This window comes from Aeromonas sp. TW 6 (assembly GCF_013168745.1).
GTDB classification, from domain to species: Bacteria; Pseudomonadota; Gammaproteobacteria; order Enterobacterales; family Aeromonadaceae; genus Aeromonas; species Aeromonas caviae.
On the sequence record NZ_JABERS010000031.1, the window covers coordinates 1 to 50330 of the forward strand.

At 62.1% G+C, this 50330-nt stretch carries 45 protein-coding genes, 1 tRNA gene and 1 rRNA gene; 30 read left to right on the forward strand and 17 right to left on the reverse strand.

Annotated elements, in window-relative coordinates; translation table 11 throughout:
• Both rrf and HKD46_RS14850 read left to right on the forward strand, forming a co-directional pair.
• A 5S ribosomal RNA gene (rrf, locus tag HKD46_RS14845) occupies positions 1-115 on the forward strand.
• Between the two features lie 98 nt (positions 116-213).
• Positions 214-290 (forward strand) — tRNA-Asp (locus HKD46_RS14850).
• Positions 291-1600: 1310 nt separating this feature from the next.
• Here HKD46_RS14850 and HKD46_RS14855 read toward each other — a convergent pair.
• From HKD46_RS14855 to HKD46_RS14875, 5 genes are all read right to left on the reverse strand, one after another.
• Positions 1601-2587, reverse strand: coding sequence for a YafY family protein (locus HKD46_RS14855; protein WP_029313511.1), 987 nt, complete (start codon positions 2585-2587; stop codon positions 1601-1603).
• 286 nt (positions 2588-2873) lie between these two features.
• Complete coding sequence (locus tag HKD46_RS14860) at positions 2874-3260, reverse strand: SirB2 family protein (protein ID WP_042864580.1); 387 nt, start codon at positions 3258-3260, stop codon at positions 2874-2876.
• Entirely contained in the window at positions 3257-5113 is a 1857-nt protein-coding gene (locus HKD46_RS14865) for a monovalent cation:proton antiporter-2 (CPA2) family protein (RefSeq protein WP_103858882.1), read from the reverse strand. Before HKD46_RS14865 ends, HKD46_RS14860 begins: the two co-directional genes overlap by 4 nt.
• A gap of 70 nt (positions 5114-5183) precedes the next feature.
• Positions 5184-5783 (reverse strand): NAD(P)H-dependent oxidoreductase, encoded by a 600-nt coding sequence (locus HKD46_RS14870; RefSeq protein ID WP_171865602.1) that lies wholly within the window; start codon positions 5781-5783, stop codon positions 5184-5186.
• Positions 5784-5842: 59 nt separating this feature from the next.
• Positions 5843-6685: a LysR family transcriptional regulator gene (locus HKD46_RS14875; protein WP_171865603.1), complete on the reverse strand. Its 843-nt coding sequence runs from the start codon at positions 6683-6685 to the stop codon at positions 5843-5845.
• A 140-nt stretch (positions 6686-6825) separates the two neighbouring features.
• Here HKD46_RS14875 and HKD46_RS14880 point away from each other — a divergent pair, with 140 nt between their 5' ends.
• The 6 genes from HKD46_RS14880 (at position 6826) to HKD46_RS14905 (ending at position 15050) form a co-directional block, all read left to right on the forward strand.
• Positions 6826-7548, forward strand: coding sequence for an SDR family oxidoreductase (locus HKD46_RS14880; protein WP_052814931.1), 723 nt, complete (start codon positions 6826-6828; stop codon positions 7546-7548).
• 76 nt (positions 7549-7624) lie between these two features.
• The gene (locus HKD46_RS14885; protein WP_052814930.1) at positions 7625-7948 is read left to right on the forward strand and encodes a hypothetical protein; all 324 of its coding nucleotides are present in this window, start codon (positions 7625-7627) and stop codon (positions 7946-7948) included.
• Between the two features lie 45 nt (positions 7949-7993).
• The gene (locus HKD46_RS14890) at positions 7994-8425 is read left to right on the forward strand and encodes a DUF411 domain-containing protein (RefSeq protein ID WP_049637322.1); all 432 of its coding nucleotides are present in this window, start codon (positions 7994-7996) and stop codon (positions 8423-8425) included.
• Between the two features lie 288 nt (positions 8426-8713).
• Complete coding sequence (locus tag HKD46_RS14895; protein ID WP_171865604.1) at positions 8714-10879, forward strand: S9 family peptidase; 2166 nt, start codon at positions 8714-8716, stop codon at positions 10877-10879.
• A 547-nt stretch (positions 10880-11426) separates the two neighbouring features.
• Positions 11427-12398: a TAXI family TRAP transporter solute-binding subunit gene (locus tag HKD46_RS14900; protein ID WP_029313514.1), complete on the forward strand. Its 972-nt coding sequence runs from the start codon at positions 11427-11429 to the stop codon at positions 12396-12398.
• An 87-nt stretch (positions 12399-12485) separates the two neighbouring features.
• Entirely contained in the window at positions 12486-15050 is a 2565-nt protein-coding gene (locus HKD46_RS14905) for a TRAP transporter permease (protein WP_171865605.1), read from the forward strand.
• 88 nt (positions 15051-15138) lie between these two features.
• On the opposite strand, the gene HKD46_RS14910 is transcribed toward HKD46_RS14905, so the two are convergent.
• Positions 15139-15297 (reverse strand): hypothetical protein, encoded by a 159-nt coding sequence (locus tag HKD46_RS14910; RefSeq protein ID WP_005332188.1) that lies wholly within the window; start codon positions 15295-15297, stop codon positions 15139-15141.
• Between the two features lie 172 nt (positions 15298-15469).
• Here HKD46_RS14910 and HKD46_RS14915 point away from each other — a divergent pair, with 172 nt between their 5' ends.
• The gene (locus HKD46_RS14915) at positions 15470-16096 is read left to right on the forward strand and encodes a lysoplasmalogenase (RefSeq protein ID WP_042864577.1); all 627 of its coding nucleotides are present in this window, start codon (positions 15470-15472) and stop codon (positions 16094-16096) included.
• Between the two features lie 60 nt (positions 16097-16156).
• On the opposite strand, the gene HKD46_RS14920 is transcribed toward HKD46_RS14915, so the two are convergent.
• Together HKD46_RS14920 and HKD46_RS14925 are read right to left on the reverse strand one after the other, a co-directional pair.
• Complete coding sequence (locus HKD46_RS14920) at positions 16157-17710, reverse strand: DHA2 family efflux MFS transporter permease subunit (RefSeq protein WP_113978375.1); 1554 nt, start codon at positions 17708-17710, stop codon at positions 16157-16159.
• Positions 17710-18762, reverse strand: coding sequence for an HlyD family secretion protein (locus tag HKD46_RS14925; protein WP_171865606.1), 1053 nt, complete (start codon positions 18760-18762; stop codon positions 17710-17712). Before HKD46_RS14925 ends, HKD46_RS14920 begins: the two co-directional genes overlap by 1 nt.
• A gap of 97 nt (positions 18763-18859) precedes the next feature.
• Here HKD46_RS14925 and HKD46_RS14930 point away from each other — a divergent pair, with 97 nt between their 5' ends.
• Positions 18860-19762: a LysR family transcriptional regulator gene (locus HKD46_RS14930; protein ID WP_010672586.1), complete on the forward strand. Its 903-nt coding sequence runs from the start codon at positions 18860-18862 to the stop codon at positions 19760-19762.
• Positions 19763-20002: 240 nt separating this feature from the next.
• Complete coding sequence (locus tag HKD46_RS14935) at positions 20003-20317, forward strand: DUF2007 domain-containing protein (protein ID WP_010672587.1); 315 nt, start codon at positions 20003-20005, stop codon at positions 20315-20317.
• Positions 20318-20332: 15 nt separating this feature from the next.
• Here HKD46_RS14935 and HKD46_RS14940 read toward each other — a convergent pair whose 3' ends face one another.
• A complete protein-coding gene (locus tag HKD46_RS14940; RefSeq protein WP_041214291.1) occupies positions 20333-21616 on the reverse strand; it encodes a dicarboxylate/amino acid:cation symporter in 1284 nt (427 codons plus the stop codon).
• A gap of 208 nt (positions 21617-21824) precedes the next feature.
• Here HKD46_RS14940 and HKD46_RS14945 point away from each other — a divergent pair, with 208 nt between their 5' ends.
• Entirely contained in the window at positions 21825-22070 is a 246-nt protein-coding gene (locus tag HKD46_RS14945; protein ID WP_161469758.1) for a YecH family metal-binding protein, read from the forward strand.
• Positions 22071-22171: 101 nt separating this feature from the next.
• On the forward strand, positions 22172-22771 hold the full coding sequence (locus HKD46_RS14950; RefSeq protein WP_010672590.1) for a YhgN family NAAT transporter: 600 nt from the start codon (positions 22172-22174) through the stop codon (positions 22769-22771).
• A gap of 60 nt (positions 22772-22831) precedes the next feature.
• On the opposite strand, the gene HKD46_RS14955 is transcribed toward HKD46_RS14950, so the two are convergent.
• Positions 22832-23809, reverse strand: coding sequence for a LysR substrate-binding domain-containing protein (locus HKD46_RS14955; protein ID WP_171865607.1), 978 nt, complete (start codon positions 23807-23809; stop codon positions 22832-22834).
• 292 nt (positions 23810-24101) lie between these two features.
• Here HKD46_RS14955 and tatA point away from each other — a divergent pair, with 292 nt between their 5' ends.
• The 3 genes from tatA (at position 24102) to HKD46_RS14970 (ending at position 26217) form a co-directional block, all read left to right on the forward strand.
• Positions 24102-24266 (forward strand): twin-arginine translocase TatA/TatE family subunit, encoded by a 165-nt coding sequence (tatA, locus tag HKD46_RS14960; protein ID WP_010672592.1) that lies wholly within the window; start codon positions 24102-24104, stop codon positions 24264-24266.
• Between the two features lie 10 nt (positions 24267-24276).
• Complete coding sequence (locus tag HKD46_RS14965; RefSeq protein ID WP_010672593.1) at positions 24277-24579, forward strand: YfcZ/YiiS family protein; 303 nt, start codon at positions 24277-24279, stop codon at positions 24577-24579.
• A gap of 216 nt (positions 24580-24795) precedes the next feature.
• On the forward strand, positions 24796-26217 hold the full coding sequence (locus tag HKD46_RS14970) for a lytic transglycosylase F (RefSeq protein ID WP_161469760.1): 1422 nt from the start codon (positions 24796-24798) through the stop codon (positions 26215-26217).
• Between the two features lie 5 nt (positions 26218-26222).
• Here HKD46_RS14970 and HKD46_RS14975 read toward each other — a convergent pair whose 3' ends face one another.
• On the reverse strand, positions 26223-26384 hold the full coding sequence (locus HKD46_RS14975; RefSeq protein WP_010672595.1) for a hypothetical protein: 162 nt from the start codon (positions 26382-26384) through the stop codon (positions 26223-26225).
• A gap of 75 nt (positions 26385-26459) precedes the next feature.
• On the opposite strand from HKD46_RS14975, the gene HKD46_RS14980 reads away from it, so the two are divergent.
• Positions 26460-27713 (forward strand): phosphatidylserine/phosphatidylglycerophosphate/cardiolipin synthase family protein, encoded by a 1254-nt coding sequence (locus tag HKD46_RS14980; protein ID WP_103261581.1) that lies wholly within the window; start codon positions 26460-26462, stop codon positions 27711-27713.
• A 469-nt stretch (positions 27714-28182) separates the two neighbouring features.
• On the opposite strand, the gene HKD46_RS14985 is transcribed toward HKD46_RS14980, so the two are convergent.
• The gene (locus HKD46_RS14985) at positions 28183-29301 is read right to left on the reverse strand and encodes a fatty acid desaturase (protein ID WP_039040410.1); all 1119 of its coding nucleotides are present in this window, start codon (positions 29299-29301) and stop codon (positions 28183-28185) included.
• A gap of 149 nt (positions 29302-29450) precedes the next feature.
• Here HKD46_RS14985 and fabR point away from each other — a divergent pair, with 149 nt between their 5' ends.
• Both fabR and HKD46_RS14995 read left to right on the forward strand, forming a co-directional pair.
• Positions 29451-30071 carry an HTH-type transcriptional repressor FabR gene (gene fabR / locus HKD46_RS14990; RefSeq protein WP_010672598.1) on the forward strand — a complete coding sequence of 207 codons (621 nt, stop codon included), beginning with the start codon at positions 29451-29453 and terminating at the stop codon, positions 30069-30071.
• Positions 30072-30090: 19 nt separating this feature from the next.
• Entirely contained in the window at positions 30091-30456 is a 366-nt protein-coding gene (locus HKD46_RS14995) for a YijD family membrane protein (protein ID WP_010672599.1), read from the forward strand.
• 33 nt (positions 30457-30489) lie between these two features.
• On the opposite strand, the gene HKD46_RS15000 is transcribed toward HKD46_RS14995, so the two are convergent.
• Together HKD46_RS15000 and rsmD are read right to left on the reverse strand one after the other, a co-directional pair.
• Entirely contained in the window at positions 30490-30804 is a 315-nt protein-coding gene (locus HKD46_RS15000; protein WP_010672600.1) for a DUF1145 domain-containing protein, read from the reverse strand.
• Positions 30788-31417, reverse strand: coding sequence for a 16S rRNA (guanine(966)-N(2))-methyltransferase RsmD (rsmD, locus tag HKD46_RS15005; RefSeq protein ID WP_039040411.1), 630 nt, complete (start codon positions 31415-31417; stop codon positions 30788-30790). Before rsmD ends, HKD46_RS15000 begins: the two co-directional genes overlap by 17 nt.
• Positions 31418-31527: 110 nt before the next feature.
• Between rsmD and ftsY the strand changes: the two genes are divergently transcribed.
• From ftsY to hutH, 10 genes are all read left to right on the forward strand, one after another.
• Positions 31528-33342, forward strand: coding sequence for a signal recognition particle-docking protein FtsY (gene ftsY, locus HKD46_RS15010; RefSeq protein WP_171865608.1), 1815 nt, complete (start codon positions 31528-31530; stop codon positions 33340-33342).
• 222 nt (positions 33343-33564) lie between these two features.
• Entirely contained in the window at positions 33565-34233 is a 669-nt protein-coding gene (gene ftsE, locus HKD46_RS15015; protein ID WP_010672603.1) for a cell division ATP-binding protein FtsE, read from the forward strand.
• Positions 34233-35186 carry a permease-like cell division protein FtsX gene (gene ftsX / locus HKD46_RS15020; RefSeq protein WP_029313524.1) on the forward strand — a complete coding sequence of 318 codons (954 nt, stop codon included), beginning with the start codon at positions 34233-34235 and terminating at the stop codon, positions 35184-35186. Before ftsE ends, ftsX begins: the two co-directional genes overlap by 1 nt.
• A gap of 452 nt (positions 35187-35638) precedes the next feature.
• Positions 35639-36493 (forward strand): RNA polymerase sigma factor RpoH, encoded by an 855-nt coding sequence (rpoH, locus tag HKD46_RS15025; protein WP_029313526.1) that lies wholly within the window; start codon positions 35639-35641, stop codon positions 36491-36493.
• A 127-nt stretch (positions 36494-36620) separates the two neighbouring features.
• Entirely contained in the window at positions 36621-37280 is a 660-nt protein-coding gene (gene can / locus HKD46_RS15030; RefSeq protein ID WP_010672606.1) for a carbonate dehydratase, read from the forward strand.
• Between the two features lie 10 nt (positions 37281-37290).
• Positions 37291-37995 carry a histidine utilization repressor gene (gene hutC / locus HKD46_RS15035; protein WP_041212197.1) on the forward strand — a complete coding sequence of 235 codons (705 nt, stop codon included), beginning with the start codon at positions 37291-37293 and terminating at the stop codon, positions 37993-37995.
• 156 nt (positions 37996-38151) lie between these two features.
• Positions 38152-39387 carry an imidazolonepropionase gene (gene hutI / locus HKD46_RS15040; protein ID WP_010672608.1) on the forward strand — a complete coding sequence of 412 codons (1236 nt, stop codon included), beginning with the start codon at positions 38152-38154 and terminating at the stop codon, positions 39385-39387.
• The gene (hutG, locus tag HKD46_RS15045; RefSeq protein WP_113978378.1) at positions 39380-40318 is read left to right on the forward strand and encodes a formimidoylglutamase; all 939 of its coding nucleotides are present in this window, start codon (positions 39380-39382) and stop codon (positions 40316-40318) included. Before hutI ends, hutG begins: the two co-directional genes overlap by 8 nt.
• 45 nt (positions 40319-40363) lie before the next feature.
• Positions 40364-42067 (forward strand): urocanate hydratase, encoded by a 1704-nt coding sequence (gene hutU / locus HKD46_RS15050; RefSeq protein WP_113978380.1) that lies wholly within the window; start codon positions 40364-40366, stop codon positions 42065-42067.
• 1 nt (position 42068) lies between these two features.
• A complete protein-coding gene (gene hutH / locus HKD46_RS15055) occupies positions 42069-43601 on the forward strand; it encodes a histidine ammonia-lyase (RefSeq protein ID WP_010672611.1) in 1533 nt (510 codons plus the stop codon).
• Between the two features lie 412 nt (positions 43602-44013).
• Here hutH and HKD46_RS15060 read toward each other — a convergent pair whose 3' ends face one another.
• Positions 44014-45111, reverse strand: a complete 1098-nt coding sequence (locus HKD46_RS15060) for a calcium:proton antiporter (RefSeq protein WP_010672612.1) — start codon at positions 45109-45111, stop codon at positions 44014-44016.
• A gap of 151 nt (positions 45112-45262) precedes the next feature.
• Positions 45263-46798 (reverse strand): EAL domain-containing protein, encoded by a 1536-nt coding sequence (locus tag HKD46_RS15065; RefSeq protein ID WP_113978382.1) that lies wholly within the window; start codon positions 46796-46798, stop codon positions 45263-45265.
• Between the two features lie 513 nt (positions 46799-47311).
• On the opposite strand from HKD46_RS15065, the gene HKD46_RS15070 reads away from it, so the two are divergent.
• Positions 47312-49231, forward strand: coding sequence for an EAL domain-containing protein (locus HKD46_RS15070; RefSeq protein WP_109421900.1), 1920 nt, complete (start codon positions 47312-47314; stop codon positions 49229-49231).
• Here the strand turns inward: HKD46_RS15070 and HKD46_RS15075 are convergent.
• Positions 49228-50142 (reverse strand): 1-aminocyclopropane-1-carboxylate deaminase/D-cysteine desulfhydrase, encoded by a 915-nt coding sequence (locus HKD46_RS15075; RefSeq protein WP_161469768.1) that lies wholly within the window; start codon positions 50140-50142, stop codon positions 49228-49230. The genes HKD46_RS15070 and HKD46_RS15075 overlap by 4 nt on opposite strands.
• Between the last annotated feature and the right edge of the window lie 188 nt (positions 50143-50330).

Genomic DNA, 50330 nt, shown 5'->3' on the forward strand with positions numbered 1-50330 from the left:
CCTGGCGGCAATAGCGCAGTGGAACCACCTGACCCCATGCCGAACTCAGAAGTGAAACGCTGTAGCGCCGATGGTAGTGTGGCATTCGCCATGCGAGAGTAGGACACTGCCAGGCACCCAATTAAACGGTGATGTGAAGAATCACATAACCGGCTGCGAGGATGACACCTCACAAACAAGCAGCAAAAGATTTAGCGAAAGCTAACCGAATGCGGAGCGGTAGTTCAGTCGGTTAGAATACCGGCCTGTCACGCCGGGGGTCGCGGGTTCGAGTCCCGTCCGCTCCGCCACTAAATTGGAAGGCCTTCCCTGACGGGAAGGCCTTTTTGCTTTCTGACATTTACCCAATCCCTCATCCTCAGTGCCAGGTGGCTTGGCCGGGTTATCCTCATTTCCCTACACGACCATCTCCGCCTTGCCGAATGGCATCCACGCTTCATTCGTGGTCACACATATAGACAGTTCAGGGATGACTCAACAATCTGCCTGGCGGAGCAGAAGCCAGTGGCCATTGTTACCTGGAATCAGTCGCCAGGAGCACTCTGGCTGGTTGGCCGCGGCTGATCTGCTGCGCTCTGAGGGCCTAGTGGATATCGCTGAGTATAGATGAGGGAGGGCGGAGGAAAGGCAAGGAGCGCTACTGTGGCTGCCTCTGGTGGGTATACAAACAGGTTATCAGTGATGCAGATGGCGTGATGTAGGCAGGATCGCTCAGGCTGATTCCATTTTCTGTTGTGTGGCGAGCAAGGGGTGCACAAAAGAAAAGGGGACAGCAGATGCTGTCCCCTCAAGTCATTTCGTCCATTCCCTGAACTGCCATGCTCCCTGCAATCCTTGACGCTATCCTTTCCTTTGGAAATTCCCCTTCCCAATCCGTTGGGGTGTCCTGTGGCCTTCCTAGCCTGGCAATCTGTCCTGATTGCTTCACCCTCTCCTTCCTGGAGGTGTCCATTACCACATCCCGTGGTGTTCCTGCGTCATCCTGACTGATAACCATCCTGGCTATCACGCTTCATCTTGAAGCTGTTCCTGACCGCGTCTTGCGGTGTCTCATCCTTGATGAGTGACAATCCGTGCCACTCAACCTCATCCCGAGGTATCCAACTACCGCATCCTGCGGTTGTCCTGTCGCTCCTTGTGATAACCATCCTGGCTATCAACCCCATCCCGAGGTGTTCCTTGCCCACATCCTGCAGGCTATTCCTTGTTTATGCGCTGTTTCTGCATCCTGCCGAATCAGCTCGTCCTTGTGAGACCCATACTAAGGCAATTGCAGGCTCGAACAAGGTGTGCAATCGGATTGAGCTCCGTGACATATGGTACAGAAATGGGCTGGCGTGGAATATTATCTATGTTTATCAGTTGTTTAGATAGTTTCCATGGAAAGTATACCCAGTGCGGGATGGCTTCACGTACGGTTCAACACTGAGGGGTCTTACAGGGGGAATGGCAGATCTCTTACAAGCAGAAATCGGTAGGAAAACGATGGTACAGCTGCTTCAATCAGGGGTGTAAGAGTTCAAAATTAATTGAATACTTATGCTTTAAAAGTAGACAAAAGCCGAGATAAATCTCGGCTTTGTATTGTCTGCTGGTTTCTTTAGCTGACCCTTGTCCCAGGAGTCGGGTAGGCCTTGCGCAGTGATTCGGGTGCAAGCACCTCCAGGTTGCCGCTCATGTTGTTCAGCCAGGAGCGGAACTCGGGCGTATCCTGCACTTCGGTCTCCACCACCACGCTGCGCTTGTCGTAACGGGTCATGCGCGGGTTATGCCCCGGGATTTGTCCATCGATCAGGGTCGGGCAGTTGGCATCGATGCGCCCGACGAAGCGGATCGGACCGCTGACGTCCTGATAACCCTGGTCGCGGATCAGCTTCTGGATATTGAAGTCCTTCGGCTGGGTCGCGCTGAAGTTGGTCAACTCCACGTTCTTGATGTGATCGAACGGAATGCCGTAGACCTTGGGATCCAGCTCGGAGAGGGTACAGAGCAGGATGGGGCCATCGGGCTGGTTCAGGATGCCGAGGGGATTGATTCGGTCATAGCAGAGCCAGACAGTACGCTCCTTGATGACACGCTGGATCTCGGCGCTGAATTTGCGGCCACGCCAGAGGGCGTCGCGGATCAGAGTGCTGCGGCGGATCTCCGGATTGCCAGCGAAGGGGCGAGGTGACTGGTGCACGCTCTCCAGCCAGCGCTCGGCCAGTTCGCTCTGGCTGTCGCGGATCACCTGACCAGCCTTGTCGATCAGCGGGTTCAATTCGGTCAGCACGCTTGCCGGCAACAGTTGGCTTGCCTGGTCGCTCCAGGTTTTCAGGGCCACTGCCAGCGAGAGCGGCATGATGTTGGCAAAGTCATTGAGACCATGGCGCTCGAAGCACCAGCCATGAGGCTTGCTGCGCTCATCGGAGGTGAGGTCGAACAGTCCCATGCCGGACATCTCTTCCAGGTCCCGTTGCACGGTACGGAGACTGACGTGAATGCCTTCCTCTTCCAGTTTTACCTGGAGTTGGCTGGCGGTCAGCTTGTAAGGGCGGTGCGGGATGCAACGCGCCAAGGTCAGTTGTCGTAACAGCTTCTTACTCATGGTGCATGCCTTCACTGGTTTAGCGTTGAGTGTATCCTAGCCATGGCCTGCGACAGTCTATGTCGCAAGTTTTGCTGCGACAACTGTCGCCATTTTCATACATGAAGAAGCAAGTCATTGATAAATAAAACAAAACAACAGATAAAAGGGGTTGTTTGAGCCCTTTTTTTATTGAAAACAAGCCTTGCGAGGATGCTCGCGACCAGGGTGACAGGAAGGAAATGGAAGCAGTAAGGAGGGGGAGGTGGGAAGGAGGTGGGGGACGGGCCCCCACCTCGACACGTCGTTATGCCAGCCAGGACCAGGCTGATTTGGTGATGGCTGCGCCCACCATGTAGCCGAATACTGCGAGAGCGGCTACTCCGGCCACCAGCTTCTGACCGCGGGCAGGGCGCTTGAGCGCCATGACGCCCAGGCCGATGTAGATCATCAGGGCAATCAGCTTGGCCATCAACCAGGGCTGCTGGCCAGGGCTCATCTGCAGGGTCACCGCCAGCAGCACGCCAAACAGCAGCAGGAAGGTGTCGTTGATGTGGGGCAGCACCTTCAACCATTTCTGTTGCAGCCGCCCGCTGCCCGCCAGCGCCAGGCTCCAGCGGTAGAGGAAGAGCAGCAGGCTGACCAGGGCCAGGGTCATGTGAAGGTGTTTGAGCATGGGGTAATAGGCAATCATGTTGCTTCCTTGTTGTTGTCGGGCAGACCGCTGTTCCATTGATGGGCGTGGGTACGCTCCTGTCCTTCCTGATCGTCTTGCAGCAGGTCGGAGAGGATGTCGCGGTATTGCAGGCTCTTGTTGATATAGGTGTGCTCGTCGTCCAGGTAGTTGACCTGTTCCCGCAGCAGCCGGTTGTCATACTGCTTGAACATCTGCCCCGCACGCCAGGCCTGATTGGCCCTGAATCCCAAGAGGGTGAGTGCTTCTACCCCAAGATCCACGGCCGACCCCAGGGTTTCGCGGTGCACGCTGTCTATCCCGTGGCGCAGGATCTCGTGGGCATGGGGTCTGTCCTGGGCACGGGCCAGTATTCTGAGGTGCGGGAAGTGCTTTTTCACCATCTCGATCACTTCGAGGGAGGTGGCCGGGTCATTGAGGGAGAGCACCAGCAGTTTGGCCTTGTGGGCGCCGGCCGCGTGCAGCAGGTCGAGTCGGCTGGCATCCCCATAAAACACCTGGTAGCCGTACTTTCTCAGCATCTCTATCTGGCTGGCATCCTGCTCCAGGATGGTGGTGCCAATACCATGGCCGTGGAGCAGGCGCCCCACTATCTGACCGAAGCGACCGAAGCCGGCGATGATGACCGGGTGTTCCACCAGCTCGGGCTGTTCATGTTCGGGGGTGTCACTCTGGTTGCGGTAGTCGAACCAGGGCTGGATCACCCGATCGTTGAGGATAAGCAGCAGCGGTGTCAGCGCCATGGAGAGGGCGACGACCAGAGTCAGCAGTGAGATGGTGCTGCCCGGCAGTACCTTGTTCTGGGCGGCGAACGAGAACAGCACGAAGGCGAACTCCCCGCCTTGGGCCAGGGCCAGGGCGAAGGTCCAGCGCTGGTTAGGGGAGAGGCGAATGACAAAGCCGAGCCCCATCAGCACCAGCCACTTGAGCACCATCAGACCGATCACCAGTGCCGGGATCAACAGGGGATGGGCGGCAAAGAGGCTGAAGTCGATGCCGGCACCCACCGACATGAAGAAGAGGCCGAGCAGCAACCCCTTGAACGGCTCTATGTCCGCTTCCAGCTCGTGGCGGTATTCGCTGTCCGCCAGCACCACGCCGGCGAGGAAGGAGCCGAGGGCGGGGGAGAGGCCGACGGATTCCATCAGCACGGCGATGGCGATCACCAGCAGCAGGGCGGCAGCGACGAAGATCTCCCGCATGTGGGACTGGGCGATGGCGCGAAACACCGGCCGCATCAGGTAATGACCACCCAGCACGATGCCGGCGATGGCGGCCACCACCAGCAGGCCGTGCTGCCAGCCTGCCAGCTCCGAGCTGCCGCTGCTGGCGACCGGCGCGATGGCCAGCAGCGGCAGGATCGCCAGGATGGGGATGACGGCGATGTCCTGGAACAGCAACACCGCAAACGCGGAGCGGCCGCTCTCGCTCTGCATCAGTTTGCGCTCCTGTAGGCTCTGCAGCACGATGGCGGTGGAGGAGAGCGCAAGAATGAGACCGATGGCGAGCCCCTGCTGCCAGGGCAGACCCAAAAGATAACCCACCCCGGTCAGGGCGACACTGGTGAGCAGCACCTGCAGACCACCGGTGCCGAGGATGGGCCCTTTCAGTTGCCACAACAGGGCCGGGCGCAGCTCCAGACCGACCAGAAACAGCATCAGCACCACCCCGAACTCGGCGAAGTGCATCACGTCTTTCTGCTCGCCCACCAGACCAAGCAGGAAGGGACCTATGATGATCCCCGCCAGCAGGTAGCCAAGGACGGAGCCCAGCCCCCACCGCTTGGCCAGCGGGACGGCGATCACCGCCGCCGAGAGGTAGATCAGGGCATCAAACAGCAATCCATGTCCCATCAGCGGCTCCTCCTTAACATGATGAATGCCGGTGAGGGCTGGCCGGGCCTGCGCCCGGATCGAGTGTGTGTCATGGGAGTGCCCCCAGCAGATCGCGCAGATAGGGGCTCTCGGCCAGTTGGGCCGGGGTCAGATGCTCGTCACGCAGGGCGCACAGCAGCTGGCGATAGTCCTGGCCGCAGCGGCGCAGCGCCTCGGGATCCTCGAGCTTGTGGAAAGAGTGCAGCACGAAAGGGGGCAGCCAGCGCATGCCGCACAGCTGTGCGGTCTGCTGGAAGGGGAGCAGGAAGTCGAGCAGCGGGCGCTGGTTGTAGCCGGCGCGGCAGTAGGATTCGGGGCCACCCCCCGTGGTGATGGCGCTGAGCCACTGCTTGCCGTTGAGGGCGTGGGCCTCGGGGCCGTAGGCATAGCCGTACTCCAGCACCAGGTCCATCCACTCTTTCATGATGGCCGGGCAGGAGTACCAGTAGAAGGGGTGCTGGAAGACGATGATGTCGTGCTCCGCCAGCAGGGCCTGTTCCCGTTTCACGTTGATGAACATGTCCGGATAGCGCTGGCAGAGATCGTGCAGGGTTATCCCCTCCAGCCCCTCGATGGCATGCAGCAGTTGCTTGTTGGCCCGGGAACTCTGCAGCGCCGGGTGTGAAAAGATGACCAGAATGCGTTTCATGGGATTCCTGAAGAGGGTCTGCTGCCGGCACATGCGACAGATTGTGAGCTGAAACGTTATCAAGAAGCTCCCTGGCCCGCCAGTTCCGGGATCAGTGCGCGCAGCGCCGGATTCAGGGTCTGGTGGGCGGGGTAGCAGAGGCCGATGCGGCGGAACATCCGGGGGGCGCTCACGGGCAGGGTGCACAGGCCCGCTTCGTCCTCCACCAGCCCGTCGGGCAGGAAGCTGATACCCACCCCGGCCAGCACCAGCGCCATCACCAGCCCCTTGCTCTCGGCCTTGGCCACCAGATTGAGGGTGAGCCGGTCACAGGCCAGCAGGCCTATGGTTTGCTGATGGGCTTCGCAGGGGGGGCACTCAATAAAATCATAATGTTGCAACTCAGCCAGCTCGATATGCGCCCTGCCCGCAAGAGGGTGTCCCCTGGGAACGCACAGCACGTACTCCTCTTCCCAGAGCGGCAGGAAGATCTCGTCCTCCCGGCGCAGGGCATCCAGGGTCAGTCGGCAGTCGGCCGGGGTGCCGTAATCGGAGAGGGTGAGATCCAGCTCGGGCAGCACCCCCTGCACCCGCCGAAGCAATCCCGCCAGCCGACGGCGGCTGAGGTCGGGCATGATGGCCATGTTGAGTCTCGCACGCGTCGCCTTCTGGCGAAACAGAGTCGGCAGGCGACGCGCCTCTTCCACCAGCTTGACGGCGTGGGGATAGAGATAGTGGGCCGGATCCTTCGCTTCCACCCCCTTCTTGCCCCGGATGAAGAGGCTGTCCCCCAGGCTCTCTTCGAGCTGGCGAAGGCCGGCGGAGAGGGAGGGTTGGCTCACGTGGCAGCGGGCTGCCGCTGCCGTGATGTTCTTCTCTTCATAAATGGCGATGAAGAAGCGCAGCAATCTCAGGTCCAGCATGGGGATACCATAGTTAATTCAGATGATAACCAGCGGAAAACTATATTTATCGCCGATGGATGTAGCGACTATAGTGACTGGGTCCCGTGCTGGCCAGCCCTTGTTTGACGCCCATTTCAACGCATCAGAAGGAAAACTCCATGTCCAAGTCCCTCGTGGTGATCACCGGTGCCTCCGCCGGGATCGGTGCCGCCATTGCCCGCGCCTTCTCCACCGCCGGCCATCCGCTGCTGTTGCTGGCCCGCCGGGTCGAGCCCATGCAGGCGCTGAACCTGCCCGATACCCTCTGCATCGGGGTCGATGTCACCGACACCGCCGCCATGAAGGCCGCCGTGGCGCAGGCGGAGGCGCAATTCGGCCCGGTGGGATGTCTGGTCAACAATGCCGGCGTCATGCTGCTGGGGCAGGCCGACGTGCAGGATCCCGCCGAGTGGCAGCAGATGCTCAACATCAACGTGATGGGGGTTCTGAATGGCGTGCATGCGGTACTGGCCGGCATGAAGGCCCGCCGCAGCGGCACCATCATCAACATCAGCTCCATCGCCGGTCGCAAGACCTTCCCGAACCATGCCGCTTACTGCGCCACCAAGTTCGCCGTCCACGCCCTGACCGAGAATATCCGGGAAGAGGTGGCCGATGTGGGCGTGCGGATGGTGACCATCGCTCCGGGCGCGGTGGAGACCGAGCTGCTCAGCCACACCACGGACGAGCGCATCAAGGCGGGCTACCACGACTGGAAGGATCAGATGGGAGGCGTCATTGCACCCGAGGTGATCGCCGACGCCGTGCTCTACGCCTGGCACCAGCCGGCCAACGTCTGCGTGCGGGAGATCGTGCTGGCAGCCACCCGTCAGCAACCCTGATGCAAACGGGGGAGGGGTTGACCCTCCCCCTGGGCCAAGGGTTACCATAGGCCCTCTTTCGTCATTGAGTCGTCTCATGGTCCTGACCCGTCGCCAACTCGCTTGCGCCCGCCGCTGGCTCCCCCTGTGGAGTCTGGTGCTGGTGCTGATGTCGTTTGGCAGCCGTGCGGCCACCGATCTCTGTACCCTGACGCCCCATTGCAGCCAGAGCGAGCGAACCCTGGAAAAAGCCATGCCCTGCGGCAGCTTCACCTCGGCGCTCGCCATGACGGTGCTCACCAGCGACAGCCTGACGGTTGCCCGGCTTGAGCCCGACAGGCCGACATTCCTCTCTCCCTCTCTGTTCATGCCGGAGGCGCCCCTGGAGCGTCTCGAGCGTCCGCCCCGTCACCACGGCTGAGTCGAGTTTCCCTTTCCGGGCATTTCTTCTTAACCGAGGTGAGATATGTACAAGTCCCTGTTATTGGCCGTGCTGGCCGGTACCGTCAGTGTTTCTGCTTTGGCAACCGGGCAGATGACCGTCTACAAGTCCCAGTATTGCGGTTGCTGCAAGACCTGGATCAAGCACATGGAAGAGAACGGCTTTGAGGTCAAGGTCGTGGAAACCGAGCAGCTTGACCCGATCAAGCAGCAGCATGGCATCACCCCGCAGCTGGCCTCCTGCCACACCGGCGTGGTGAACGGCTATGTGGTGGAGGGGCATGTGCCTGCTGCCGACGTGCAAAAGCTGCTCAAGGAAAAACCGGCGATCCGCGGTCTGACCATTCCGGGGATGCCCCAGAGTGCGCCGGGCATGGATATTCCAGGTCAGCCCTATCAGGTGCTGAGCATCAGTGACGAGGGCGCGACCAAAGTCTGGTCGAGCTACCCCGGCTGATGGATGCTGACCGTGAGCAGACACACTTCCATCATGTGAGGCACACCTGAGCGAACCCGTGTCGCCCACGGTCAGGGAGGAGGGCCGCCATCGCGAGATGGCGGCCCTTTTTCGTCGATTTGGGGGGGAATGTCCGGGGAGCCCTTGCAACCCCGGGCGACAAGGGGCAGATTGATCGCCAATTTTTATTTTCTCAGGGACGCTTTTCCCACTGCCTGCCGGTGTGCCGTCTGGATGCGTGCAGCACCAGCGGGAGGGGCTGCCCTGTGACAGCGCAAAGGATGCGACATGTTCACCTTTTCCCGGGGGTTGCTGCTGGCTTGCCTGCTTGCTGCGCCCTGTTCCCATGCCAACGAAGAGTCCGCCATGCCTACAAGTGATACTTCCACCCAGCCTGTCATTGTCCCCCCGGTGGCTGCCAAGCACCCCCATACCCTGAAAAAACACGGGGACACGCGCGTCGACAACTACTACTGGCTGCGTGACGACGAGCGGCAGAAGCCCGAGGTGCTGGACTATCTCAAGGCCGAGAATGCCTACACCGAGGCCATGCTCGCACCGATCAAGCCGCTGCGCGAGCAGCTCTACAAGGAGATGGTGGCCCGTATTCCCCAGCAGGACGAGTCTGTCCCCTACGTGAAGAACGGCTACCGCTATCAGACCCGTTACGAGCCGGGCAAGGAGTACGCCATCTACTCCCGCAGCAAGGTGGAAGGGGACGGGGCGCCCGCCCTGCTGCTGGATGGCAACCAGCGCGCCGAAGGCCACGAGTTCTATGCCCTGGGGGCGCTCGAGGTGAGCCGCAACAACCGCTGGCTGGCGGTGGCGGAAGATTATCTCTCCCGCCGTCAATACAGGATCCAGTTCCTCGATCTGGAGAGCGGCGCCTGGGCCGCCGACACCCTCGAGAACACCTCCGGCAACCTGGTGTGGGCCAACGACAGCAAGACGGTCTTCTATGTGCGCAAGCACCCCAAGACCCTGCTGCCCTACCAGGTCTATCGCCACGAGCTGGGCACGGATCCCGCGAAGGATACCCTGGTCTACGAGGAGAAGGACGACTCCTTCTATGTGAGCCTCTACGCCACCACCTCGGAAGATTTCATCGTCATCTCCCTCTCCAGCACCACCACCAGCGAGGCGCGCCTCATTGATGCCAATGTGCCGGGCCAGACGCCACGCCTGTTCCTGCCCCGTCAGGTGGATCACGAATACAGCCTGGATCACTACCGCGGTCGCTTCTATGTGCGCTCCAACAAGGACGGCAAGAACTTCGGCCTCTATGAGACCAAGGAGAGCCCGGTGGATCGCTGGAAGGCGGTGATCGCCCCCAATCCGGACGTGCTGCTGGAGAGCTATGCCCTGTTCAGGGACTGGCTGGTGCTGGAGGAGCGCAGCCAGGGGTTGACCCGGTTGCGTCAGGTCAACTGGCAGAGCGGCGAACAGAAGGAGATCGCCTTCGACGATCCCGCCTATGTCACCTGGCTTGCCTACAACCCGGAGCCGGACACCAGCGCCCTGCGCTATGGCTACTCCTCCATGACCACGCCGTCCTCCACCTATGAGCTCGACATGGACAGCGGCAAGCGGACTCTGCTCAAGCAGCAGCCGGTGGCGGGCTTCGTGCCTGCGCAATATGCCAGCGAGCGGCTCTGGATCACCGCCCGTGACGGCGTGGCCGTGCCGGTGTCGCTGGTCTATCGCAAGGACAAGTTCAAGAAGGCAGGGGGTGGTGCAGGCACCAATCCCCTGCTGGTCTACGGCTATGGCTCCTACGGCGCCAGCATGGACCCGGACTTCAGCAGCTCACGCCTGAGCCTGCTGGACCGGGGCTTCGTCTACGCCATCGCCCATATCCGGGGTGGCGAGGAGCTGGGCCGCACCTGGTATGAAGAGGGCAAGCTGCTCAAGAAGCAGAACACCTTCAACGACTTCATCGACGTGACCGAGGCGTTGGTGGCGCAAGGCTACGGCGCCAGGGATCAGGTCTATGCCATGGGAGGCAGCGCCGGCGGCCTGCTGATGGGGGCCGTCATCAACCAGGCGCCCCAGCTCTATCGCGGCGTGGTGGCCCAGGTGCCCTTCGTCGACGTGGTCACCACCATGCTGGACGAGTCCATTCCCCTCACCACAGGGGAGTATGACGAGTGGGGTAACCCGAACCAGAAGCGCTACTACGACTACATGAAGGCCTACAGCCCCTACGATCAGGTCAAGGCCCAGGCCTACCCGAATCTGCTGGTGAGCACGGGGCTGCACGACTCCCAGGTGCAGTACTGGGAGCCGGCCAAGTGGGTGGCCAAGCTGCGTGAGCTGAAGACGGACGACAACCAGTTGCTGCTCAGCACCGACATGGAGGCCGGTCATGGCGGCAAGTCGGGCCGTTTCAAGGCCTATGAGGACATCGCCCTGGAGTTCGCCTTCATTCTGGAGCTGGCCGGCAGCAAGGCGTGATGGCCGGGCCCAAATGAAATCAGCTTGTTACCAAACCCCGTTCCGGCAGCCCCGGATCGGGGTTTTTGCATCTTGGCGACAAAAGCGTCATTAACGTCGTGTTTATGCTGTTCAGTAAGCACTTCGCAATATAACGGACCAGGTTTCTAATCCTTGCCAGTCAAGGGTTGCGAAAGAATCTGGGCGTGCTTTTTATTGCTTCCCTTTGATAGTTCATGTAATTAATCTGCCCTTGAGAAATTAATGATCCGCTTCAAACTTCTCGCTATTTAAATCCGCCATTTTGCTGTTTTGTTTGATTTATGTTGGTGTTATGTGCTTAATCGGGGCGTTAATGCTTTTGAACTGACCCGTTTCTGGTCAGATCACCTCCGATCGGCATGACGCTGATTATCTCACTGCAGGATGATGGTGGCTTCTGGAAGGGCGCGTGCTGCTCGACCATTTCCTCGTACGAGGTCGTATAGGCGAACCCAGTATTGGTGCGGGTCTGTCTCATATTCTCCCGGGAAACGGGTGAAATAAATCAATGAAAAGGATGAAGAACATGAAAGGATTATCCTTGGCGTGCGCCTTGTCGGCGGCTCTGGTCGGTGTGTCGTTTGGTGGTCCGGTGCAAGCGCAGGAGCGCTTCGTGACCATAGGCACCGGCGGTCAGACCGGCGTCTACTACGTGGCGGGCCAGTCCATCTGCCGCTTCCTCAACCGCGGCGCCGCCGATCACCAGATCAAGTGCAACGCCCCGGCCAGTGGCGGTGGTGTTGCCAACGTCAACGGCATCCGCTCCGGCGAATTCAACTTCGGCATCATGCAGTCCGACCACCAGTACAAGGCGATGAAGGGCGTCGAGCCGTTCAAGGCCGAAGGTCCGATGGATGACATCCGCGCCGTCTTCTCCCTGCAGAGCGAAGTGTTCACCATCCTGGCCCGCAAGGACGCCAAGGTAGCCAGCTTCGACGACCTGAAGGGCAAGCGCGTCAACATCGGCAACCCGGGTTCCGGTCAGCGTGACACCTTCGAAGAGATCATGACCGTGAAGGGCTGGGACAAATCCGCCTTCAGCCTGGTCTCCGAACTGAAACCCGCCGAGCAGGCCTCTGCCCTGGGTGACAACAACATCGACGCCATGAGCTACTTCGTCGGCCACCCGAACGGCGCCATCCAGGAAGCCTCCACCACCACGGACACCGTGCTGGTACCGGTCACCGGCCCCGAGATCGACAAGCTGCTGGCCGAGAAGAGCTACTACAGCAAGGCCGAGATCCCGGGTGGTCTCTACAAGGGCAGCCCGAACCCGACCCCGTCCATCGGTGGCAAGGCGGTGCTCTCCACCAGCGCCAAGGCCGACCCGGAAGTGGTCTACCAGCTGGTCAAGTCCGTGTTCGACAACCTGGACCGTTTCAAGCGCCTGCACCCGGCCTTCGCGGATCTGAAGGAAGCCGACATGATCAAGGTGGGTCTCTCCGCTCCGCTGCATGAAGGCGCTGTGCGTTACTACAAGGAACGTGGCTGGATGTAATCCGGCTGCGTCTTCGGATGTGCCCCGGACTCGCTCCTCCTTCGGGGGAGCGAGTCTCATTTATTGCAGTACCTACAGAGTCACACTATGCAGCAAACACAACAACAAGAGGCGCTCTCGGCCGAGGAGCTGATCGCCCAGGACGTCGGCGCCAGGCTGCCCGTCGGCCCCATGAGCTGGATCATCGCGGGTCTTGCGCTGATCTGGTCCCTGTTCCAGCTCTGGATTGCCTCGCCGCTGCCCTTCTCCCTCGGCATCGGCGTCCTCAACGACACTGAAACACGCTCGATTCACCTGGCCTTCGCCATCCTGCTCGCCTACCTGGTGTTCCCGGCCATGCGCAGCTCACCGCGAGACAGGGTTCCCCTTGCCGACATCGCCCTCGGCCTCGTCGGTGCCGCCGTCGCCAGCTATCTGTTCGTCATGTACCAGGAGCTTGCCCAGCGTCCTGGCAACCTGACCACCATGGACTTCGCGGTGGCCTGCGTCGGCATCCCGCTCCTGCTGGAAGCGGCCCGCCGCGCCCTGGGCCCGGCCCTGGCGGTCATCGCCATCGTCTTCCTGGCCTACAGCCTGGCCGGTCCCTGGATGCCTTCCCTGCTGGCCCACCGCGGGGTGAGCCTGCATGCGCTGGCCAACCACCAGTGGATCACCACCGAAGGGGTGTTCGGCATCGCCCTTGGGGTCTCCACCAGCTTCGTCTTCCTGTTCGTGCTGTTTGGCGCCCTGCTCGAGCGTGCCGGTGCGGGCCATTACTTCATCCAGCTCGCCTTCAGCCTGCTGGGTCACCTGCGCGGCGGCCCGGCCAAGGCGGCCGTGGTCGCCTCGGCACTGACCGGCGTCATCTCCGGCTCCTCCATCGCCAACGTGGTGACCACGGGCACCTTCACCATCCCCATGATGAAACGGGTCGGTTTCTCCAAGGAGAAGGCCGGCGCGGTGGAAGTGGCCTCTTCGGTCAACGGCCAGATCATGCCGCCGGTCATGGGGGCTGCTGCCTTCCTGATGGTGGAGTACGTGGGCATCCCCTATGTGGAGATCATCAAGCACGCCTTCCTGCCGGCGGCCATCTCCTACATCGCCCTGCTCTACATCGTGCACCTCGAGGCGCTCAAGCTCGGGATGCAGCCCATCGGCAACCGTCAGCCGCGCCCCTGGCTGCGCCGCCTGACCGGCTTCGCCTTCGGTGCCGCCCTCATCAGCGGCCTTTCCATGGCGGTCTACTACGGTCTGGGCTGGCTCAAGCCGGTACTGGGTGACTATGCCCTGCCGGGGATCAGCGTGCTGCTGGCCGTCGCCTACCTGGGACTGCTGAAGATCGCCGCGAGCAACGCGCCGCTGCCGGCGGAAGACCCGGACAAGCCACTGGACGAGCTGCCCGAGACCCGCGCTGTGCTGCTCTCCGGCCTGCACTTCCTGCTGCCCGTGGTGGTGCTGGTGTGGTGTCTGATGGTGGAGCGACTCTCCCCCGGCCTGTCGGCCTTCTGGGGGTCGGTGATGCTCATCATCATCCTGCTGACCCAGCGACCGCTGCTGAACTGGCTGCGCACCGACGGCAAGCATGACTACGGCTCCTTCACCGATGGCGTGGTGGACCTGCGCGAGGGGCTGATTGCCGGTGCCCGCAACATGATCGGCATCGGCATTGCCACCGCCACTGCCGGCATCATCGTCGGGGCCGTCTCCCAGACCGGCGTCGGCCTGGTGCTGGCGGATCTGGTGGAGTTCCTCTCCATGGGCAACCTGCTGCTCATGCTGATCCTCACCGCGCTGCTGAGCCTCATCCTCGGCATGGGGCTGCCGACCACTGCCAACTACATCGTGGTATCGAGCCTGCTGGCGCCGGTGATCGTCACCCTGGGTCAGCAGAACGGCCTCATCGTGCCGCTCATCGCGGTGCACCTGTTCGTCTTCTACTTCGGCATCATGGCGGACGTGACCCCGCCGGTGGGGCTGGCCTCGTTCGCCGCGGCCGCCGTCTCCAAGGGCGACCCCATCAAGACCGGGATCACGGCGTTCTACTACAGCCTGCGTACCGCGGCGCTGCCGTTCCTGTTCATCTTCAACACCGATCTGCTGCTCATCAACGTGGACTTCGCCCACGGCGTACTGATCTTCTTCGTGGCCACCATCGCCATGCTGATCTTCGCTGCCGCCACCCAGGGCTTCTTCCTGGTGAAGAGCCGCTGGTACGAGAGCGTGCTGCTGCTGCTGGTGGCCTTCACCCTGTTCCGTCCTGGCTTCTGGATGGATCTGCTGCACGACCCGTATCGCGACACCGCCCCGGCCGAGCTGGCCCAGACCATGGGTCAGGTGGAGGCCGAGAGCACCCTGCGCCTGCGCATGGAAGGGGAAGATGCGGTGGGCAAGTTGCGCCGCTTCACCGTGCTGCTGCCGGTGCCTTCGGGCGTCAGTGGTGAGGATCGTCTGGCCAAGCTGGGGATCCAGACCTATGAGCAGGACGGCAAGATCCTGATCGACACCGTCACCTTCGGCAGCCAGGCCGCCGATCTGGGGCTGGAGATGGATCAGCAGATCCTGAGCGTCAAGGCGCCCACCGAGCGCTGGCCCAAGGAGCTGATGTGGCTGCCGGGCTTCCTGCTGTTCGGAGCCGTGGTCTGGCTGCAACGCCGCCGGGTCGCTCGACCCTGATCATCACCCAATAAAAAACGGCGCCTTCGGGCGCCGTTTTTTATGCTGGGCTGTGATGCCGGCCACTTCGGGCCATCAGTCCGGGGCATCAGTTGGACTGGGTCTGCTTCTGTTTTTGCAGTTGGTCGAGGGTCTGCTGCTCCTGCGGGCTGAGGCCAAGCTGCTCGCAGGCCTGTTCAAAGCTAATGCCAAGATGGCACATCATGATATCGATAGCGGGCAGGTAGTTGGTCATAGCGTCTTCCATGGTGATCCTCCAGAACTGTCTCTTATGCCCGAGGGCGGGGATGGGGGCAATTAGACTTTAGGTGTAGGGTGCCATCTGCTTCAGCCTCTGCCACTGGCCGGGGGAATTTGCTACTCTTGCGGGCACTAAAGAGGTTGCCGCCCCAGGGTGAGCAGCCGGTGAGGAGCAGGGCATGTTATTGAGTTTCTTGATCATCGCATCGGGCTGGTGGCACATCCGCGCGGCTTACGGCTCAGACTCCCGTCAGTTCTACATCAGCAAACCCCTGACCATGCTGTTCATCATCGCCCTGGCGTTTGGCTACCAGAGCGACGATCACAACGGCTCCCACGCCTGGATCCTGCTCGGTCTCTGCCTGTCGCTGGCGGGGGACGTGCTGCTGATGCTGCCACGGGATCGTTTCATCCAGGGGCTGGCGGCATTTCTTGTCGCTCACCTCTGCTACATCGTCGGGTTCGCACAGGGGCCCCTGGTGCTCAAGCTGGTGGACGGTCTGCTGCTGCTGCTGGTGGCTGGCATGGTGTTCGGGCTCCTGTGGGGCCAGCTCGGCGAGATGAGGATCCCCGTCTTCTGCTACATGCTGGTGATCATCGCCATGGCCTGGGTGGCTGCCGGTGCCTGGCATGCCTCTCTCACTGCCGGCAGCGCCGCCGCCCTGGTGGGGGCGCTGATGTTCCTCTTCTCCGACAGCATGCTGGCACTGGACAGATTCCGCCGCCCCTTCCCCCATGCCACGGCCTGGATCATGAGCAGCTACTTCGCGGCCCAATTCCTGATCGCCGCCTCCCTGGCGGGCTGACTGGCGGGCAGCCATGAAAAACGGGCCTTCTGGCCCGTTTTGCTATGTGAGCCCCACCTTTCACGCCTCGACCGGTTCTGCGTCAGGGTCCCTTGGGGCCGGCTGCTTGAGCAGCAGCATCAGGGCGCTGGCGACGAGCAGGAAGATACCCATCACGTAGAACACCTGGTTGTAGGCCATGATGGCCGCCTCGCGGCTGATGGTGTTCGACAGCATGGCCCGGGCCTGCAACTGGGCCTGCTCCGGCCCGGCTCCCTGGGCCATCATGGTCTGGGCCAGCTGCATCAGATAGGCCTGCCCCTCGATGCTGGTGGCGGCAAGGGTGCTGCCGATCTGGCTGACATGAGTCCGGGTGTCGTTGTCGATCAGGGTGGCGATGATGGCGATGCCGAAGGCGCCCCCCAGGTTGCGCAGCACGTTGAGCAGGGTCGAGGAAGAGGGGATCTCGTCCGGCGTCAGGCTGGCGGTCGCCACCAGGGAGAGGGGCACCATGATGAAGGGCTGCCCCAGGGCCCGCACGATGAGGGACTGGATCAGCTGGGGCCCGGCGTAGTCGGCGTTCATGTTCACGTTCATGAAGCAGCTGATGGCGAAGACCAGAAAGCCGAAGCTCACCAGATAGCGCGGATCTATCTTGTGGGTCAGCTTGGGCACCAGGGGGAGCACCAGCAACTGGGGCAACCCCATCCACATCAGCACTTCACCGATTTCCAGGGCGTTGTAGTTGTGGATCTGGGTCATGTAGAGGGGCAGCACATAGATGGAGCCCATCAACCCCATGCCGAGCACCAGGTAGGCGAAGCAGGCCAGGGCGAAGCGCGGGTTGTGCAGCAGCCGCAGGTTGACCAGGGGGTGGCGGCGCAGCAACTGGCTGATGACGAAGAATACCAGGGCCACCACCGAGATGACGGTGAGCCGCACGATGAAGCTCGAGCCGAACCAGTCCTCCCGGTTGCCCTCTTCCAGCACCACCTCCAGGAGTCCGAGCCCCACCGCCATGGTGAGGATGCCGATGAGATCCACCCGCTTGATCACCTCCCAGTCCACCGGCTTCCTGTCCAGCCCGTGGGCCAGCATAGCCATCACCAGCAGACCGGGCGGCACGTTCAGATAGAAGATGTAGTGCCAGGACATCTGCTCCGTCAGCCAGCCCCCCAGGGTCGGGCCGATGGCGGGGGCGAAGGTGGCGCACAGGCCGAACAGCGCCATGCCGGTGGCTCGCTTGTGCAGCGGCAGCAGGCTGACGATGAGGGAGAAGGCCATGGGGATCAGGGCCCCGCCGGTGAAGCCCTGCAGCGCCCGAAAGACGATCATGCTGGTGAGGTTCCAGCTGAACGAGCAGAGCACGGAGGCGACGATGAAGGCGCCCGTGGTCCACAGCAGGTAGCGCCGCACGCTCAGTCCCCGGCTCAGCCAGCCGCTCAGCGGTATGGCGATCATCTCCGCCACCAGATAGGAGGTGGAGATCCAGGAGCTCTCGCTCAGGGTGGCCGAGAGTGCCCCCTGAATGTCTTTCAGGGAGGCGTTGGTGATCTGGATGTCGAGGATGGCCATGAAGGCGCCGATGAGGCCCCCCATGACCGCGATCCAGTTGCGGCGTGGTATGGCGTCCATCAGTGGGCGGCCACCACGGGATCAGGGGTGCGGGTGTCGACGATCACCTCGGTGGAGAGGCCGGGCAGCAGCTTGCCCGCCAGGGCGCCCGGATCCGGGATACGGATCTTGACCGGCACCCGCTGCACGATTTTGGTGAAGTTGCCGGTGGCGTTCTCCGGCGGCAGCAGGGCGAACTTGGCACCGGTGGCCGGAGAGAGGCTGTCGATGATCCCCTCGACCGGTTGATCCGGATAGGCATCCAGGATCACCTCCACCTTCTGGCCCGGCTGCATGTGCTGCAACTGGGTCTCTTTGAAGTTGGCCTCGACCCACACCTGGCTCAGGGGCACCAGGCTGGCCACCTGCATACCGGACTGGACGTAGAGCCCTTCCCGCAGGCTGCGCTTGCCGATGATGCCGTCAGCCGGGGCTCGCAGCTCGGTGTAGCCGAGTTCCAGCCTGGCTTGTTCAAGCTGGGCCTCGCTCAAAGCCAGCCTGGCCTGGTTCTGCTTGGCTTCGGCATCCAGCACCAACAGCCGCTCGCGGGCGGCCTGCAGGGCGGCTTTGGCCTCCAGTGCCTGGGCCTGGTTGACCTGCAAGCCGGCGCGCACCTCGTCCAGGCTGTCCTGGGAGCTGTAGTGACGCTCATTGAGCTGGCTGACCCGGCGCACCTGCTGCTGGGCCCGGATCTGCTCGGCATTGGCCGAGCTGACTTTTGCCTCGGCCTGGCGGATGAGGCTCAACTGCTGGATACGGGTGGCGGCGAGGTTATCCGCCGTCGCCTGGTTGAGGTGCAGATCGGCCTCGGCCTCCGCCACCTTGGTTCTGTATTCGCGGTCGTCGAGCCGGGCGATGAGCTGGCCGGCCTTCACCGCCTGGTTGTCGGTCACCAGCACTTCGCTGATGTAGCCGGAGAGCTTGGAACCGATGCCGGTCACCTCGCTTTGAAGGTAGGCGTTGTCGGTGCTCTCGAAGTAGCGGCCATGCAGATACCAGTAACCGGCAAACAGCAGGCCGAGCAGGGCCAGCACCAGGGCGGCCAGCAGGGGGATCTTCTTGTGTTGACTCATGATATTGGTTTTCCTGAACTGTGGCGGGCAGGCTAACATCGTGCAACTGTTTCGATTAGTATCCATTCATGAGATATACAGTTTCACTGGTGAAACAATGGACCTGAATGCTGCCTTAATCCTCGTTCGTATCGTCGACAAGGGCTCCTTTACCGCCGCTGCCCAGGAGCTGGGCATGACCAAGGCGACGGTGAGCCGCCGCATCGCCGAGCTGGAGCAGCGTCTCGGCGCGCGGTTGCTCTATCGCTCCACCCGGCAGCTCACCCTGACGGAAGCCGGTGAACAATATTATCTACGCTGCAGCAAGGCGGTGGAGGAGCTGGCCCAGGCCGAACTGATGCTCAGTGCCAGCCAGCAGGAGGTGACGGGGACCCTCAAGCTGGCGGTGCCCATCGAGACGGGACAGCTGGTGGTGGGCAGGCTGGTGGCGAACTTCCTGCAAGCCTATCCGGGCATGAAGGTGGAGCTGGAGCTGACCAACCGCATCGTGGATCCCATCAGCGAGGGGCTGGATGCCATCGTGCGGGTCGGCGACATGAGCGACTCCAACCTGGCGGCGCGGCGTCTCTGGAGCACCGAGCGGCTGCTGTGCGCCAGCCCGGACTATCTGGCGCGCCACCCGGTGATCCAGAGGCCCGCCGATCTGGTGCATCACGAGCGGATCGCGGTCAGCACGGGGTTCCTCGCCTCGCACTGGTGTTTCGAGCTGGATGATCGTGAAGTGCTGGTGGATCCCCCGTCCCGCTTCCAGGTCAACAACATCACCTGTGCCAGGGAGGCGGCGAAGGCGGGGCTGGGGCTGGCTTCCCTGCCTGCCATGCTGTGCCATGATGAGCTGGCGAACGGGACGCTGGTCTCCTTGCTGCCGGAGTGGCAGCAACCCAGGGTACCCATCTACCTGCTGTTTCCCGAGCGGCGCCTGATGCCGCGCAAGCTGAGGGCATTCATCGATTTTCTGGTGGCCAACGGCCCGGCTTACGGCATCGACAAGCTGCTGTAAGGGTTTCGAGGACAACGTATGGAGCGGTGGATGAATCTGTATCGGGCATCTCGCTCCCGGCAGATGCTCGCCCTGGAATGATGGTAGTGCTGGTGATGACGGCTCTGGCAAGGGTTTCGAGGACAACGTATGGAGCGGTGGATGAATCTGTATCGGGCATCTCACTCCCGGAAGATGCTCGCCCTGGAATGATGGTAGTGCTGGTGATGACGGCACTGGCAAGGGTTTCGAGGACAACGTATGGATCAGTGGATTAACTTGTATCGCGCCTCTCACTCCCTGGAGGCGCATGCCCTGAAAGGGGCCTTGGAGGTAGAGGGAGTCAGGGTGCGCCTCAGCGGCGAAGGGCTCTCCGGCGCGCTCGGGGAGCTGCCGGTGGATCTGCTGCAAGTGACCCTGATGGTGAACGAGCGGGATCGTCAGCGGGCGGGCCGGATCATCGAGCGCTACCAGCAGCGCCAGGGCAACGGCTGGCTGTGCGGCCAGTGCGGGGAGGAGAACGGCGCCAACTTCGATATCTGCTGGCGCTGCCATCACGATCCCCAGGATCATTGAACGCCCCTCGCGCCCTCAGCGCAGGGTGAAGTCGATGTCATCCCCCGCATGGGCATCGTGGTAGGTGGCGAGATCCAGCTCCTTCTCGCTGCGGGCGATGAGCACGGAGACCAGGATGTCGCCGGAGACGTTGACCGTGGTGCGCGCCATGTCGAGGATCCGGTCTATGCCGGCGATGAGCGCCACCCCTTCCAGAGGCAGTCCCACGGCAGTGAGGGTCAGGGTCAGCAACATCAGCCCGGTACCGGGTGTGCCCGCCGTGCCGATGCTGGCCAGCGTGACGATGCTGATGATGGTCAGGTAGTCCACCAGATGCAGATCCACCCCGAAGGCCTGGGCCACGAACAGGGCGGTGACCCCCTGATAGAGGGCGGTGCCATCCATGTTGATGGTGGCGCCGATGGGCAGCACCTTGGCGGTGATGGCGGGGGAGACCCCGAGCCTGCGTTCGGCGCAGGCCAGGCTGATGGGCAGGGTACTGCTGCTTGAACTGCTGGTGAAGGCCACCGCCTGGGCATCGACGATGCTCTTGAAGTAGTGCAACGGGTTGAGGCGCGCCATCAGGAGCAGCAGGCTGCTGTAGACGCCGAGCACGTGGAGCAGGCAGCCGAGGTAGACGGCGCCGATCACCTTGAGCAGCGGCAACAGCAGGCTGACGCCGTACTTGCCGGTCATCCAGGCCATCAGGGCGCAGACGCCATAGGGGGCCAGGGCCATCACCATCTGGGTCAGCTTGAACATTCCCTCCGCCAGAGAGGTAAAGAACAGGATGGCGGGGCGGCCGCGTCGCCCGGTGGCGTTGAGGGCGAGAGCGAGGGCCACGGCGAACACGATCACCTGCAATATCTTGCCATCGCCCATGGCCTGCACCGGGTTGCGCGGCACCAGGTGGCTCAGCACGCTGGCCAGGGTAGGTTGCTGCGCCATGGCGCCCCGTTCATAAGGACCCATATTGGCGCCCATGCCCGGCTCCAGCAGCCAGCCCATCATCAGGCCGATGCAGATGGCGACGGCGGTGGAGCAGAGATAGAAGCCGATGGCCTTGCCGGCGATGCGGTCGAGCCGCTTGCCCTTGAGCAGGGCGGTGAGGCCTGCCAGGACGGAACAGAAGATGAGGGGCACCATCAGCATCTGGATGGTGTTGACGAACAGGACGCCGATGGGCTTGAGCAGCAGGGCCTGCTCGCTGAAGCAGAGTCCCAGACCTATCCCGGTCAGCATGCCGAGCAGAGTCTTCAACCAGAGCGGGCGACGGGTCCAGATCCGCCAGGGTTTGAAGACCAATCCATGGAACAGCATGACGCCAATGTCCTTATTTTCTGTCTGCGGTGGCAAAAAGGGGCGACAGTGTAGCCATCCCCCCGTCAGGTTGCCACATTATCGACAAAGCGGCGCTCACGACCAGCCCGCTGGCGTTAAAAAAGGCGTTTTGTTGGCCTATATCAAGAACCCTCTCCGGGCTTCGGGCTTTAATTGTCATCTGACATGATGATTAAAGAGGTTCGAGATGTCCCAATCGATACACGGTCACGAAGTGATGGAGATGATGCTGGAGCATGAGAGTCCGTTTACCCGGGCCAGCCTCAGGGCGGCGATCGCCTCGCGCTTCGGTGCCGAGGCCCGGTTCCACACCTGCAGCGCCAGCGAGATGGACGCTGACGCCCTGATCGACTTCCTGGCCAGGCGCGGCAAGTTCATCGACTCGGAGTCAGGGTTCCAGACCCGCGCTGACAAGATCTGCAACCACGGATGATCGCCAGCGGCGAGCGCGGTTGGGCGCTCGCCGAATCCCGCCACCTTTGTTATATTTCGCCCTCCTTCCCCTCTTGTTGAAAGGTTCTGCCCGGGCGCTCTATGGACACATTCTCCGCTGCCGTCATGCTGTTTCTGATCATGGATCCGCTGGGCAACCTGCCGGTCTTCCTCTCCATCCTGCGCCATGTCGACCCCAAGCGTCGACGCAAGGTAATGCTGCGGGAGCTGTTGTTTTCACTGGTGATCATGATGGGCTTCCTGTTCGCCGGTCAGCAGATCCTGAGCTTCCTCAACCTGCGTCAGGAGGCGGTCAGCATCGCGGGGGGCATCATCCTCTTCCTCATCGCCATCAAGATGATCTTCCCGAGCCCCGGTGGCGTGACCGGGCTGGCGGCGGGGGAGGAGCCCTTCCTGGTGCCCATGGCCATCCCCATGATTGCGGGCCCCTCCATCCTGGCTTCCCTGCTGCTTCTGGCCAACCAGGAGCCGACCCGGATGGTGGACTGGTCATTGGCCCTGCTGATGGCCTGGGGGGCCAGCGCCGTGATCCTGATGTTCTACGAGCTGTTCAACAAGCTGCTGGGTGAGCGAGGACTCACCGCGGTGGAGCGGCTGATGGGCATGCTGCTGGTGATGATCTCGGTGCAGATGCTGCTGGACGGGGTGCACCATTATCTGGCGGTGACGGGTCAGAACTGACGGGGCGAATGCTGACGTCAATGTGAAACGGGGCTTCTTGAGCCCCGTTTTTTTTGCGCGTCAGGCGGCAGCGGCCGGACCATCCACCGAGGTTTCCAGCTTGCCCATGATGAGGGCGAGCAGGGTCTCCCGCAGCCAGCGATGGCCCGGATCCTCCTCGTGGCGCTGATGCCAGATGAGCAGGTGGGAGATGCTGTCTAGGGCGATGGGCAGCGGCAGCGGCACCAGGGGATAGACCTGGGTCGCGTGGCGGGCATAGAGCCGGGAGAGGGTCACTATCATGTCCGAGTGCATGCCCATGCGCAGGGCCGCCTCGAAGGAGGGCACGGTCGCCTCGATCCGGCGATAGAGATCCTGCTCCGCCAGCTTGTGATCCAGCATCCAGCGATCCCGCCCCTCGCAGTAGGTCTGCACATGAGGGTAGGCGAGGTAACGGGCGAGATCCCACTCGGGCTCCTGCAAGGCAGGGTGATCCCGTTGCACCAGGCAGGTGAGATCGTCGATGGTGAGCAGCCGCTGGCAGATGGCGTTGGGCAGGGTGTCGAGGCGAAAATCCGAATTGATGCAGTTCTCCCGCACCGTGAAGGCGATATCCACCTGGCCCTGGCTCATCTCGGTCAGGCTGTGCTCGGTCCACTCCTCGTAGCGCAGGCGGATGCCAGGGGCCTGACGCTTCAGCTCGCTCAGGTAGAGGGGGGCAAACAGGGTGAAGGCGCTGTCCATGCTGGCGATGACGAACTCCCGCTCCGTGCTGGCGGGATCGAAGTCCGGCGGCTGGATCAGGTTGTCCAGGGAGAGCAGTATGGGTTGTAGCTGCTGCTGGAGATCCAGGGCGCGCGGAGTGGGATCCATCCCGTAGGCCGAGCGCACGAACAGGGGATCGTCAAAGGTCTCCCGCAACCGCCCGAGGGCCTTGCTGACGGCGGACTGGCTCAGGTGCAAACGGCGTGCAGCCCGACTGCCGTTGCGCTCTTCCAGCAAGACTTGCAAGATTATCAACAAATTAAGGTCTATGCGTGCAAGCTGTTCCAGCAACATGATATGAATCCTCTTCAATTCCTAGATGAATATATACCATTTGTTTTCATATCTTGGCGATCCTATGCTCGACGGGTCTCTCGCCCTGGTGGCGGCTGGTACAGGATGTAGCGGTTGAGGGGACAAGTAGCACCGACTCATACGGCGGCCCATGGTCGCCGTATTTTTTTGCGCCTCGTCGCCGTTTTTGCGCGATTTTTTCGCCAACTTGCACCTGCCTTGATTTTGCCCAACAATCGATACGCTTTCTTTTGATACAACCTCCAGGTATCTAACAGTCAGGAGTCTCCCTATGGGACTGGGTGGCATTCATATCTGGCATCTGCTGATCCTGCTCGTGGTCGTCGTCGTGGTGTTTGGCAGCAAACGCCTGGCTGGCGCCGGTGAGGATCTGGGCACTGCCATCAGGGATTTTCGCAACGCCTTGCGCGACGATGACAATATCCGGAATAAGTAGGAGTAAACGTATGTCTGTAGACGAGAAAGTGGAACTGAACGAGACCTGTGACAGTTGCGGCTGTTTTGCCGAAATTGGCACCATCATCGGCGAAGGTGACGACGTCATGGAGCTGGTGATCGAGGCCGCTGCAGAAGCCGACGCCCGCGAGAAATTTGCAGCTTACGAGGCGCTGGCCAAGCAGGTCACTGCCGAAGCCAAAAGCAGCAGCGAGCTGAGCCGGGGCCCGGATGGCGTGATCCTGAAGGCCCGCCTGCAATTCACCTGCACCGCCGAGAAGCTGATCTTCGAGATGCGCGCCCGCTCCCTCTGAGATCGTGATGACACGGCAGGCTTGCCTGCCGTCTTGCTCTGCCCCTCGCTTTTTCCCTCCCTTTGCGTTGTATAGTGAGTTATCCCACGGACGATCCGTTTTCCGTCCGGCATGCGCCGATCGGCAGAAGATCCCGCGACGCCCCATGACTTGGCGCAGGCGCCTTCTCTGACAGACCCGACGGTGCGCACCGGCCCACAGCGAGGTGGTTACATCATGATGCGGCGATGGATCTGGGCCCTGCTGGCTCTCTGCTCTCTCCCTCTGCTGGCGGCGGATCTCAAGCCGCAGTTGCTGCCCCAGGCCGGTGATCTCGAACACATCCTGCAAAAAAAAGAGCTCAGGGCCCTGGTGGTCTATGAGCGGGGGTTTTTCTTTTTCGACAAGGGAGCCCAGTACGGCATCCTGGTCAATCAGCTTCAGGGATTCGAGCGCTGGTTGAACCAGACCTACCTGGCCAAGGAGAAGCTCAAGCTCAAGATCATTTATATCCCGGTGCGCCAGGACAAGCTGCTGGACTATCTGGCCGAGGGGCGCGGGGATCTGGTGGCCGCCAACCTGACGGTCACCCCCACCCGGCGCGAGCAGGTGACCTTCTCCCAGCCGCTGATCACCCCCATCGAGGAGTGGGTGGTGAGCCAGCGGGAGCTCCCTGCCTTCAATCGCATCACCCAGCTGTCCGGCCGGCGGATCTGGGTGCGAGCCAGCTCCAGTTATTTCGAGAGCCTGCACCAGCTCAACTGGCTGTTTCGGGAGCTGGGGTTGCCCCCGGTCTACATCGAGACGGTTCCCGAATACCTGCAGGACGGGGACCTGCTGGAGATGGTGTCAGCCGGGATCATTCCGCTGACGGTCACCGACAGCTTCAAGGGGCGGATCTGGCTCGACATGATTGGCGGCCTCAAGGCCCACAGGCTGATACCGCTGCGGGACAAGGGGCGCAGCGCCTGGGCCCTGCGCAACAACAGCCCGGAGCTGCTCAAGGCGGTGAACGCCTACATCTCGGAGTCGAGCAAGCGGACCCTCTACAGTGACATGACATTGCGCCGCCTGCTGGCGCAGAGCGACCGCATGAGCAACATACTGGCGCCGGACCCGCTGGGGCGACTGTCGACCATTCGCAAGGTACTGGAGACCCAGGCGGACAAGTATCAGCTGGACTGGCTGATGCTGGCCGCGCTGGCTTACAAGGAGTCGGGGCTCAATCCTAATGTGGGCTCCCACCGGGGGGCCGTCGGCATCATGCAACTGCTGCCGAGTACCGGCAAGGAGGTGGGGATCCGAGGCGCCAGACTCACCAGTCTGGAGGGCAATGTGGAGGCGGCCTGTCGCTACATGCGGCTCATCCTGGACACCTACTTCAATGATCCCGGGATGGACAGGCTCAATCGCCATCTGTTCGCCCTGGCCGCCTACAATGCGGGTCCGAACCGGGTACAGGCATTGCAGGCCAAGGCGGCCGACAAGGGGCTGGATCCGAACGTCTGGTTTGGCAACGTGGAGCAGCTGGTGGCCAACGACGTGGGCCAGGGGCCCATCAACTACGTTGGCACCATCTACAAATACTACGTGGCCTACCGTTTCAGCCTGCCCCAGCTGGAGGGCAAGTCAGAGGCCATCGAGGCGGTGCAGCCCTGAGCCTGTCAATGCTGGCCGGGGAGGGGATCCTCGTGATGCTGCGCAAGGGGTTCCCAGCCCAGATCCCGGTGCTGCTGGTACCAGGGCATCAACAGCCTGGCCGGGGTGGGATCCGGTTGGCTGGCATGGGGTCTCTGACTGAGGGAGGGGTGGTCGCGCAGTTCCATCATCGGCTCCTTGACACTGGGTTATCGGGGCGGTTGTCTGGGTTATGCCACCACCAGATGACAGGGAGATGACCCTTGATCCCCGCCGACTTTGCCTTGCTCGCCGATCCCGGTGCAGCCCTCAAGGCCCGATGCCAGTTGATCCGCCAGGCTCGCCACCGGATCCTCGCCCAGTATTACAGCTGGGAAGAGGACGGCAGCGGCAAGCTGCTGCTGGCGGAGCTGGTGCGGGCGGCCCGGCGCGGAGTGGTGGTGCAACTGCTCATCGACGATCTCTACGGCGGGGAGAACCGCTTTCTGGAGGCGGTGGCGGCGGAACCGGGCATCGAGGTACGCCTGTTCAACCCCTTCTGGCTGCGGGGCTGGCGTCCCCTTACCTTGTTGCTGGAAGGGGTGCTGAGCTTTCGCCGCATCAACCACCGGATGCACAACAAGCTGCTGCTGGTGGATGGCAGCCAGGCGGTGATCGGCGGGCGCAACATCGGTGATCGTTACTTCGGGCTGGGGATGTCGCCTCACTTCATCGACCTGGATCTGCTCTGCCGCGGCCCCCTCTGTCAGCAGGCCGAGCAGGGGTTCGCGCTGTTCTGGCACAGTCGCTGGAGCCACCCGGTCCGTCGCCTGTTGAGACGCCCCTTGCTGCCAGCCGAAACCCGGGCCCTGAACGATTTCCTGCTGACCCTGACCGACCCCGCCATGGCGGCCGCCTATGATCTGCCGGCCACTCTGTTTGATGAGTGCCCCGTTCCCCTTTGTTGGCATCCCGGGCGAGGGCAGTGCTGGTTCGATCGCCCCGGCAAGGGGCTGGTCGCCCGGCCGACCACGGCGCCCCTGCTGGGACGCATGCTGGCGAGCAATCAGGGGGCCCTGAGGTTGGTGAGCCCTTACCTGATCCTGACACGGGGGCTGCGTCGCCGGCTCAAGGGGCAGCGACGGCAGGGGGTCGACATCGAGATCCTGACCAACTCCCTGGCCAGCACGGATGTGCCCCTGGTCTATGGCGCCTATCGACGTCACCGCCCCTGGCTCGAGCGTCAGGGGATCACCCTGTTCGAGCTGACGACGGAGGCGTTCAGTCTGCATGCCAAGCTGATCCTGATGGGGAAGGAGGAGGCGCTGCTCGGCAGTTTCAACCTGGATCCCCGCTCCCTGATGCTCAACACCGAGTTGATGCTGCACCTCCATAGCCCGACGCTGTGCGACGAGTTGCAGCAACTCATCGATGGCTGGTTGCAGCAGGCCGTGCACCCGGTGGCGGCGTCCCCCTCTGCATGGCGGCGCCTGCTGGCGCAATTGAGCGATTGGTTACCTTTGCACCGTTGGTTGTGAGTGGGATCCGCCTTGTGCGAGATCTCGCAAAGCCTTGTGCGCCTTCGAGGATAACGTTTGCCATCCAAAGACGGGACTGGATTGCATCGTATTGTTTTTAATCGATTTATATTAAGAGTGCAGTAACAATCCAGGGGCCTCGACTGCATAGAGGTGCGTGTAGAACGGTTTTTTATTTTATTTAACTGCGTAGTATCTCGAGTGCAAGGACAAACACGGCGGCTGGTCTGCCGTGTGGGTGACGGCAACAGGGGAAATGGGCCAACCGGATTGCTCCGGCAGGCGAGGCAGATCGGGAGCGGAAACCCGTGATGCCAGACAGACCCCCGTGGTTGCGGTAGCCCAATATGGAACATGCTATTTGCGAGGGGGTGACATGCGAATGTTGCCCCATTTTTTTATGCCCGCCGTCTGCTTGTCCAATAAAAAAGACCGCCTGCTGGCGGTCTTTTGCGTGATGTTTCGGCGATCAGGCGAGGCCCGCCAGCAGACGACTCCAGTTGCGTTTGGCAACGAGGAAACCGTCTCGCAACGTGCGGTACTCCAGTTGCAGCCTGAGCCTGTCGTAGCGTGCGAGGGCTGTGCGCTTGCGCTGCTCCAGCAGTGACTTGCGGCTGGCATAGTAGTGCTGGATCTGCAGGCTCAGCTTGTCGTACTCCTCCTGCAGCAGTGCCTGCCAGCGTTCCCTGTCATCCTGCTTGTGCACTCTGGCCTGGGCGCGCTTGAGTTGCATCTCCAGCCTGGCCTGTTCGATGCGTTCCTCCGGGCAGGATCTCAGGTCTTTGGCGAGCCCGCACCAGGCGGCGGTGCGGATCAGCCACTTGGTGGGGTCGAACTGCCACCATTGAATGCCGTTGCGGTAGTCGTTCTCGAACAGGTGATGGAAGTTGTGATAGCCCTCGCCAAAGGTGAAGAAGGCCAGGATGCCGTTGTCCCGGGCGCTGTTGCGATCCGTGAACGGCTGGCTGCCCCAGATGTGGGCCAGGGAGTTGATGAAGAAGGTGGTGTGATGGGTCATCACCATGCGCAGCACCCCGGCCAGCAGCATCATGCCGAGCAGATCCCCGTGCAAGAGGCCGAGCAGCAGCGGAATGCCGATGTTGGTGACCAGGGCCAGAGCCAGATAGTGCCTGTGCTGGAAGGCGACCACGGGGTTGTTTTGCAGGTCGCGCACATTGCTGTAGTCGTGGTAGGTATCGCGCTGGTATTCCCGCAGCATCCAGCCGATGTGGGAGTACCAGAAGCCGCGACCCGCACTGTAGGGATCCTTCTGGTTGTCATCCACGTGGCGGTGGTGGCGGCGATGATCCGAGGACCAGTGCAGCGCCGAGTTCTGCAGGGCGAGCGCGCCTCCGATGGCGAAGATCCATTGCAGGGCCGGGTGCGCCTTGTAGGCCTTGTGGGACCAGAGCCTGTGGTAGCCGGCGGTGATGGAGATGCCGCAATAGCAGAACAGCAGCAGGAAGCAGAGCCACTGCCAGAGGTCGTAGCCCTGGCTCAGTCCATACCAGGGGACCGCTATCAGTGCCGTCAGCCCGGAGAGGGCGAACAGCAGGGTGTTGGTCATGATGATCGGGGGGCGGTCCATTTCACTCGGCTCCTTTCAGCGAACAGCTGTTCACTATTCTCCATTGAGCCGGAATGCGGGTCAATGGTAAAAAAGTCGGAGACAAACCTGATCCCGGCCCCGCCTTCGGGTTATCATCTGGCCTCGCTAATCTCAAGGTGACTGTTTTCGTGGGTATTCGCGCGCAACAAAAAGAAAAAACCCGGCGTACGCTGATCGAGGCGGCGTTCAGTCAACTCTGCGCCAACCGCAGTTTCTCCAACCTCAGCCTGCGGGAAGTGGCCAGAGAGGCGGGCATAGCGCCGACCTCCTTCTATCGCCACTTTCGGGACATGGAAGAGCTGGGGCTGACGCTGGTGGACGAGGGAGGGCTGACCCTGCGCCAACTGATGCGCCAGGCGCGCCAGCGCATTGCCGGTGGTGGCAGCGTCATCAGCACCTCGGTGCAGACCTTCATGGAATTCGTCGAAAACAACCCGAACATCTTCCGGCTACTGCTGCGCGAGCGCTCCGGCACCTCGGCTGCATTCCGTCAGGCGGTGGCCCGGGAGATCCAGCACTTCATCGCCGAGCTGACCGATTATCTGGAAGCCACCACGCAGGCGCCACGGGAAGAGGCCTATATCCAGGCCGAGGCCATGGTGACCATCGTCTTCAGCGCCGGTGCAGACGCCCTCGACATGACTCCGGAAGAGTGCAAGGCACTGTCGGAGCGCACCATCAGCCAATTGCGGATGATCGCCATGGGCGCCGAGGTGCAGAACCGCAAGCGCCACGAATCTCTCACATAACGCAAGGATGGACAGCCTCATGCATGAACCGAACGCGATTCCGAAGAAGCCCCTGGTGCTGGCCCTGCTGATCGGTATCTGTGGCGATGCCTTCCTGTCGGCCTTGACGGAGTCGGTCGTCCCCTTCTCCTTCTACCCCCTCATCGCCCTGTTGCTGGCGGCCAGCCAGCTCTATCAGCACTATCGCCATGAGCCCATGGTGGGCAACACACCCAGCTGCATTCTGCTCTGCTTCTTTATCGGCGTGTTCGGCCATTCTGCCCTGGTCAAGGTGCAGTACCCCGAGCTTGGCAGCAACTTCTTCTCCCTCATTGCCATGCTGCTGCTGCTCGCCGCTCTCTCCATCAAGCTGGGAATCAGCCTCGGAAAAACGCAAAAGGAGTGACGAATCACTCCTTCTGGTCGGGCCGGGGGTGGCCTAGTCGGCCCTGGGGGGAGTCTCTCCCTTCTTCCTGGCGTCTATGATGGCCTGCAGCTTGGTGCGGATATCCATCATGCCGAACACCCCGAAGATCAGCACCTGGGTGAATTCGAGACGAGTGACCGCGAAGTAGGGTTTGCAGGCCGCCTTGATCATGCTGGCCTGTACCCAGTGCATCAATATCACGATGACGCCGCACACCGGCAGAAAGCCGTTCAGTTTGCCCGGCAGGGTGCCCAGCAGGGCGAGTGCCACACCGAACCAGAAGAACAGCAGCACCCCCATCGCCAACAGATTAAACACCCGCTTCATCGTTTACCTCCCGTACATAGAGTTGATAGCAGACCTGACCAGCCTGCTTGTCCTTGAGTAGTGTCCAGCTGGCGGGCAGCGTCAGATCGGCCATCTCTTTTTCCCGCTCCAGATAGATGAGGGCATCGGATGCCAGCCAGCCGCGCTGCTCGAGCAGCTCGCACACCTGGGGCAGCAGCTCGCGACGAAACGGTGGGTCCAGAAAGACCAGATCGAACGGCGTGGCCGGGCCTTGCAGCCAGCTCACGGCATCGGCCTGGATCACCTGCCCCTGGCTGCTGCCCAGGGTCGTCAGGTTCTTCTTGAGCTGGTCGGCGGCGCCTCTGTCCATCTCGATCAGGGTGACCTGTTCGGCATAGCGGGACAAGGCTTCCAGCCCCAGCCCGCCGCTGCCGGCGAAGAGATCCAGGCAGCGGGTACCGCGCACGTGGGGAGCCAGCCAGTTGAAGATGGTCTCCTTGACGCGATCCGTGGTGGGTCTGAGCCCTTCCACATCCCTGACGGGGAGTTTGCGCCCCTTCCATTGGCCGCTGATGATTCGTACCACGCCCGCTCGCCCCTGGGGGGCCGGGCTCTTGCTCGGGCTGTTACGGCTGGATTTCACTCTGGGCATCGCGTTTCGTCGTCAGAAAATAAAGTGATAGTATAAGGCGGTTCATTTTTATGCCGACCCGCCTAGGGACGGCTATCTTAGCAGTCAGCCTTTGATGTGAGTATTTTTAGATGGCAAAAGGTTTGTTTTCCTGGCTGGGTTTCGGCCGCAAGAAAGAAGAGGCTGAGGCCGTTCCATCGCAGGCGCCCGACGCTACCCCGGCGGTCGTCGAGTCGCAGGCCGCCGCTGTTCCCGCGCCTGTCGCCGATGTTGCCCCGGCTGATGCCCCCGCCGCCAAGCCCGAAGCGCCGCTGAGCGGCCCTGACGAAGGCCCCCTGGTTGTGGAAGAGCCGGAGGGCGAGCTTGAGCCCGTCATCGTCAATGAGGCTTTGATCTCAACCGAAGCTCAGGTCGCAGACGACGCCATTTTTGCCGCCAAAACCCGCGCCGCAGAAGAAGCCCGTGTTGCCGCCGAGGCTCGTGCTGCAGAAGAGACCCGTATTGCCGCCGAGGCTCGCGCCGCAGAAGAGGCCCGTGTTGCCACCGAAGCTCGCGCCGCAGAAGAAGCCCGTGTTGCCGCCGAGGCTCGTGCTGCAGAAGAGACCCGTATTGCCGCCGAGGCTCGCGCCGCAGAAGAGGCCCGTGTTGCCGCCGAAGCCCGCGCCGCAGAAGAAGCCCGTGTGGCCGCCGAAGCCCGCGCTGCGGAAGAGGCTCGCATCGCTGCCGAAGCCCGCGCTGCGGAAGAGGCTCGCATCGCTGCCGAAGCCCGCGCTGCGGAAGAGGCTCGCATCGCTGCCGAAGCCCGTGCCGCGGAAGAAGCCCGTATTGCCGCCGAGGCCCGTGCTGCGGAAGAGGCTCGTGTTGCCGCCGAAGCTCAGGCTGCCGAGGAAGCCCGTGTCGCCAAAGAGGCCCAACGAGCGGAAGATTTGCGTCTGGTCGCCGCGATGGAGGCTGAGGCCGCTGCCCTGGCCGCTCTGCCACTGGCCGCCAAGGTGGACGACGACACTCAGGAGAAGCCGCAGCGGGAGGGCTTCTTTGCCCGCCTCAAACGCAGCCTGGTGCGTACCAGGGAGAATATCGGTTCCGGTTTCTTCGGCCTGTTCCGTGGCAAGAAGATCGATGACGATCTGTTCGAAGAGCTGGAGACCCAGCTGCTGACCGCCGATCTTGGCGTCGACACCACCACCCGCATCATCGAGGGGCTGGTACAGCACGCGGACCGCAAGCAGCTCAAGGATGCCGAGGCGCTCTACGGTCTGCTCAAACAGGATATGGGCGAGATGCTGGCCAAGGTCGAGCAGCCCCTGGTGATCGACACCAGCAAGAAGCCTTACGTCATCCTGATGGTCGGTGTGAACGGCGTCGGCAAGACCACCACCATCGGCAAGCTGGCCAAACAGTTCCAGGCCGAGGGCAAGAGCGTGATGCTGGCCGCTGGCGATACCTTCCGTGCCGCTGCGGTCGAGCAGCTGCAGGTGTGGGGTCAGCGCAACAACATTCCGGTGATTGCCCAGCACACCGGTGCCGACTCCGCCTCCGTCATCTATGACGCCATCGAGGCTGCCCGCTCCCGCGGGGCTGACGTGCTGATCGCCGATACCGCCGGCCGCCTGCAGAACAAGAGCAACCTGATGGAGGAGCTCAAGAAGGTGGTGCGGGTGATGAAGAAGCTGGACGATGCGGCGCCCCACGAGATCATGCTGACTCTGGACGCAGGCACCGGCCAGAACGCATTGAGCCAGGCCAAGCTGTTCAGCGAGGCGGTGGGCCTGACCGGCATCACCCTCACCAAGCTGGACGGCACTGCCAAGGGGGGGGTCATCTTCGCGGTGGCCGACAAGTTCCAGATCCCGATCCGCTACATCGGGGTGGGCGAGGGGATCGACGATCTGCGCCCGTTCGTCGCCAACGACTTCATCGAGGCGCTCTTCAGCCGCGAAGAATAAATCCGGCCGACATGAGTCGGCCCGGCCGTGACAAGCACGTGTTCCATACCCCGACTCCGGTCGGGGTATGTCACTATGAGAGCGCAGGTATGGCTCATCCGGGCAAGGATGACATGCGGCATGGTTGCGACCGGTGTTGTCATCCAGGTGTTGTGCCGGTACGGGGGAGTGAGCGCCCCATGCTTTATCCCGGTCGGGGTTTGTCAATCTCAGGGAACCGTTATGATTCGTTTTGACAAGGTCAGCAAGGTCTACAGTGGCGGTCATCAAGCGCTGCAAAAGGTCAGTTTTCACCTGCGCAAGGGGGAGATGGCCTTCCTGACCGGCCATTCGGGGGCGGGCAAGAGTACCCTCCTCAAGCTCATCAGCGTGATGGAACGGCCGACCGACGGCCGCGTCTTCTTCCACGGCGATGACGTCAGCCACATCCAGCGCAGTCAGATCCCCTACGTGCGCCGCCAGATCGGCATGATCTTCCAGGATCACCGCCTGTTGATGGATCGTACCGTGTTCGACAACGTCGCCCTGCCCCTGGTGATCGATGGCTACAGCCATGGGGACATCAACAAGCGGGTGGCGGCGGCGCTGGACAAGGTCGGGCTGCTCGGCAAGGAGCGCTACCAGCCGCGCATGCTCTCCGGCGGTGAGCAGCAGCGGGTCGGCATCGCCCGCGCCATCGTCAACAAGCCGCCCCTGCTGCTGGCGGACGAGCCGACCGGCAACCTGGATCCCCAGCTTTCCATGGACATCATGCGCCTGTTCGAGGAGTTCAACCGCTTCGGCGTCTCCGTGCTGATTGCCACTCACGATCTGGGGCTGATCGCCCGGATGCGCTACCGCACCCTGACCCTCAAGGCGGGTCGCATGTATTCGTCCGGGGAGGATCGCTGATGGCTATTGTTCGTCATAAACAGCCGCCGTTGCGTCGCTTGATGATGTATGGCGTGGATCATGTGCGTCAGGCCTTTGCCAGCCTGGGTGAGCTGTGGCGCAACCCGCTCGCCTCCCTGATGACCCTGGCGGTGCTTGGCGTGAGTCTGGCGCTGCCTTCCTGTTTCCACGTATTGCTGAAGAATGCCGAAGTGGTAGAGGGGAGCTGGCAGACCAGCTCCCAGATCTCCCTCTATCTGCGCAAGGATCTGCCGGAGCAGAGCATCCTCGACATGAAGCAGCGGATCCTGCTCTATCCGGAAGTGGAGTCCGTCACTTATATGAACCGTGACGAGGCGCTCAGGGAATTTCGGGAGATCTCCGGTTTCGGTGATGCCCTGGATTATCTGGACAGCAACCCGCTGCCGCCGGTGCTGAGCGTGATCCCGGATCCGCGCTGGCAGAATCCCGAAGGGGCCGCCGAGCTGCTCGCCAAGCTGGAGAACGAGCCCGGTATCGAGCAGGGCAAGCTGGATCTGCAGTGGTTGACCCGGTTGCAGGGGATCATGAACCTGCTGCGCCACACCATTACAGGTATCGCGGTGTTGCTGCTCTCCGCTGTGTTGCTGATCGTGGGCAACACCCTGCGCCTGAATATCCTGAACCAGCGTTCCGAGATTGAAGTGCTCAAGCTGGTGGGAGCGACCGATGCCTTCATCCACCGTCCCTTCCTCTATACGGGCATCTGGTTCGGGGTCATTGGCGGCATGCTGGCCTGGTGGCTGACCGAGGTGATGGTGATCTGGAGCGAGGGGGTGGTGAAGGAGCTGGCGGGGCTCTACAACAGCAACTTCCGTCTGGTGGGGATGGGGGCGTTCGACGGCTTCAATCTCATACTGCTGGGCGCCCTGCTGGGGTTGATCGCCTCCTGGTTCTCGGTGCACAGGCACATTCGCGACATAGAACCGTCCTGATTAATTTGTCAGCATTTTAAAGCGCTGGATTTTGCGAACTGGATCAAGTAAAAGAGTGGCCCGTTTCTGGCACGGGCCACTTTCTCAGAGTAATCTGAATGGTGTCTGCGCCGAGGATCATATGTGGATCCTCTGAACCTTTTGATTTATCAATGGTCTATTGACTGCAGCAGAATGAATACGGGTATGGCCCCTATGCCTTGCTCGTCTGACTTGGCAAGCATGTGAAGGTTGCGAGCTCCGCAACAATGGACTTAGCATGCTACTTTTCAGGGGTCCTTTACTGTGACCCCTTTTTTTTGACTGTTCATTTATGATTCATGCCGTCAGCCTAAGATGGGCCGGGTTCATGCTGGGGTGATGTATGATGCAGCACGCAGAATGATACCTGGTCGGTAGACACGTCTTCTCAGGGTGTTAGACTGATTCGATTGAAAAGTAAGAGGTAGAACATGGGAACTTCATTGCAACGCACTATGGCTCTGATTCCGCAAGGTAGTCTGGAAGGCTATATCCAGGCCGTCAACTCGATCCCTGTGCTGAGCGCAGAGGAAGAGCGCGAACTGGCGATGCGTCTGCAGCAGGATGGCGATCTCGAAGCTGCACGCCAGCTCGTTATGTCGCACCTGCGTTTTGTCGTTCACGTGGCCAAGAGCTACTCCGGCTATGGCCTGCCTCAGGCCGATCTGGTGCAGGAAGGCAACATCGGCCTGATGAAAGCCGTCAAACGCTTCGACCCGAGCGTGGGCGTGCGTCTGGTCTCCTTCGCCGTGCACTGGATCAAGGCCGAAATCCACGAATATGTGTTGCGCAACTGGCGCATGGTCAAGGTGGCGACCACCAAGGCCCAGCGCAAGCTGTTCTTCAACCTGCGCAAGTCCAAGAAGCGTCTGGGCTGGCTGAACCACGAAGAGGTGCAGGCCGTGGCTGCCGACCTCGGGGTATCCGCTGCCGACGTCACCGAGATGGAAGCGCGCATGAGCAATTACGATCAGGCCTTCGACCTGGTCGGTGACGATGAAGACGAGGGTGGCTTCGCGCCGGTACACTATCTGGAAGACAAATCTTCCGATCTCGCGGCGAACATCGAGAACGACAACTGGGACAGCCATGCCACCCGTCGCCTGAGTGCGGCCATGGCGACCCTGGACGAGCGCAGCCAGCACATCATCCGTGCCCGCTGGCTCGATGACGAGAGCAAGACCACCCTGCAGGAGCTGGCCGATACTTACGGCGTCTCCGCCGAGCGGGTGCGCCAGCTTGAGAAAAACGCGCTCAAGAAGCTGAAAGATGCCATGGATGCCTGACGGCCTCCTCCGGTAAGAAGCAGGGCCTGATGGCCCTGTTTTTGTTTTGCGGGGATCTGGTCGGCCTTGCCTTGGTTACCCTTGTGTATGGTATGTTGCCGCCACTGCCACAGTAGGGAGAGCAGAAGTGAAACTGTTGAACGACTTGTTTACCAACAACCGCGAGTGGGCGGAACGGATCAAGGCCGAGGATCCCAATTTCTTCGCTACCCTGTCCGCCCAGCAGGCACCCGAGTACCTCTGGATCGGCTGTTCCGACAGCCGGGTTCCCGCCAACCAGCTGATGGGGCTCTTGCCGGGGGACGTCTTTGTCCACCGCAACGTCGCCAACCTGGTGGTGCACACCGACTTCAACTGCCTCTCGGTGCTGCAATACGCGGTGGAGGTGCTCAAGGTGAAGCACATCATCGTCTGCGGCCACTATGGCTGCGGTGGGGTCAAGGCTGCGATGCAGAACCAGGAGCTGGGTCTCATCGACAACTGGCTGCGCAACATCAAGGACGTCTACTTCAAATACGGCGAACAGCTCGAAGCCATCGAGGATGAGCACGAGCGCTTCGACTACCTGTGCGAGCTGAACGTGGCCGAGCAGGTCGCCAACGTCTGTCACACCACCATCATCCAGAATGCCTGGCGCAAGGGGCAGGAGCTGGCGGTGCACGGCTGGATCTACGGCATCAAGGATGGCCTGCTGCACGATCTCGATCTCTGCATCAGCGGCCCTGACCAGATCCCGGACGTCTATCGCGCCTGGCCGGACATGCGTCCGCCCCATCGTCGCCGCTGAGGACCATCCGGTGGCTCCTGCGCTCTACCTTCAGATAAAGCAGCACATCCTGGACGGGATCCGCGAACGCCACTATCAGGCGGGCGACCGGATCCCGACCGAGGCCGCCCTGTGCGAGCAGTTTGCCGTGAGCCGCATGACGGTGAACAAGGCGCTGCGTGAGCTGGTGGCCGAAGGCTGGCTGGTGCGCACCGCCGGATCCGGCAGTTTCGTGGCCGACAGGCGCACCGAGTCGCCGCTCCTGGCGATTCGCAATATTGCAGACGAGATCGCCGAGCGGGGCAGCGAGTACAGCGCGCGGGTGATCCGGCTGCAACGTCAGGCCGCCGACGAGAAAGTAGCGGTGCGTCTGGGCCTGCGGGTCGGGGCGCCCACCTTTCACAGCCTCATCGTCCATCAGGCCGATGGGGAGCCGCTGCAACTGGAGGAGCGCTTCGTCGATGCCGAGCGACTGCCCGGCTATGGCGAGCAGGATTTCACCCAGCAGACGCCAAACAGCTATCTGATGGAGATCTGCCCCCTCTCCGAGATGGAGCACGTGGTAGAAGCCGTGTTGCCGAGTGCTGGTGAAGCCGGACTGCTGCAAGTGAGGGTCGACACCCCCTGCCTGCTGCTGCACCGGCGCACCTGGTCAGACGGCTGTCTGGTCTCCTATGCCAGATTGTTGTCGCCGGGTTCCCGCTACAAGCTGAGCTCCAAGACGCGTCTCGCATAGTTGTATATACAAATTAAGCATTTAAAAGCCCACCTCTCGGTGGGCTTTTTTGTGCTTACACTCTAATAAAGCCGCTGTTATCAAGATGTGAACTTGATCCTTCCTTTCTTTTCAGAGATCGGCTATAAATTATTGTATATACATTTAGAGGTCGGTATGAACAAGGAACTGTTGAACTGCGAGCGGGTCTGGCTCAACGTGACACCCGCCACCCTGCGCCCCGATCTGGCGGACTACGGCCTGCTGGAGCCCCATGCCCTTGGCGTGCGGGATGGCAAGATCCACGCTCTGGTCCCCATGCAGGATCTCAAGGGCCCCTATGCCGCCTCCTGGCAGGACATGAAGGGGAAGCTGGTCACCCCCGGTCTCATCGATTGCCACACCCACCTCATCTTCGCCGGCAGTCGCGCCGAAGAGTTCGAGCTGCGCCAGAAGGGAGTCCCCTATGCGGAGATCGCCCGCAAGGGGGGCGGTATCATCAGCACGGTGCGCGCCACCCGGGCTGCCAGCGAGGAGCGGCTCTATGAGCTGGCGTTGCCGCGGATCAAGTCCCTGATCCGGGAAGGGGTCACCACAGTCGAAATCAAGTCCGGCTACGGCCTCACCCTGGAAGACGAGCTCAAGATGTTGCGGGTGGCCCGTCGTCTGGGAGAGACGCAGCCCATCCGGGTCAAGACCACGCTGCTGGCGGCCCATGCGGTGCCGCCGGAGTATCGCGACGATCCCGACTCCTGGGTCGAGACCATCTGCCAGGAGATCATCCCGGCGGCGGCCGAGGCAGGTCTCGCGGATGCGGTGGATGTCTTCTGCGAGCACATCGGCTTCTCCCTTGCCCAGACCGAGCAGGTCTATCTGGCGGCGGATCAGTACAACCTCGCGGTGAAAGGGCACATGGATCAGCTCTCCAACCTGGGGGGCAGCACGCTCGCCGCCCACTTCGGCGCCCTCTCGGTGGATCATCTGGAATATCTGGATCAGGACGGGATCCAGGCGCTGGCCCACCGTGGCGTGGTCGCCACCCTGCTGCCCACCGCTTTCTATTTCCTCAAGGAGACCAAGCTGCCCCCGATCGCTGCCTTGCGCAAGGCGGGGGTACCCATGGCTGTCTCTTCCGACATCAACCCGGGCACGGCCCCCATCGTCTCCTTGCGCATGGCCATGAACATGGCCTGCACCCTGTTTGGCCTGACCCCGGTGGAGGCCATGGCCGGGGTGACCCGCCACGCCGCCAGGGCGCTCGGCGAGCAGGAACGGCTGGGGCAGCTCAAGGTCGGCATGCTGGCGGATTTCCTTGTCTGGAACTGCGGCCATCCGGCCGAGCTCAGCTACCTCATCGGCGTCGATCAGCTGGTGAGCCGTGTGGTCAACGGGGAGGAAACCCTTCATGGATAAGTTCAACGGGATCGACATGTCGGTCTGGCAGGGGCGTCAGGATCCCGAAGACGGCGAGCTGGCCCTGCGCTGGCACGATAGGGTGCAACCCTGGCAGGGGAATCGCGAACCCGGCGTGGTGCTGCTCGGCTTTGCCTGTGACGAAGGGGTGCGCCGCAACAAGGGGCGGGTCGGCGCGGCCGGTGCACCGCTGGCGGTGCGCAAGCTGCTGGCCAACACGGCCTGGCATCTGGGCGCCCCCGTCTATGACGGCGGGGATATGGCCTGTGAGGACGGCGATCTCGATGCCGCCCACGGGCGCGTGGCCGAGCGGGTCGCGAGTGCGCTGGATCAGGGGCACTTCCCCCTGGTGCTGGGAGGCGGCCACGAGGTGGCGTTCGGCAGCTGGAGCGGCCTGAACCGTCATCTTGGCGGCGAAGGGCGGGTCGGGATCATCAATTTCGACGCCCACTTCGATCTGCGCATGAAACAGGAGCAGGCGAGCTCGGGCACCCCCTTCTTCCAGATTGCCGAGCAGTGCGCTGCCCAGGGCACCCCCTTTCACTATGCCTGTCTCGGGGTGGCCGAAACCGCCAATACCGCGGCGCTCTTTGCCCGCGCCCAGGCGCTGGGAGTCTGGCACGTGCTGGACGAGGCGATGACGCCGACCGAGCTGCCAGCCTTGCTAGGCGGGCTGGATGCCTTTATCGCCTGTTGCGACCACCTCTATCTCACCATCGATCTCGACGTGCTGCCGGCGGCAGTGATGCCGGGAGTGAGCGCTCCCGCCGCTCGCGGCGTGGAGCTGGCGGTCATCGAACCGCTCATCGCCCATATCCGGGCCAGCGGCAAGCTCAGGCTCGCCGATCTGGCTGAGTACAACCCGAACCTGGATCAGGACAACCGCAGTGCCCGCGTGGCCGCGCGCCTGGTTCACCAGTTGACCAAGTAGTGGCGCACCGCGCCGCCTGACTGCATCGCTAAACAAGGAGTGTCTATGTCTGTACAACACCAGGATCCCCGCCACGATCCGAGCCGCGTGATCCGTGCTCCCCACGGCACCCAGCTGACCGCCAAGAGCTGGCTCACCGAAGCGCCACTGCGGATGCTGATGAACAACCTGGATCCGGATGTTGCCGAGCATCCCCAGTCCCTGGTGGTGTACGGCGGCATCGGCCGCGCCGCCCGCAACTGGGCCTGCTATGACAAGATCGTCGAGGTGCTGACCCGGCTCGAGGACGATCAGACCCTGCTGGTGCAATCCGGCAAGCCGGTCGGGGTGTTCCAGACCCACAAGGATGCACCGCGGGTGCTCATCGCCAACTCCAACCTGGTGCCCCACTGGGCCAACTGGGAGCACTTCAACGAGCTCGACAAGAAGGGTTTGATGATGTACGGCCAGATGACCGCCGGCTCCTGGATCTACATCGGCACCCAGGGGATAGTGCAGGGCACCTACGAGACCTTCTTCGCGGTGGCCAACCAGCACTTCAACGGCGAGCCCAAAGGGCGATGGATCCTGACCGGGGGCCTGGGTGGCATGGGCGGTGCCCAGCCTCTGGCCGCCACCATGGCCGGTTTCTCCATGATCGCCGTGGAGTGCGACGAGACCCGTATCGATTTCCGTCTGCGTACCCGCTACGTCGACAAGAAGGCCCACAGCCTGGATGAGGCGCTGGCCATGGTCGAGGAGGCCAAACGCAGCGGTACCGCCGTCTCCGTCGGCCTGCTCGGCAACGCCGCCGACGTCTTCGCCGAGCTGGTGGCTCGCGGCATCACGCCGGACGTGGTGACCGACCAGACCTCCGCCCATGACCCGGTACACGGCTACCTGCCCCAGGGCTGGAGCGTGGCCCAATGGCGCGATCTGCAAAAGAGCGCACCGGACGAGGTCAACGTGGCGGCTCGCCGCTCCATGGCCCGTCAGGTCGAAGCCATGCTGACCCTGCAATCCCGCGGCGCCGCCACGCTCGATTACGGCAACAACATCCGCCAGATGGCGCTGGAAGAGGGGGTCAAGAATGCCTTCGACTTCCCGGGCTTCGTGCCGGCCTATATCCGCCCGCTGTTCTGCGAGGGCATTGGCCCGTTCCGCTGGGTGGCCCTCTCCGGTGATCCGGAAGACATCTACAAGACCGACCAGAAGGTGAAGGAGCTGATCCCGGACGATCCCCACCTGCACAACTGGCTCGACATGGCCCGCGAGCGCATCGCCTTCCAGGGCCTGCCGGCGCGGATCTGCTGGGTTGGCGTCAAGGATCGGGTGCGCCTGGGCCTGGCCTTCAATGAGATGGTGAAGAATGGCGAGTTGAAGGCTCCGGTCGTCATCGGCCGTGACCACCTTGACTCCGGCTCGGTGGCGAGCCCGAACCGCGAGACTGAATCCATGATGGATGGTTCCGACGCCGTTTCCGACTGGCCGCTGCTCAACGCCCTGCTCAACACCGCCGGCGGCGCGACCTGGGTTTCCCTGCACCACGGTGGCGGTGTGGGCATGGGCTTCTCCCAGCACTCCGGCGTGGTGATCGTCTGTGACGGCACCGACGATGCCGCCAAGCGGGTCGGCCGCGTGCTGCGCAACGACCCGGCCACCGGGGTGATGCGTCACGCCGACGCCGGCTACGAGATTGCCATCAACTGTGCCGTTGAGGCGAAACTGGATCTGCCGATGATCGACGCCACCGGCAAAGGGGTGAAATAAGATGTTCGAACTCAATCTGCAACCGGGCAAACTCTGCCTCGCCACCCTGCGCCGTGTCAGCCGTGAGCCGGTACACGTCAGCCTGGATCCGGCTGCCCTGGCGGGGATCCACGCCTCCGCCGCCGTGGTCACCAAGGTGATCGAGCAAAACCGGGTGGTCTACGGCATCAACACCGGCTTTGGCCTGCTGGCCAACACCCGCATTCCGGTGGAGCAGCTGGACGAGCTGCAACGCTCCATCGTGCTCTCTCATGCGGCAGGGATTGGCGAGTACATGGATGACGCCACCGTGCGGTTGATGATGGTGCTCAAGGTAAACTCGCTCGCCCGTGGCTTCTCCGGCATCCGGCTGACGGTGCTCGAGGCCCTGATGACCCTCATCAACGCCGAGGTCTACCCCGTGGTGCCGAAGAAGGGCTCCGTCGGCGCCTCCGGCGATCTGGCGCCCCTGGCCCACATGAGCTGCCTGCTGATCGGTGAAGGCAAGGCCCGTCACAAGGGCGAGTTGATCGACGCAGCCACGGCCCTCAAGATTGCCGGGCTAGAGCCCATTGCCCTGGCGCCGAAAGAGGGGCTGGCCCTGCTCAACGGCACCCAGGCGAGCACCGCCTTCGCGCTGGAAGGGCTGTTCCATGCCGAGGATCTCTACGCCGGTGCCATCACCATCGGTGCCATGAGCGTTGAGGCGGCGCTGGGCAGCCGCCGTCCGTTCGATGCCCGCATTCACGAGGTGCGCGGCCAGCGCGGCCAGATCGATGCGGCCGCCTGCTACCGCCACCTGCTGGTGGACGGCAGCGAGATCGGCATGTCCCACCACAACTGCGAGAAGGTGCAGGATCCTTACTCCCTGCGCTGTCAGCCCCAGGTGATGGGTGCCTGCCTGACCCAGATCCGTCAGGCGGCCGAGGTGCTGGTGTGCGAGGCCAACGCCGTCTCCGACAATCCGCTGGTGTTTGCCGAGGATGAGGAGATCATCTCCGGCGGCAACTTCCACGCAGAACCCGTGGCCTTTGCCGCCGACAACCTGGCCCTGGCCATCGCCGAGATCGGGTCGCTGTCCGAGCGGCGCATGGCGCTGCTCATCGACTCGCGCATGTCCGGCCTGCCGGCCTTCCTGGTGAACAACGGCGGGGTGAACTCCGGCTTCATGATCGCCCAGGTCACTTCGGCGGCCCTGGCCTCCGAGAACAAGACCCTGGCCCACCCGGCCTCGGTGGACAGCCTGCCCACCTCGGCCAACCAGGAAGACCACGTTTCCATGGCCACCTTCGCCGGTCGCCGGCTGGCGGACATGGCCGAGAACACCCGTGGCATCCTGGCGGTGGAACTGCTGGCAGCGGCCCAGGGGCTCGACTTCCGCGCTCCCCTGCGCTCCACCGAGCTCATCGAGCTGGCCAAGGGCCGTCTGCGGGAAGAGGTCAGCTTCTATGACAAGGACAGGTACTTTGCACCGGACATCGAGGCGGCCGCCGCCCTGCTGGGCCGTGCCAGCTACAACGACCTGATCCCGGCCGGGACCCTGCCCAGCCTCTGAATTGGAGCCTGAGCAACCATAAAAAAGACCGCCCATGGGGCGCAATGCTGTTCACTTAAGAGAATTTGAGTTCCAGTCCACGTAGTATCAGGACAAAAAATCGAGGGAGGCATGATGCCTCCCTCTTTCTATTGCAAGCCCCGCTGGATAAAGGCTGGAGGAAGATCGACTGGACACAGCCTTGCCCCCTCAACTCAAATCCAATTTATGAATAATCAGTCAAAAAAGTGCTTATCTGAACAGCATTGCGCCCATGGGGCGGTCTTTTCATTTTCGTCTCCCGCGCTCCGCGTCGGGGCCATCGGAAGCGCGCTGCGCAGAGTGGCAGCAGGCAGGTGGTGGCTGCCTTATCCGTGTTCAAACATCCGGAACAGATAAACCACGAACAGCACTGGGGTGAGTGCTGGCAGCCTTATCCGTGTTCAAACATCAGGAACAGGTAAACGACAAACAGCACAAGATGGGTGGCGCCGTGCAGGGCGTGGGTGCGGCCGCTGCTGAAGGTCACTTTACAGACCATGAGGGTGGTGATGAGCAGCACCATGTCGGCAGGGGAGAGGCCCAGGCGCACTTCCTGCCCCATCAGGGAGCCGATGAAAAGTACGGAGGGTACCGTGAGGGCGATGGTGGCCAGCACGGAGCCGAAGTAGAGATTCATGGCCCGCTGCAACTGGTTGTTGAAGGCCGCCTTGATGGCGCCGACCGCTTCGGGGGCCAGTACGATACAGGCGACGATGAAGCCACCCAGTGCCATCGGGGCTTCCATCACGTGCACCCCGTAGTTGATGGGGATGGCCAGGGTCTTGGCCAGCAGGATCACCACCACCAGGTAGGCGAGCAGCAAGAGGGTGTGATAGACGTTGCTCTGCAGCGGGCCGTGGTGATCCTCGAGATCCTCGTGATCGCTGTCGACGAAGAAGTGGCTGTGGCTGCGGGTCTGGATCAGCAGGAAGACACCATAGAGCAGGATGGAGATGATGATCAGCATCCATGACATGGCCTTGGAGAGGCTGCCCAGAGTGCCGCCCTGGGTGAAGTTCGGCAGGACCAGACAGAGCAGAGCCAGGGGAATGATGGCCACCAGATAGGATTTGACCCCGTCCAGATTGAAGTTCTGGGTGTGATAGCGCCAGCCGCCAAACAGCAGGGTGAAGCCCACCAGACCGTTGGTGACCAGCATCACCACCGCGAACATGGTGTCACGGGCCATGGTGGGATTGGGATCGCCGGTCAGCATGACGGAGGAGATCATCACCACTTCCAGGGAGATGACCGAGAGGGTCAGGATCAGGGTACCGAAGGGTTCCCCGAGCTTGATGGCGAGGGCGTCAGAGTGACGCACGACGGAGAAGATGGCCCAGGTCACGATGGCAAGCAGGGCCAGCGACACCGGCAGGTAGACCGCAAGGGGGGTTGTCTCTGCCAGCAGGTCGCTCCCCAGGGTTTTGAAGAAGAGCAGGGTCAGCAGACCGGCAGGCAGAGCAATCTCTTGTCGGATAAAAGACTTCATAGGCAGTGGTTCTCATCTCGGGGCGGCCTCGGCCGACGGGGTATGGAGCGACTTGGTGCACCCAGGGTGCACAGACCCATGATAAGGGGAGATGCTCCTCATGCGGAGCATCATTTTGTTGCAGAGGGTGAGAGGCGGGGCAGATACCGCCTCAGTGCGGGTCGGAGGGGCTGGTTGTCTCGCCCTCTTGCCATGCCATCAGCCAGATCTTCAGTTTGCTCAGGGGCATGGGCTTGGCATAGACGTAGCCCTGGATCAGGTGGACTCCGTGGCGATGCAGATAATCCACCTGCTCCTGGGTTTCGACCCCTTCGGCGATCATCTCCATGCCCGATTTGAGGCCGAAAGCGATGGTGGCATCCAGCACGCTGCGCTTGAGGTCGTCCGTGCCTATGGTATCCACGAACATCTTGTCGATCTTGATCTGGCGAATGCCGAGCCGTTGCAGGTAGGCAAAGCCGCCATAGCCGGTGCCGAAGTCATCCAGCTTGAAGTGATAGCCCCTCTCCTGCAGAGCTGCGATCTCCGCCATGGCCCCCTGGATGTGCTTGATGGGATCCCGCTCGGTGAGTTCGAAGGTGAGGCGGGCCGGCGAGGGCCAGCCATGGCGCTGCAACTGGGTGCGCAGACGAGGTTGCTCGATATGGCCCGCCACCAGATTGACGCTGACCCACTGGTGCGGGGCCAGGACGGGGAGATCCGCCAGGATGCGCTCCAGCAGTTGATCCGTCATCGGCAGGATCAGCCCCTGCTCCTCCGCATAGGCGATGAAGGTGCCTGGCGACACCAAATCCCGTCCTCGCTGCCAGCGCAGCAATGCCTCGAATCCCACCACCCTTCGGTTTCTGCTGTCCACTATGGGCTGATAGAAGGGGATGAACTCCCGCCGAGCCAGCCCTCTTTGCAGCAATCCTTTGAGGGATCGCCGGTAGTTTCTAAGGCCCCAGTAGAGGGCCGCCAGCAGCGCCCCCAGCACACCGGCCGACCAGAGGCCATCGCGGTGTATCTGTGAGCGGGCGTAGCGTTTCAGTGCCTCGCCAGCCCAGAGGGTCTGCTCCACCTGATGCTGGGGGTCGAAACTGAGCAGCCGCATCGGGTGTGGCTCTTCTCGAATGTGCTTGTTGCCACGGGGGAAAAAGAGCCCGGACTGTGTCGGGTGCTTGTGGTTGAACTCCAGGTAGAAACAGTCGTTGCAGGGGGTGCGCAGCAGCTCATGGCTCCAGCTGCTGTCGAGCACCCAATAGGCCAGATTGCCGTTGCGTCTCGCATAGACCAGGGTTTCGCGTTCGGTATCGAACATGGGGGCCGTGCTGGATATATGAAAGTCGGGGGAGACCGGTATGCCGGCGTCGGCAAGCTGGGGCAGGGCGGGGCCCAGGGTGGAGCAGCCGCTCCCGTTGGCAAGCTGCAGGCCGGCCAGGCGAATATGGCGGTTGTAATACTGGGGTGAGCGCAGCAGCGCCATGTCTTTGGGGCCGCAATCGAAGGCAAAGTGGGCGAGTTGAGCGGGGACATCGTGATCCAGGAGCTGGTTGCGCTCCTGCTGGTAGTCGAGCAGAGCCCTTTCCTTTGTCTGCAACAGGTGGTGAGCCAGCTTGTCGCTCAACAGGGGGGTGAGCAACAGCATCAGCAGCGGGGGCAAACAGAAGAGGCCCAGAGGAATCCATAACGGAGATCGTGCAGACATGGTGGGCCCCCTTCTTCCCTGAAATGAAACAACCCGATTGAGGCTCAAGCATCATAGCATTAGCTGCATCGATTTGAGCCAAGTTGGTCACACTTGGAACAAAAACGATAATTAATTGATAAATAAAGGATATGGCTACACACCTGAACAAGATTCAATCGCTGACCTGTCATAAATGACAATTGTCCAGCTTATCTGAAGTGGCTAAAGTAACGGTGCGGTTTGACTCACCGTGTGTTCAATACTCCTGTATCTATTTTTGTCAGTAGCACAGAGTGTTAGTTTTGATATGAGTGTTTCTTTTGGTCCCCGTTGTGGGACCATTTTTCTGTCCGCTCCTCAGCCTGTGTCCCCTCGTTCTCTCCCTTGATGCCTCTTTTGCGGCCCGCACAACGGCGCCGCATGACGCATCCGCCCGCTTATTTGCAGAAGCGGGATCTTCATCCATAGGCGGCGTTTGGTCTGGGCTGATACCATGATGCCCTATGGATGCTGTCGGCTACGGAAAGGCACATGAAACTGACCACTCAACTCGTCTCTTTTATTACGCTGTGCGTGATCTCGGCCATGGCCATGGTGATGCTCGGCGGGGTCTTCAGTTTTCGCCAGATGGGAATGGAGCTGCAGCAGAACCGTGTCGACTCCCTGGTGGAGATCATCGACAAGCAACTGGGGGTGACCGATGACCAGCAAGCCCTTGCCCGCTGGCTGCCCTCCCTGTTGCGGGCCTCCCATGTGGTGGAGCTGGAGATCCGTCAGGACAAGCAGCGGGTCTACTGGTTTCGCGATGTGCAGCAGCAGACGGACGAGAGCCTGCTGATCGCCTACAGCGAGGCGATCCCCAATCAGGCCGGGATGCGGGCCGACTTCAAGCTGGACAGGCCGTTCAAGGAGTTCGAGTACTCCATGAAGGCGATGTTCGGCATCTCTCTGGGTATCTTCATCGTGGTGTTCGGGCTCTGGTACTCCATCCGCTGGCTGCGTCTGCAGTTGCGCGGTGCCGAGCTGCTGGCGGAGCGTGCCCAGCTGATCCTGGATGGCAAGCTGACCAAGCTGGCCCATGACCCTGCCGAAGAGTGGCCTGTTTCGGCCAGTCAGGCCCTCACCCATCTGCTGACCGAGCTGGCCGACGCCCGCAAGGAGCGCAGCCGCTTTGACAACTTCATCCGCAGCAACGCCTTCGTTGACAAGACAACGGGCATCGGCAACCGCCTCTTCTTCGACAACCGGCTGGAGAGCGCCATCATGGAAGCAAGCGTGATCAGCGGCGGTGTGCTGCTGATCGAGCTGGCCGGTCTGGAGGAGCTGGATCCCGAGCTGAGCGGGCGCCCGAGCCAGGAACTCCTGATGGAGGCGAGCGCCACCATCGCCGCCTTCGTGCGAAAGCACAGCGGAGCCCTGCAGGCGCGCTATGCCGGTCAGGTCTTTGCCGTGCTGCTGCCGAACATGTCAGAGAGCGAGATGGTGGACGGCGCCAGCCAGTTGCTCAAGAGTCTGCAGCGGCTGCACTGGCCCGAAGCGGTCAATGCCGACACCGCCGTCTATCTCGGTGCGGTCTGCTACCAGGCACAGGATTCCCTGCTCAAGGTGCAGGAAGAGGCAGAGCTGGCGCTCAAGAGCGCACGCCTGCAAGGACACAGCGGCTGGTTCCTGTTCGAGAAATCCCTCAACGAGGAGGCGAGCAGCAAGGGAACGGTGCGCTGGCGCACCCTGATCAGCCGTCGCATCGAGGAGCAGGGCATCGACTTCTACGTCCAGCCTGTGCAGCAGGAGCGGGATCAGGTGGTGTTGCAGCAGGAGCTGCTCATCCGCCTTCACGACGAGCAGGGCCGGGAGCTGCAGGCGGGGGTCTTCATGCCCATGGCGGAGAAGGCCGGTCTGCTGCTGCCGCTGGACAGACTGGTGGTGGCCCGAGCCTTGCGACTGCTGCGCCAGCGACCGGCATCGAGCTGCCCTATCAGCCTCTCTCTGTGCGCCCAGAACCTGCTCACCCGCGAGTTCCAGCGCGAGCTCTTCTTCGAGCTGTTCCAGTTGCCGCGCAGTACCAACGAGGGGTTGATCCTGCAGTTGTCGGAGTCCCAGGTGACCCGCCACTACGAGGCCCTCAAGCGACCACTTAGGGCGATGCGCATGCTGGGGTGCAGGCTGGCCATCGATCATGCGGGCCAGGACGTGGTGAGCACCCAGTACATCAAGGAGTTCGAGATCCACTTCCTCAAGCTGCACCCCAGCCTGGTGCGGGAGATCCACCTGCGCCAGGTCAACCAGATGGCGGTACGCAGTCTGGTGGGGGGCTGTGCCAATACCCAGGCCCGGGTCATCGCGGTGGGGGTGGAGAGTGGCGACGAGTGGAAGATGCTGCGACACCTGGGCGTGCATGCCGGTCAAGGTCCCTGGTTTGCCGACCCCGAGCCCCTCAACCTGCCTGACTAGCGCCCCGGCCGGGGTGACAGGCGGCCCTGCTCCTGCAGGCCCGCCAGCCCCTGCAAGCCACCGGTGTGGATGAAGATGATCTTGCTGCCGCGCGCAATGCGGCCTGCCGCCAGTTCGCGAAACAGCCCCCACATCGCCTTGCCACTGTAGATGGGTTCCAGCGGCAAGCCGGTTTCGGCACTGAATGCCTGCACCCATTGCCAGAGTGCCGGACTGAACCTGGCATAGCCGCCGTCGTGGTGATCCAGCGCGATGCGCCAGCCCGGGATGGTGGCCGCCGCCGGATGCAACCGGCATACCTCGCCGGTGATGAAGTCGGCCCCCTTGAGCACCGCGATGGCCAGGATCTGCTCCTGCGCCCGCTTGCCCGCGATGAGCCCCGCCAGGGTGCCGCCGCTGGCGCAGGGTAGCACCCAGAGATCCGGCGAGAAGGGCACCTCGTCGACCAGCTCGGCCACCCCGGGGATGGCCAGCGGGCTGCTGCCTCCTTCCGGTACCAGCAGGGTGTCGTCATCCTCGAACCGGGCAAGCCATTCGGGATCCTGGCGCCGGCGATAGTCCTGGCGGTCGACAAAAACGAGATCCATGCCCCAGCCTTTGGCCGCTTTCAGGGTGGGATTGCTGACGGTATCCCCTTCACCGCGTATGATGCCCGTGGTGCGCAGTCCCAGTCTGAGTCCTGCTGCGGCCAGGGCGTGGATGTGATTGGAGTAGGCGCCGCCAAAGGAGAGGATGTGGCCCTTGCCCAGCATCTGTGCCTGTTGCAGATGGTATTTGAGCTTTCGCCACTTGTTGCCGGAGAGGGTCGGGTGGATCAGATCGTCCCGCTTGCACCAGAGCGTGACGTCATGGGCTGCCAGCAGAGGATGCCGGATCCGGTGCAGGGGGGAGGGGAGCTGAAGGGGGGCCATGGGATCGTTTCCCGTGGGTGCCAGCGTGGTCGTCGATGCGTCGTTTGTCATAAAGTTGGAGGCTAATACCAATCAGATTAAAGATGTGATCTAATTGCTCTATTCTGGTTTCACTGTACTCAGTATGTCCGATCCAATCGATTTCTTGGCCCTCGCCAAGGCAGAAACCAACGCCAGGAAACGCATGC

Bases quoted from the DNA above. Each gene is read 5' to 3' on its own strand.
- HKD46_RS14855 (WP_029313511.1), bottom strand. From the start codon at position 2,587: ATGAGTAAGAAGCTGTTACGACAACTGACCTTGGCGCGTTGCATCCCG.
- HKD46_RS14860 (WP_042864580.1), bottom strand. From the start codon at position 3,260: ATGATTGCCTATTACCCCATGCTCAAACACCTTCACATGACCCTGGCC.
- HKD46_RS14865 (WP_103858882.1), bottom strand. From the start codon at position 5,113: ATGGGACATGGATTGCTGTTTGATGCCCTGATCTACCTCTCGGCGGCG.
- HKD46_RS14870 (WP_171865602.1), bottom strand. From the start codon at position 5,783: ATGAAACGCATTCTGGTCATCTTTTCACACCCGGCGCTGCAGAGTTCC.
- HKD46_RS14875 (WP_171865603.1), bottom strand. From the start codon at position 6,685: ATGCTGGACCTGAGATTGCTGCGCTTCTTCATCGCCATTTATGAAGAG.
- HKD46_RS14880 (WP_052814931.1), top strand. From the start codon at position 6,826: ATGTCCAAGTCCCTCGTGGTGATCACCGGTGCCTCCGCCGGGATCGGT.
- HKD46_RS14885 (WP_052814930.1), top strand. From the start codon at position 7,625: ATGGTCCTGACCCGTCGCCAACTCGCTTGCGCCCGCCGCTGGCTCCCC.
- HKD46_RS14890 (WP_049637322.1), top strand. From the start codon at position 7,994: ATGTACAAGTCCCTGTTATTGGCCGTGCTGGCCGGTACCGTCAGTGTT.
- HKD46_RS14895 (WP_171865604.1), top strand. From the start codon at position 8,714: ATGTTCACCTTTTCCCGGGGGTTGCTGCTGGCTTGCCTGCTTGCTGCG.
- HKD46_RS14900 (WP_029313514.1), top strand. From the start codon at position 11,427: ATGAAAGGATTATCCTTGGCGTGCGCCTTGTCGGCGGCTCTGGTCGGT.
- HKD46_RS14905 (WP_171865605.1), top strand. From the start codon at position 12,486: ATGCAGCAAACACAACAACAAGAGGCGCTCTCGGCCGAGGAGCTGATC.
- HKD46_RS14910 (WP_005332188.1), bottom strand. From the start codon at position 15,297: ATGGAAGACGCTATGACCAACTACCTGCCCGCTATCGATATCATGATG.
- HKD46_RS14915 (WP_042864577.1), top strand. From the start codon at position 15,470: ATGTTATTGAGTTTCTTGATCATCGCATCGGGCTGGTGGCACATCCGC.
- HKD46_RS14920 (WP_113978375.1), bottom strand. From the start codon at position 17,710: ATGGACGCCATACCACGCCGCAACTGGATCGCGGTCATGGGGGGCCTC.
- HKD46_RS14925 (WP_171865606.1), bottom strand. From the start codon at position 18,762: ATGAGTCAACACAAGAAGATCCCCCTGCTGGCCGCCCTGGTGCTGGCC.
- HKD46_RS14930 (WP_010672586.1), top strand. From the start codon at position 18,860: ATGGACCTGAATGCTGCCTTAATCCTCGTTCGTATCGTCGACAAGGGC.
- HKD46_RS14935 (WP_010672587.1), top strand. From the start codon at position 20,003: ATGGATCAGTGGATTAACTTGTATCGCGCCTCTCACTCCCTGGAGGCG.
- HKD46_RS14940 (WP_041214291.1), bottom strand. From the start codon at position 21,616: ATGCTGTTCCATGGATTGGTCTTCAAACCCTGGCGGATCTGGACCCGT.
- HKD46_RS14945 (WP_161469758.1), top strand. From the start codon at position 21,825: ATGTCCCAATCGATACACGGTCACGAAGTGATGGAGATGATGCTGGAG.
- HKD46_RS14950 (WP_010672590.1), top strand. From the start codon at position 22,172: ATGGACACATTCTCCGCTGCCGTCATGCTGTTTCTGATCATGGATCCG.
- HKD46_RS14955 (WP_171865607.1), bottom strand. From the start codon at position 23,809: ATGTTGCTGGAACAGCTTGCACGCATAGACCTTAATTTGTTGATAATC.
- tatA (WP_010672592.1), top strand. From the start codon at position 24,102: ATGGGACTGGGTGGCATTCATATCTGGCATCTGCTGATCCTGCTCGTG.
- HKD46_RS14965 (WP_010672593.1), top strand. From the start codon at position 24,277: ATGTCTGTAGACGAGAAAGTGGAACTGAACGAGACCTGTGACAGTTGC.
- HKD46_RS14970 (WP_161469760.1), top strand. From the start codon at position 24,796: ATGATGCGGCGATGGATCTGGGCCCTGCTGGCTCTCTGCTCTCTCCCT.
- HKD46_RS14975 (WP_010672595.1), bottom strand. From the start codon at position 26,384: ATGGAACTGCGCGACCACCCCTCCCTCAGTCAGAGACCCCATGCCAGC.
- HKD46_RS14985 (WP_039040410.1), bottom strand. From the start codon at position 29,301: ATGGACCGCCCCCCGATCATCATGACCAACACCCTGCTGTTCGCCCTC.
- HKD46_RS14995 (WP_010672599.1), top strand. From the start codon at position 30,091: ATGCATGAACCGAACGCGATTCCGAAGAAGCCCCTGGTGCTGGCCCTG.
- HKD46_RS15000 (WP_010672600.1), bottom strand. From the start codon at position 30,804: ATGAAGCGGGTGTTTAATCTGTTGGCGATGGGGGTGCTGCTGTTCTTC.
- rsmD (WP_039040411.1), bottom strand. From the start codon at position 31,417: ATGCCCAGAGTGAAATCCAGCCGTAACAGCCCGAGCAAGAGCCCGGCC.
- ftsY (WP_171865608.1), top strand. From the start codon at position 31,528: ATGGCAAAAGGTTTGTTTTCCTGGCTGGGTTTCGGCCGCAAGAAAGAA.
- ftsE (WP_010672603.1), top strand. From the start codon at position 33,565: ATGATTCGTTTTGACAAGGTCAGCAAGGTCTACAGTGGCGGTCATCAA.
- ftsX (WP_029313524.1), top strand. From the start codon at position 34,233: ATGGCTATTGTTCGTCATAAACAGCCGCCGTTGCGTCGCTTGATGATG.
- rpoH (WP_029313526.1), top strand. From the start codon at position 35,639: ATGGGAACTTCATTGCAACGCACTATGGCTCTGATTCCGCAAGGTAGT.
- hutI (WP_010672608.1), top strand. From the start codon at position 38,152: ATGAACAAGGAACTGTTGAACTGCGAGCGGGTCTGGCTCAACGTGACA.
- hutG (WP_113978378.1), top strand. From the start codon at position 39,380: ATGGATAAGTTCAACGGGATCGACATGTCGGTCTGGCAGGGGCGTCAG.
- hutU (WP_113978380.1), top strand. From the start codon at position 40,364: ATGTCTGTACAACACCAGGATCCCCGCCACGATCCGAGCCGCGTGATC.
- hutH (WP_010672611.1), top strand. From the start codon at position 42,069: ATGTTCGAACTCAATCTGCAACCGGGCAAACTCTGCCTCGCCACCCTG.
- HKD46_RS15060 (WP_010672612.1), bottom strand. From the start codon at position 45,111: ATGAAGTCTTTTATCCGACAAGAGATTGCTCTGCCTGCCGGTCTGCTG.
- HKD46_RS15065 (WP_113978382.1), bottom strand. From the start codon at position 46,798: ATGTCTGCACGATCTCCGTTATGGATTCCTCTGGGCCTCTTCTGTTTG.
- HKD46_RS15070 (WP_109421900.1), top strand. From the start codon at position 47,312: ATGAAACTGACCACTCAACTCGTCTCTTTTATTACGCTGTGCGTGATC.
- HKD46_RS15075 (WP_161469768.1), bottom strand. From the start codon at position 50,142: ATGGCCCCCCTTCAGCTCCCCTCCCCCCTGCACCGGATCCGGCATCCT.